This is a genomic window from Rhizobium sp. RU33A (assembly GCF_900156055.1).
Taxonomy (GTDB): Bacteria; Pseudomonadota; Alphaproteobacteria; order Rhizobiales; family Rhizobiaceae; genus Allorhizobium.
Genome location: NZ_FTMQ01000010.1, coordinates 1 through 53922, shown reverse-complemented (window position 1 = coordinate 53922; position 53922 = coordinate 1). Strand labels below are relative to the sequence as shown.

Below are 53922 nucleotides of genomic sequence, written 5' to 3'. Positions count from 1 at the left end.
CCTTCGACCGCTTCTTCGAGAAGACCGTGTCGAACATGCAGGAGGTGGCCGCCCGCGGCGGCAAGATCATCTTCATCACCGACGAGAAGGGCGCTACCGCCTCGAAGCTTGAGACCATGGCAACCATCGTGCTGCCCGTCGTCGCCGAGATCATTTCGCCGATGGTGTATTCCATCCCGATCCAGCTTCTTGCATATCACACGGCTGTCTTTATGGGCACAGACGTCGACCAGCCGCGTAACCTCGCCAAGTCCGTCACGGTCGAGTGATCCCGGAGTGGGGCAGTCCGCTGCCCCAATTCTAGCTCTTGCGCCCTAGGTGTCAGTCCGGCATTGTCCGCAGCGTTACGGCACTGCACAATGACGGTGGGCATGACCGAAGGTTCAGACAGAATTTCGATGGCGACGCGGCTCAGGAACAACTTCCTGACCGGCCTGATCATCTGTGCGCCGATGGCGATCACCATCTATCTGACCTGGACTTTTATCCGCTGGGCAGACAGCTGGGTGAAGCCCTATCTGCCGGATCGCTACAATCCCGAAGCCTATCTGACGTTTGCCGTTCCAGGCACCGGCCTTCTGATCGCTATCCTGTTCATCACGCTTGTCGGGTTTCTCGGCCGTAACTTGATCGGGCGCTCAATCGTCTCCTACAGCGAGAACATCCTGAACCGGATGCCGCTGGTGCGCACGGTCTACAAGAGCACCAAGCAGATTTTCGAGACGGTGCTGAAGGAGCAGGGCAATTCCTTCAAGAAGGTCGGCCTGATCGAGTTCCCGCGCGCCGGAACCTGGGCGCTGGTCTTCATTTCGTCGGATGCCAAGGGCGAAATCGCCGCGAGGCTGAACCAGGATGGCGAGGAAATGGTCGCCGTTTTCCTGGCGCCGACGCCTGTGCCGACCGCCGGCTTCCTGATGTTCGTGCCGCGCAGCAAGCTGATGCTGCTCGACATGAGCCCGGAAGAGGGTGTGAAACTCCTGATCTCTGCCGGTCTGGTGACGCCTGAATACAAGCCGACGGTAGCGGACGCCATGGCGGCGTTTCAGGACCTTGCGGCGGACGACCCGGTCGAGCCACCCAAGCGTGCCGGCCGTTCCTGAGCCAACCGGATCTCACCCCGCATGCAGGAAGCGGATCGCTTCGTCGCGGCGATGTAGGTAGAGCAGCGTCCTGACAGCTTCTCCGCGCTCCGAAGTGAGTTCCGGGTCTCGATCCAGCAGATAGGCCGCATCTTTGCGGGCGATCTCCAGCAGATCTCCGTGGTGCTCGAGGCTGGCTATCTTGAAGCCTGGCGTGCCCGATTGCCGGGTGCCGAGCAATTCGCCTTCACCGCGCAGCTTCAGATCCTCCTCGGCGATCAGGAAGCCGTCCTCCGAATCGCGCAGGATCGACAGCCGTGCCTTTCCGGTTTCGCCGAGTGGCCCCTTGTAGAGCAGGATGCAGCTCGACGCCTCATCGCCGCGGCCCACGCGACCGCGCAGCTGATGCAGCTGGGCAAGGCCAAAGCGCTCGGCATGTTCGATGACCATGATCGTCGCATCGGGCACATCGACACCGACCTCGACCACTGTGGTGGCCACCAGCAGCCGCGTCTCGCCGTTCTTGAAGGCGAGCATCGCGGCATCCTTCTCCGGCCCCGCCATGCGTCCATGCACGAGGCCGATCGGCGCCTTGATGAACTGCGCCAGCACCGACTGCCGCTCCTCGGCCGACATCAGCTCGCTTTCTTCCGTTTCCTCGACCAGCGGGCAGATCCAATATGCCTTCTTGCCCTCCGCAATGGCCGAGCGGAGCCGTTCGATGACGTCAGGCACGCGCTCTATCGGGACGGTGACCGTCTGGATCGGCTTGCGGCCTGCGGGCTTCTCGGTGAGCTTGGAGACGTCCATGTCGCCGAAGGCGGCCAGCACCAGCGTGCGCGGGATCGGCGTTGCCGTCATTACCAGCATATGTGGCGAGATGCCCTTGGAGGTCAGCCGCAGGCGTTGGTGCACGCCAAAGCGATGCTGTTCGTCGACCACTGCCAGTGTCAGGTTCTTGTAGCTGACGGCATCCTGGAAGAGCGCGTGTGTGCCGATGACGATTTGTGCTTCGCCGGATGCGATGCGCTCCAGGATTGCTTCGCGCTCCTTGCCTTTGGTCCGGCCGGTCAGCACTTCAATCCGGAGGCCTGCTGGCGCGCCGAGCTTGGCAAGGGTCGCATGATGCTGCCGCGCCAGGATTTCCGTCGGCGCCATCAGAACGGCCTGCCCGCCCGCCTCGACGGCGGCTGCCATGGCAAACAGCGCCACCAGCGTCTTGCCAGCACCGACGTCGCCCTGGACGAGCCGCAGCATGCGCTGGTCCGTCGCCATGTCCTTCAGGATGTCGTCGATCGCAGCCACCTGGCTGTTGGTCGGTGTGAAGGGGAGGGTGGCGCGGATCTTTCCGCTGATCTCACCCGTCGGCTTGACCGGCACGCCCGGCACCCTACGGAGCTTCTGCCGCACCAAGGCGAGCGACACCTGACCGGCGAGAAACTCGTCATAGGCGAGCCTGCGTCTCGCTGGCGCTTGCGGGTCGATGTCCTTCTCGTCGCGCGGATTGTGAAGCGCCACCAGGCTCTCGCGCACGCTGGCGAAGCCTTGTTTCGTGGCGAGCGGTGCATCCGCCCATTCCGGCATTTCAGGCATGCGCTCGACCGCTGCTTCCACGGCCTTGCGCAGCACCTTGGGTCCGAGCCCCGCCGTCAGCGGATAAAGCGGCTCGACCAGCGGCAGGCTCTCGGCCTCGCTCGCCTTCATCATCAGGTCCGGATGGACCATCGAGGCGCGGCCGTTGAACCAGTCGACTTTCCCTGAGACCATGACGATCTCGTCAACGGGCAGTGCCTTTTCCAGCCAGTTGCCCTTGACCCGGAAGAAGGTGAGCGCCAGTTCCCCCGTCTCGTCATGCAGCATCACGCGGTAGGGCAGGTTGCTCTTGCCCTTCGGGGGCGGCAGATGTCGGTCGACACGGCCGGTGATCGTTACCAGCGAGCCCTGTTGGGCATAGGCGATGCCCGGCTGGTGGCGCCGGTCGATCAGCCGGTGTGGCGCGAGGAAGAGCAGGTCGACGACGCGCGCATCCTCGGCATCCTCGCGCCCGAGCAGTGTGGCGAGAAGCTGGGCAAGTTTGGGACCGACTCCGCTGAGCGAAGCCACGGAGGCAAAGAGGGGATCGAGAAGATGGGGACGCATGATGGGGGCAAAATGCCTCGCAAAATGCCGGTTTGGCAAGCTGACATTTGCCGGTCGCTGCTCTATAGAGGCCGAAGAATTGGAAGGATGCCAAGATGACTGGACTGGTGAAAAGCAGTGCCGACCTCGATCCGCGCCGTCGGCGCATCCTGTTCCGCTGCTGGCATCGCGGCATCCGGGAGATGGACCTGATGCTCGGCCAGTTCTGCGAGGCCCATATCAGCGAGCTCTCTGATGAGGAGCTCGACGAGCTAGAACGCATCATGGTGGAAGAGGACAACGATCTCGTCCGCTACATTACCGGCGCCGATCCCGTGCCGGCCCATCTCCAGACACCACTCTTCGAACGCATAGCCGCCCTGCGCCCGGATTTCTCACCGGTGACCGGCGAAGAAACCGCTGCAAAGTAACTGATATGTCCCTGATCGATGTGAAGCGGATTGTCGGCGCACAATCCGCGCTGACGCTTTCTCATGTACCCGACGGCATGGATGCCTTCATCCTCGCCGAACTGGCGCGTCAGGGGAAACCTGTCGCCTATGTGGTATCCGACGGGCAGCGGCTGCAGAACCTCGAGCAGACACTGAGCTTCGCAGCGCCGGACATTCCGGTCTTAAGCCTGCCGGCCTGGGACTGTCTGCCTTACGACCGCGTCTCACCGTCCGCTGATGTTTCGGCCCGGCGATTGGCGGCACTGTCGGGTTTGATTGCGCTCTATCTCAATCCGCATCCGGCAATCGTGCTGGTGACGGTCAATGCCATGCTGCAGAAGGTGGCACCGGCTGATGTCATCGACAGCCTCGGTTTTTCGGCGAAGCCCGGCAACCAGGTGCGTATGGACGACATTGCCGCGCGTCTGGAACGCAACGGTTTCGACCGCGTCGCGACGGTGCGCGAGGTTGGCGAATTCGCCGTGCGCGGCGGCATTCTCGATGTCTTCGTGCCTGGTGCGGAAGAGCCTGTTCGTCTCGATTTCTTCGGCGACACACTCGAAAGCATCCGCTCCTTCGATCCGGCAAGCCAGCGGACGATCGCACAGGTCCGTTCGCTTGATCTCAATCCGATGAGCGAGGTGACGCTGACGCCGGAAAGCATCAGCCGGTTTCGCAAGAACTATCTCTCTCTCTTTGGAGCCGCCACCCGCGATGACGCGCTCTATGCCGCAGTCTCGGAGGGGCGCCGGTATGCCGGCATGGAGCATTGGCTCCCGATGTTCTACGACAAGCTGGAAACCACCTTCGATTATTTGCGTGGCTTCCGTATGGTCACTGACCATACCGTGCGTGAGGCAGCCGAAGAACGCGCCAAGCTGATCCGAGACTATTACGAGGCACGCCTCAACTCGGCAACGCCCGGCAAGGGCCATCTCGCCCAGGGCACGCCCTACAAGCCGGTTCCACCGGAGCGGCTCTATCTCGGCGCTGGCGAATTCGGCAAGGCGCTCGACGCATTCGATCCGATCCGCATCACGCCGTTTGCCGAAGCCAGTGGCGAGAGCCGCAAGGTGATCGAGGTCGAGGCCCGACCGACACCGCGCTGGGCGAAGTCTGCCAATGAGGCGAGCAGCGAAGAAGGCAATCGTGCCAATGTCTTCGGCCAGGCCGTCACCTATATCGCCGACAAGCGCGCTGCCGGCTCCAAAGTCGTGGTGTCCGGCTGGTCGGAAGGTTCGCTCGATCGCCTGCTGCAGGTGCTCAACGAACACGGCCTGGAGCGGCTGGTACCGGTCGCAGCACTTAAAGATGTCGACAAGCTGAAGAAAGGCGAGGCGGGTACCGCCGTTCTCAGCCTCGAAGGTGGCTTCGAGACAGACGATCTCGTCATCATCGGCGAACAGGACATTCTCGGCGACCGCATGGTCCGCCGCTCCAAGCGCCGCAAGCGGGCCGCCGATTTCATCTCGGAAGTAGCCGGTATCGACGAAGGCTCGATCGTCGTGCATGCCGAACACGGCATCGGCCGGTTCGTCGGTCTGCGCACCATTGAGGCAGCGGGTGCCCCGCATGCCTGCCTTGAACTGCGTTATGCCGACGACGCCAAGCTCTTCCTGCCGGTCGAAAACATCGATCTTCTCTCGCGCTATGGCGGCGAGGCGACCGAGGTGCAGCTCGACAAGCTGGGCGGCGGCGCCTGGCAGATGCGCAAGGCCAAGCTCAAGAAGCGCCTACTCGACATGGCGGGTGCCCTGATCCGCATCGCCGCCGAACGCATGACCCGCTCTGCACCGGTCCTGACGACTCAGGAAGGCCTCTACGACGAATTCGCTGCCCGTTTCCCCTATGACGAAACGGAAGACCAGGAAACGGCCATCGAATCCGTCCGCTCTGACCTTGGCGCTGGCCGCCCCATGGACCGGCTCGTCTGCGGCGACGTCGGGTTCGGCAAGACGGAAGTGGCGCTTCGTGCTGCCTTCATCGCCGCGATGAACGGTATCCAGGTCGCCGTTGTCGTGCCGACCACACTGCTGGCCCGCCAGCATTTCAAGACCTTCTCCGAACGCTTCCGGGGGCTGCCGATCCGCGTCCAGCAGGCCTCGCGCCTTGTCGGCACGAAGGAGCTTAACCTCGTCAAGAAGGAAGTCGCAGACGGCAAGACCGACATCGTCGTTGGCACGCATGCGCTGCTCGGCACCGGCGTTAGCTTCGCCAATCTCGGCCTGCTGATCATCGACGAGGAGCAGCATTTCGGCGTCAAGCACAAGGAACGGCTGAAGGAGCTGAAGTCGGACGTTCACGTCCTGACGCTGTCGGCGACCCCGATCCCGCGTACCCTGCAGCTTGCCATGACCGGCGTGCGCGAACTCTCGCTGATCACCACGCCGCCGGTGGACCGTATGGCGGTCCGCACCTTCATCTCGCCTTTCGATCCGCTCGTCATTCGCGAGACGCTGATGCGCGAGCATTATCGCGGCGGCCAGAGTTTTTATGTCTGCCCGCGTCTCGCCGATCTCGCGGATGTGAAAAGCTTCCTCGACGAGAACGTGCCGGAGCTGAAGGTGGCGATCGCCCATGGCCAGATGGCTGCCGGCGAGCTCGAAGACATCATGAACGCCTTCTACGAGGGCCGCTATGACGTGCTGCTCTCGACGACCATCGTCGAATCGGGCCTCGATGTGCCCACGGCAAACACGCTGATCGTCCACCGCGCCGACATGTTCGGTCTGGCCCAGCTCTACCAGATCCGTGGCCGTGTGGGTCGCTCCAAGGTCCGCGCCTTCGCGCTCCTGACGCTCCCGGTCAACAAGGTGCTGACGGCGGGTGCCGAACGGCGCCTGAAGGTCCTGCAGTCGCTCGACACGCTCGGCGCCGGCTTCCAGCTTGCCAGCCACGACCTCGATATCCGTGGCGCCGGCAATCTGCTCGGCGAGGAACAGTCCGGCCATATCAAGGAAGTCGGCTTTGAGCTCTACCAGCAGATGCTGGAAGAGGCGGTCGCCGAGGTGAAGGGTGTCGATGAAGTGGTCGATACCGGCTGGTCGCCGCAGATCCAGGTCGGCACCTCGGTCATGATCCCGGAAAACTACGTGCCGGATCTGCATCTGCGCATGGCACTCTATCGCCGCCTCGGCGAGCTCGACGACCTCAGAGAGATCGACGGATTCGGCGCCGAATTGATCGACCGCTTCGGTCCCATGCCGATCGAGGTCCAGCACCTGTTGAAAGTCGTCTACATCAAGGCGCTGTGCCGTACGGCCAATGTCGAGAAGCTGGAAGCCGGCCCCAAGGGCGTCGTCGTCCAGTTCCGCGGCAAGCAGTTCCCGAACCCGGCAGCGCTCGTTGGTTATATCGCGAAGCAGGGCAGCATGGCCAAGATCAGGGCAGACCACTCGGTGTTCCTCACCCGCGACCTCCCGACGCCGGAAAAGCGGCTTTCGGGGGCCGCGGTGGTGATGACGCAGTTGGCGGAGTTGGCGAAGTCGGGTTGAGCAGATGGAAGGGGCCGTTGAGGCCCCACCTCGTTCAAGTGTCGGATTGGTCCGGCTTGATCGCCAGTGCCGCATCCGTCTTGCCGGCCACCGGTGGCGGAAGCGGCGTGTCGCGTTTGCGCTCGCGGATCAGCGTCAGGAGCCCTGACCCTACGATCAGCACGATGCCGATGCCCATCGGCCAGTCGACCTTGTCGCCGAAGACGAGATAGCCCAGCAGGATGGCCCAGAGCATCTGGCTGTACTGGATCGGCCCGACGATCGGGGCAGGGGCATAAAACGACGCCAGCATCATGAAGATATTGCCGACGGCGGCGAGCAGGCCGAAGGCGGCAAGCAGCATCAGGTCATAACGGTCGGGTGCCTGGAAGTCCGGTAGAGAGAAGGCCGCACAGATGATCACGCTGCCGAGCAGGCCCGCGCCGTAAAGCGAGATATTCTTCTCCTGCGGGCCCATGGCGCGGAAGATGATGATCGTGACGGCGCCGGCAAAGCCCGAAATCAGCGCTGCCAGATGTCCGATTTCCAACTCACGAAAGCCCGGCCGCAAGACCACCAGCACGCCGAGAAAGCCGATCAACACAGCAGCCCAGCGCTTCATGCCGACCTCTTCCTTGAGGAAGATCACCGACATGATCGTCGCAAAGCTGGGCAGCAGGAAGATGAGGCAGAAAGCTTCCGCCATCGAGAGCTGGGTAAAGGCAATGATGCTGCCGACGGTGCCCACGGCAGAACAGACGAAACGCAGGCCCCAGAGCGGCCAGTTCGTGCTGCGCACCAGATCCGTATAGCGGTCGCCGCGCTTCATCAGGAAGGGAATTGCCAGGAAGCCGAACAGGCTGCCGATGAAACCTGCCTCGAAGGCGGGCACGCGCCCTTCGACGAGCTTCACAGCGGCGTCACTGAAGGAATAAGCGGCAAAGCAGATGAAGGCGAAGATGACGCCTTTGAAGGTCGTGTCGGCGGACAAGGTGATGATCCCGGGGAGGAGGTTACCTCACCGGGATACGAGTGTTCGTTACAACCGTCAATTCAGATTGCGCAGCGCCTCGGCCTTCGCCTTGGCGATTTCGCGCAAGGCATTGGCGAGTTCCGCCGGCTGCTGGGCGCCGCTGACCGCGTATTGCTGGTCGAAGATGAAGAAGGGAACGCCGTTCACGCCCATTTGCTTGGCGGCTTCCACCTCTGAGAGCACATGGTTGACGTCAGCATCGCCTGACAGCAGCGATTCGATAACAGGACGCGACAGTCCGGCCTCGGTCGCGATGTCGCGCAGTACGGCGGTGTCGCCGATATTGCGGCCCTGTTCGAAATTCGCCTTGAACAGGAGATCGACCACGTGGGTCTGCGTTTCCCGGCTTTCCTGGCCGGCCCAATGGATCAGCCGATGCGCATCGAGCGTGTTCGGGCCAACTTTGATGGCTTCGAAATCAAAGGCAATGCCGACCTCGGCGCCCAGCGACTTCAGATGCGCATGCGCTTGGTCCATCTTGTCCTTGCCGCCCAGCTTCTTCGCCAGTTCCACCTGCTGGTCGACACCTTCAGGCGGATAGTCGGGATTGAGCTGATAGGGGCGCCAGTTGATGTCGACGCTGACTTCGTCCTGCACTTCGGCGATCGCGAGTTCGAGCCGCGCCTTGCCGAGATAACACCAGGGGCAGACCACGTCGGATACGAGGTCGATGGTGATGCGGTCCATGAGGGTGTCCTTTCCTGGCAGAGGTATGCCTGTCACTTAAAGCAAAGCGGGCCGGAGACAAGCTCCGGCCCTGAAACACAGCGTCAATCGCTTACTGTTACTGGACGCGTGCGTCGAACCAGGTCGAGCGCTGGTAGCCATAGAGCGGGGCTGCGTCCGGCCGTCCGATATGCTTCCAGCGGGCCACCCATTGCTCGCCGATATGATAGAGCGGCACGAGATAGTGCCCGGCAACGAGGAGCCGGTCATAGGCCCGCACGGCCGCCTGGAAATCGGCCGGGTCGCGTGCCTGCAGGAGCGCCTCGATCATGCGGTCGATGTCTTGATCGGCAACGCCGGCGTAATTGAAGCTACCCTGGGCGTCCTTCGCTTCGGATGCCCAGCGATTGACCTGCTCGGCGCCGGGCGAGAGCGACGACGTGTAGGACTTGATGATCATGTCGTAGTCAAAGCTGTTGGAGCGCGCCTGATACTGCGCGTCGTCAACGGTGCGGATGGCCATGTCGATGCCGATCAGCTTCAGCGTCCGCTGAAAGGCGATGGCCATCTTCTCCTGACCTTCGTTCTGGGTCATCACCTCGAAGGCGAAGGGCTTGCCGGCGGCATCGATCATCTTGCCGCCCTGGATCTTGTAACCGGCCTCCTGGAAGAGCCTGACGGCCATGCCGAGCGCCTTGCGGTCACCGCCGGACCCATCTGTCGCCGACTGCGTGTAGGTGCCGGCGAGAATTTCCGGTGAGAGTTTCTCCTTCGCAGGCCCCAGCAGCGCCAGTTCTCTCTCGTCGGCGGCATTGCCGAAGGCGCCAAGCGCGGAATTCTGCCAGTAGCTTTGGGTGCGGGTGAAGGCGTTGCCGAAGAGCGTCTTGTTCATCGCTTCGAAGTCAAAGGCGGTGCTGATTGCCTCGCGGACCTTGACGTCCGAAAAGATCGTGCGTCGCGTATTGAAGACGAAGCCCAGCATGCCGGAGGGAAGCCCCGGCTTGAAGGCTTCCTTCACGACATCGCCATTCTCTGCGGCCGGGAAATTGTAGGCCCTCTGCCAATGGTTGGAATCGCCATCCGGATAGATGTCGATCTCGCCCTTCTTGAAGGCCTCGAACAGTGTCGCTTCCTGCAAGAAATAGGTGACGCTGATCTCGTCGTAATTGTCGATGCCAACCTTTGAAGGAAGGTCCTTGCCCCAATAGTCGGGATCACGCGCCCATGTGACCTTCTCGCCGGGCTTCAGCTCCTTGATCCTGTAGGGGCCCGAACCGACCGGGATGGCGAGCCCGCCCTGATCGAAGGTTTCAGGATCAACCGCGTGTTTCGGCAGAATCGGTGTCGAATTGGCGAAGATCAGCGGTGTCTCGCGATTGGCCTTTTCGTTGAAGGTGAACTTGATGCCGTGCTCACCAACCTTCTCCATGCTGGCAACCGCGTTGAGACGGCCGTTAAAGGGCGGGCGTCCCTTGTCGCGTAACAGCTCGAAGGTGAAGATCACATCTTCGGGAGTGACCGGTTTGCCATCATGCCAGCGCGCTTCCGGATTGAGATTGAACTGCACATAGGTCCGGTCCGCATCCCATTCGACGGTTTCGGCCAGCAGGCCGTAGAGGGTGAAGGGCTCGTCGGCTGACCGGGTCATCAGCGGCTCGTAGAGCAGATTGCCGAATTCCGGATCCCAGACGCCGCGCGCCGTCGTGCGCATGCCCTTGAGGACAAAAGGGTTTAAAGCATCGTAGGTGCCCACCACGCCGTAATTGACCTTGCCGCCCTTCTTCACATCAGGATTTACATAGAGAAAATGCGTGTAGTCGGCGGCAAGCGCAGGCTCTCCATGCATGGCGATGCCGTGCATGGGTTGTGCCGTGGTGGCAGACGCGAAGGGTAGCAGAAGCAGAGTAAACAAGAGACGGCGCAAGGCGACGATCCTCCTTGGATTAGATTCTCGAATGTGCCGGGACGCTAGCACACTCACCATAAAACCAACACAAGCAGGTGAGATTGAGGAGATGTGAGTCGATCCGGAGTCAAAGAAACGCTGGATATTCTGGCCGCCGCAATGTAACAGGTGAGCCAGATCGCAGGGTCATGTATTTGCCTCATTTGAACCACAGGTGGGCAGGCAAGACCGGTGAATGACGCGGCACACAAGTCCGCGCGACAGGGGTTTTCAGGAGACGGAATACGTATGATGTTCAAACTTAGCAACGCAACGCGGACGGCTGTGTCTGCAATCGCTCTGTCCTTCGCGGCAAGCGCCATGCCGGTCGTCGCACAGGCACAGGAAGCTGCCGCTCCCTCCGAGCCGCGGTGGTTCAAAACCTGCGCCAAGCAGGAAGAATCCGACGTCTGCGTGGTCCAGAACCAGCTCGTCGCCGCAAACGGCCAGCTGATCACCGCCGTTGGCCTGATCACGGTCGAAGGCAAGGTCAACCGCAAGCTGCTGCAGGTCACGGTACCCTCGGCCCGTCTCATCCCGCCGGGCGTGATGATGCAGATCGATGGCGCCAAGGGCACCAAGCTCGACTACGCCGTCTGCCTGCCGGACCGCTGCACCGCGGAAATCCCGCTGACGGACGCGATCATCGACAGCTTGAAGAAGGGTGGCGAGGTCGTCTTCACCTCGATCAACTTCCGCCGCGCACCGAACCCGATCAAGATCCCGCTGAGCGGATTCACCGGCGCGTTCGACGGCGAAGCGATGTCGCAATCGCAGGCCGAAGAGCGTCAGCGTCTGCTGCAGGAAGCCATGCAGAAGAAGCAGGAAGAGCGCAACAAGGCAATCACCGACGCCCAGAACGCTGCCAAGCAGGGCAACTGATCCGCCACAATCGGTTAGAAATACAGGAAGCCCGCGTCAGTCGACGCGGGCTTTTTGCATTCTGTTGTTGGATGGATATCAGTGAGCGAAGTTCATCTTCGGCTTGTAGCGGCCCGTCTGCTGGGGTTCGAAGATCTGCTGGATCTGCGGATTTCGCAGAGGCTCCTGGCTCTGATCCTGTTCAAGGTTCTGCTCGGAAACATAGGCCACATATTCCGTCTCGGAGTTCTCCGCGAGCAGATGATAGAAGGGCTGGTCCTTGTGCGGCCGTACTTCGGCGGGGATGGCGTTCCACCATTCCTCGGAATTGGCAAACTCCGGATCAACATCGAAGATCACGCCGCGGAACGGAAAGAACTTGTGCCGTACGACGTCCCCGATACCAAATTTAGCGCTTCGTTGTTTCATGGTTTGACTTCCTTTCCCTGTCATATTTGGGAAGAAAGCCCGCCAAAATCAAGGGATGGTGTGTAACGGCGTGGCCGGATGCCACAGCTAGGCCGTTTTTCGACGAGGTGCGGTTGCAAGGATCAGCCCGCCGGTGACCAGGACGATGCCGATGGCATGGTAGTGCTCGAAGCGTTCACCGAGGAAGACGACCGCCATCAGGATGGACATCGGCGGCATGAGGTAAAGGGTCATTCCGGCTATCCCGGGCCCGAAGACCTGGACGGCATGCTGGAAGCAGTAGAAGGCCGCCAGCGAGGCAAAGAGGATGATCCCAGCGAGCTTGGCGAACTCCATCCAGGTGTCGGGCAGGGGCGCCCCCGAGGTCATTTCGATCAGTCCCGGCGGGATCAGGACAATCGCGCCCGACAAAGCCAAAAGGGCGAACAGAGGCAGCGGCGGCATGGCGCGCACGGAAGGGCGCCTGAGCAAGAGGGAATAGGCGGCAAAGGCGATGGCAGCCACGAGGATGGCGAGATCACCGATGTTGAAGGTGAGTTCAAAGAGCGCCTCCGGCTGGCCCTTCAGGACGATCGCGATGACACCGCCAAAGGCGATGAGCATGCCGAGAAGTTCGCGACCGGTGATCGCGCGCTTCTGAAACAGCCACTGGAACAGGATGATGAAGAGCGACGAGGTCGTATAGATCAACGTCGCGTTCGAGGCGGTGGTGAGGGTCAGCGCCCAGTAGACGACCCCGCCGCAAATGCCCATGCCGAGAATGCCAAGCGTGAGCCAGAGGGCGGTGTGTTGCCGGACGAAGGCAAGGCAGGCCCGTCGCTCGTGCCAGATGAAGGGTGACATCAGGATTGCAGCTCCGACCCACCGCAATAGTGCCGTGGTGAAAGGCCCGACCTCACCTGATATGCCGCGACCGAAGATCAGGTTCGAAGAAAAGAACAGGGGCGCGAGCAGGAACAGCAGCCAGTCGTAGAGGCGCGGATCGGTGGTCTGGTGGGGAGCGGGCATCGGGATCGCTGTCGGCGGAGGGAAAGGACTGTCCAACTGCTAGCGCGCCGCTGTCCTCGGAGAAAGCGACATTTCCTCGAAATGGTACCCAGACAAACGAAAAACGCCGGCGGATCTCTCCGCCGGCGCTTCTGGTCGACTAACCCGGATATCAGGACGAATAGTACATGTCGTATTCGACCGGATGCGGGGTCATTTCGAAGCGCATGACTTCCTGCATCTTCAATTCGATGAACGAATCGATCTGGTCGTCGTCGAACACGCCGCCTGCGGTCAGGAACTTGCGATCCTTGTCGAGGCTTTCGAGCGCTTCGCGCAAGCTACCGCAGACCGTCGGGATCTTCTTCAGTTCCTTCGGCGGCAGGTCGTAGAGGTCCTTGTCCATGGCCTTGCCCGGATGGATCTTGTTCTTGATGCCGTCAAGGCCGGCCATCAGCATGGCGGCGAAGGCGAGGTAGGGGTTCGCCATCGGATCCGGGAAGCGGACTTCGACGCGCTTCGCCTTCGGGTTGGTGCCGAAGGGAATGCGGCACGATGCGGAGCGGTTGCGGGCGGAATAGGCCAGCAGAACCGGTGCTTCGTAACCCGGGACCAGACGCTTGTAGGAGTTGGTCGACGGGTTGGTGAAGGCATTGAGTGCCTTGGCATGCTTGATGATGCCGCCGATGTAGTAGAGGCAGCTCTCGGACAGGCCGGCATATTCGTCGCCGGCGAAGGTCGGCTTGCCGTCCTTCCAGATCGACTGGTGCACGTGCATGCCCGAGCCGTTGTCGCCGAAGATCGGCTTCGGCATGAAGGTCGCCGTCTTGCCATAGGCATTGGCGACCTGATGCACGACATACTTGTAGATCTGCATCTTGTCGGCGTTGCGTACCAGCGTGTCGAACTTGATGCCAAGCTCGTGCTGGGCCGCGGCCACTTCGTGGTGATGCTTTTCGACGACAACGCCCATTTCACCGAGAACCGTCAGCATTTCCGAGCGCATGTCCTGCAGGCTGTCGATCGGCGGAACCGGGAAATAGCCACCCTTTACGCGCGGACGGTGGCCAAGGTTGCCGGTTTCATACTCGGTATCATCGTTCGACGGGAGTTCGGTCGAGTCGAGCTTGAAGCCGGTGTTGTAGGGGTCGGCCTTGTATTTCACGTCGTCGAAGACGAAGAATTCAGCTTCCGGACCGACGAACACGGTATCACCGATACCCGATGCCTTCAGATAGGCTTCAGCCTTCTTGGCCGTGCCGCGCGGGTCGCGGTTATACGATTCACCCGACACAGGATCGAGGATGTCGCAGAGGATGACCATCGTCGACTGGGCGAAGAAGGGGTCCATGTGGACGGTTGCCGGATCCGGCATCAGTACCATGTCGGACTCGTTGATGGCCTTCCAGCCGGCAATCGAGGAACCGTCGAACATGACGCCATCGGCGAACATGTCTTCGTCGACGCAGGCGATGTCCATCGTCACGTGCTGCAGCTTGCCCTTCGGATCGGTAAAGCGCAGGTCGACGAACTTGATATCGTTGTCCTTGATCTGTTTCAGAATATCGTTTGCGGTCGTCATATTTTTATATTCCTCGCGTGAACTGACGATTTAAACCCGACCTCCCTTGGTGTCGGGTCCGATTAGATGGCGTCGATACCGGTTTCGCCGGTTCGAATGCGGACGACTTCTTCGACGTTCGAAACGAAGATTTTGCCGTCGCCGATGCGGCCCGTCTGAGCTGCATTGCGGATGGCGTCGATGACGGCCTCCACGTTCTCGTCGGCCAGTACAACTTCGACCTTCACCTTGGGCAGGAAGTCCACGACGTATTCGGCGCCGCGATAGAGCTCGGTATGGCCCTTCTGGCGACCGAAACCCTTGGCTTCCGTCACAGTGATACCCTGCAAGCCGACTTCCTGAAGGGCTTCCTTCACTTCGTCGAGCTTGAAAGGCTTGATGATCGCTTCGATCTTTTTCATGAGAAAATTTCTCTCCGCTTCCTCAGTAAAGCAGGATGAGCCCCGCCCGCCGGGCTGGATGCAGGGAATGTGCCAGTTTTTCGCGAAAATCGCGCAAAAACCGTCGCCTCCTCCGTCCGACAGGGCAAATCTCCAGCAAAACGACCGGAAAAGCCAGCCCGTTTCCTGCAAAATATCGATTTTAGCCAATCTTTTTTCCAGGGCTGCTATACCACTAACATGCTGGCCTCCTTGCGCATTTTCTGATCTTAAAGCCTGCAAACTAGGCATTTGCACAGAAAGACATCACTTGCCTTTGCCTAAAATCGTGCAGCGTTGCGCAAGGCGTGGATTCTGCTCTAACCTTGCCCCATGACCCGCCCCAGCGACCACCGACGCCCCGAGATCCTTCTGACACCGGAGGCCATGGCCCGTGTGGATGCGGCCACTTCTTCGTCTGGGATCGACAGCTTTGGGTTGATGCTGCGTGCGGGGGAGGCGGTCGCTGCGGCGGCACTTCGTCACTTTCCCGGAGCCTTGCGGTTCGTGATCCTTTGCGGGCCGGGAAACAATGGCGGAGACGGATATGTCGCGGCTTCAGCCCTGGCGCGCGCGGGCGCCGATGTCCGCGTCCACAGTCTGGTGGAGACTGCGGCGCTCAAGGGGGATGCCGCGCGCGCGCAAGCCGCCTGCCCACTTCCGGTGATGGCCATCGAGCAGTTCCACCCTGATGCAGGCGAGGTGATCATCGATGCACTGTTCGGTGCCGGCCTGAGACGCGAGCTTCCGGCTGCCGTGCAGGCGCTCATCCGCACGATTCAGGAGGCGGGACTGCCTGTGCTTGCCGTTGACCTCCCCTCCGGCATCGACGGGGCAACGGGGGAAATCAGAGGAGAAGCCTTCGAGGCAAGCCATACCGTGACCTTCATGACGAGGAAGCCTGGCCATGTTCTGCTGCCGGGTCGGCTTCATTGCGGGAGCCTTGAGGTTTTCGACATCGGCATTCCCCGGCGGATCGTCCAGGCGGAAGCCCGTCCGCTCTGGATAAACGGTCCTGCAATCTGGGCGCCTCATGTCCGATACGGTTCGGCGCACGATCACAAGTACCGCCGCGGCCATGTGACTGTGTTCTCCGGTCCGCAGACGGCGACCGGCGCAGGGCGCCTGTCTGCCGAGGCGGCATTGAGGGCTGGTGCCGGACTGGTCACGCTTGCGTCGCCATCGGAGGCGCTCGCGACCAATGCCGCCCACCTGACGGCGGTCATGCTGAGTGCGGTCGACGGTGTCGATGCCTTGTCCGAATGGCTGGCCGACACGCGCCGCACGACGTTCGTGCTTGGCCCGGGTTTCGGTGATCGGCAGCGTGCCCGCGCGTTTGCGGAGATGATCGGCCAGGCCGGACGCAAGCTCGTCCTCGATGCCGACGGTATCACTGCCTTTGCGGGTGCCGCTAAGCGACTGAATGCGCGCTTCGGTTCCGATGAGCCGAGGCTGGTCGTCACGCCGCATGAGGGTGAGTTTTCACGCCTCTTTCCGGAGATTGCAGCGGACCGCAGCTTGGGCAAGGTGGAAAAGGCACTTGCGGCTGCCGACGCCCTGGGCGGTATCGTTGTCTACAAGGGAGCGGATACCGTGATTGCCGCGCCGGACGGGCGCGCAGGCATTGAGGAAGAGGCGCCCGCGACCCTTGCCACTGCCGGATCGGGTGATGTCCTTGCCGGCATCATTGGCGCACGGCTGGCCAATGGGATGCCGGCTTTCGAGGCGGCCTGTGCGGCTGTCTACCAGCACGGTCAGGCGGCGCTCCGTGCCGGTCGCACGCTGACGGCCGAAGACCTGATCACCCAGATCCAAGCGGACTAGGCGTCAACACCCTCGACTTTAGCGTTCACAGCTCCGCCGGCTGCATGAGGCGGCTGCGCCGCAACATGCCTTCGCCCTCGAGCAAGGGATAGGCGATCGAGACGAAGAGGGAGTTGATCTCCTTCAGATCGCGCATGGTGTCGATATGCAGCGAGCTCGATTCGAAACTTGCGGCATTGCCCTGGCGCAGACGCTGAAGATGGCTCTCCTCGCTGGTCTTCACCAGGTTACGGATCGCTTCCTTGCGGGCGACGAGCTGGCGGGCATGCTCGAGATCGCGGGTGACGAGCAGGTTGAAGGCGAGATGGGCATTCTTCACCACCTCGTTGTGCATGGCGCAGAGCTCCGCCCAGCCCTCGGCCGAGAAGGCGACGTTGCGCTCCTTCTTCTTGCGGGCGCGTGTCAGCATGTTCTGCGAGATGATGTCGGCCGCCTGCTCGATCTTGATCGTTGCGCCCAGCAGGTTCTGGCATTGCGCTGCCGACGTCTGGTCGAGTGCGGTTGCGGAAATGCGAGCGAGGTAGAACTTGATGTCGCGATGGATCGTGTCGATCTGGTCGTCGAGCGTTTCAATCCGCTCCATCTTCTTTGGATCCCAGTGCTCGAAGAGATCGAAGATGCCGTCCAGCATCACCTCGGTCTTGTCGCAGACAGCCAGAACCTCACGCGTCGCGTTGGAGATCGCCTGCTGCGGATTGCCGAGATCCATCACGTTCAGGGCAGAAAGGCGATCGTCATTGGCCGGCCGCTCCTCGCTGCGAGCGAGCATGCGCTCCAGAAGGCCTGCCACGAGCCCGGCAAAGGGCAGGCCGAGCACCAGTACGGCGCCGTTCATTGCCAGATGCACCATGACGACGGCATCCCCGGGAAGGGCGGCAAAGACCGTCGGGCTGATTGCAAATACGAACTGGGCCGCGAGCGCGACCAAAGTCATCATCCCACGGATCACAACATTGCCGAGCGGCACGATTCTGGCGTTCGGCGCGGCATTCTTGGTGAGCAGTGCAGCGATGATGGCGGCGCCAAAATTGATCCCGAGCACCAGCGGAATGATCAGCGCATCCGGCAAGAGATGCTGGTCGGCGAGCGACGCGACCAGAAGGACGGCAGCGACACTGGAATGGAAAGCCCAGGCAAGCAGGGCCGCCAGCGCAAAGGCGCTGATCCAGTCGCTGGCGAGATAATTGAAGAGAACAGGCAGGATCTGGCTCTCGCGCAGCGGCTCCGACGCCTCGCCGATCAGGCGGAGTGACAGGAGGAGCAGGCCGAGTCCGAACAGGATGCGGCCGATCTGCCGCCAGCCGCGCGCCTCGGATGTCCTGAATGCAACGGTGCCCGCGAGAAGCAGAACGGGAACAAGCAGCGAGAGATCGTAGCGCAGAATGCGCACGACAAAGGCCGAGCCGAAGTCGGCACCAAGCAGGGTCGCGACACCCATGGCCGGCAAAACATAACCCGCCGCCGAAAAGGATGAGACGATCAATGCGACGGCCGTTGCGCTTTGCAGCGCCACCGCGAATAGAAAGCCCGCGAAAGCAGCCGAAAATCGGTTGCCGACGGCATGCCGGAGCTTGTCCTTCAAAACGCCGCCGTAGGCGCGCTCGATCCCGGTGCGCACCATGCGTGTCGCCCAGAGAAGCAGCGCAACGGCGCCGGCGAGATGAATGAAGACGGCGATACCCGACATGAAAGTGCCCCGAAAATTTGCAATGGTGGACGCGCACGTCCAAAACGGGAACCATGCCGGCCGAGGTCGCGGTCTTGTCCGCGACTCTGCGACCGAGCCTAGTCCAAATTCGCCATTGTCACAAATTGATGACTGTCAGTCGGCCGGAGCGATCAACCGAGCTTCTTTTGCAGATCCATCGCGCCGCGCGGCGCATTCACCTTGCCGCCGGAGATGAAGAAGGCAAAGACGTCGCGAGGTTTTTTCGCCGCCGCACTGTCTTTGGCAATCAGCGGGAGATCGTCGGGCACACCGCCGCCAGCGTAGGTTCTCAGCCGTTCTGACCAGGCATCGAGTTCCGCCGGCGGGTAACAGGTCGGCGTCTCGTCCGTGCCCTTTTGCAGCCGTGCGTAGATGAAATCAGCGGTTGGATCCGCGAACATCGGGTAGTCGTGATGATCGGCGCAGACGGCGGCTACGCCATGGCGCCTCAGCATCTCGATGAATTCTGGCACCTGGAAGGAAGCATGACGCGGCTCGACGACATGGGTGAGGGGCCGGCCCTCCAGCGTCTTCGGCAGGAGCGCCAGAAAGACTTCGAAGTCCTCGGGCTCGAACTTCTTCGTCGCCATGAATTGCCAGAGGATCGGCCCCAGATGATCCCCGAGTTCTGCAATGCCCTGGTTGACGAATTTCTCGATCGACGGACCGGCCTCGGCCAGCACCTTGCGGTTGGTGCAATAGCGACTTGCTTTCAGCGAAAAGACGAAACCCTCCGGCACCTCCGATGCCCATTTGGCGAAGGTCGCCGGCTTCTGGCTGGAATAGTATGTGCCGTTGACCTCGATCGCAGTCAGCTGCCGGCTGGCATAGTCCAGTTGCCGCTTCTTGGGCAGATCGGAGGGGTAGAAGCTGTCGTCCCAGGGATCGAAGGTCCAACCACCGATGCCGGTGCGGATCGTGCCGGATTTGGTCATGAAATGCCTCCCATTGAAGTTAGCTAGGCAATTAGCTAATATAAAATACAGCCAGGAGCGAAGCGATGACGGTCGTCACCATCCACAAGGCCAAGACGGAACTCTCCAAACTCCTCGCCCGCGTCGAAGCCGGTGAAGAAATCGTAATCGCGCGCGGCGATGAGCCGATTGCGAAACTGGTTGCCTTGACCTCATCTCAAGAAAAGAACCCGCCGCGCACGCCGGGTGCGTTGGCCCACTTGCGAGGCAAGCTGCCCTCCAATCTCTTCCTGGAGCCGATGTCCGAAGACGAGTTGGAGGCATGGGAGGGCAAATATTCTTTTCCTGGTGACAACGGCCAGTGAGATATCTTCTCGATACGCACACGCTGGTGTGGTGGTTGATCAATGGTGACCATCTCAGCCACCTCGCACGGGCTACCTTGAGCGATGGCGACAACGAGGTCATGGTCAGCGCCGTCTCCGCGTTCGAGTTGGCGACGAAGTATCGCCTCGGAAAGTGGCCCGAAGTAGGTCCCATCAGCTCTGACTTTGTCAAACATGTCATGGCTGAGCGTTTCACCTTGCTTGCAGTTGAAACATCGCACGCACTCTATGCCGGGCAGTTGGTCGCCGAGCACAAGGATCCCTTCGATCGCTTGCTTGCCGCCCAATCGAAACTGGAAGGCCTGGTAATCGTGAGTGCCGACACGGCCTTCGACACTCTGAGGGTGCAACGCCTCTGGTAGGCTCCGGCGGATCACTCCGCCGCCTGAACCTTCTTCACCGGACGCCGCTGCAGCAGCTCCTTGAGGAACTGCCCAGTATACGACGCCTCGACCTTCACCACCTCTTCCGGCGTGCCCTGGGCGACGATCTGGCCGCCGCCATCGCCACCTTCCGGACCGAAATCGAGGATATAGTCGGCCGTCTTGATGACCTCGAGATTGTGCTCGATGACCACGACAGAATTCCCCTGATTGACCAGTTCCTGCAGCATTTCCAGAAGCTTGGCGACGTCGTGGAAATGAAGGCCAGTCGTCGGTTCGTCCAGAATGTAGAGCGTGCGGCCGGTCGAGCGCTTCGACAGCTCCTTGGCGAGCTTGACGCGCTGCGCTTCACCGCCAGACAGCGTGTTCGCCTGCTGGCCGACCTTGATATAGCCTAGGCCAACATCAAACAGCGCCTGCAGCTTGTCGCGCACCGCCGGCACTGCCTGGAAGAACTCGACACCCTCCTCGACCGTCATGTCGAGCACATCGGCGATCGACTTGCCCTTGAAGGTCACATCCAGCGTCTCGCGGTTATAGCGCTTGCCGTGGCAGACGTCGCAGGTGACGTAGACGTCGGGCAGGAAGTGCATCTCGATCTTGATCACGCCGTCGCCCTGGCACGCTTCGCAGCGACCGCCCTTGACGTTGAACGAGAAGCGACCGGCCTGGTAACCGCGCGCCTTGGCTTCCGGCAGACCGGTGAACCAGTCGCGGATCGGCGTGAAGGCACCGGTATAGGTCGCTGGATTGGAGCGCGGCGTGCGCCCGATCGGTGACTGGTCGATGTCGATCACCTTGTCGATGAACTCGAAACCGTCGATCCGCTCGTGCTCTGCAGGATTTTCGCGCGCACCCATGACGCGCCGCGCCGCCGCCTTGTAAAGCGTCTCGATCAGGAAGGTCGACTTGCCGCCGCCGGACACACCGGTGACTGCCGTGAACACGCCGAGCGGGATCGAGGCGGTGACGTTCTTCAGATTGTTGCCCTTGGCGCCGACCACCTTGATCTGCTGGCCCTTCTTCGGCTTGCGCCGCTGGGCTGGGACACTCACACCCATCTCGCCGGTCAGATACTTGCCCGTCAGGGATTTCGGATTGGCCATCACGTCCTGCGGCGAGCCCTGCGCGATCACCTGGCCGCCATGAATGCCGGCCGCCGGACCGATATCGACGACGTAATCGGCGGTCAGGATCGCATCCTCGTCATGCTCGACGACGATCACGGTATTGCCGATGTCGCGCAGGTGTTTCAGCGTGTCGAGAAGGCGGGCATTGTCGCGCTGGTGCAGGCCGATCGACGGCTCGTCCAGCACATAGAGCACACCCGTCAAGCCGGAGCCGATCTGCGATGCCAGACGAATGCGCTGGCTTTCGCCGCCAGACAGTGTGCCCGAATTACGCGACATTGAGAGATAGTCGAGGCCGACATCGTTGAGGAAGCGCAGACGCTCGCGGATTTCCTTGAGCACGCGCACGGCGATTTCGTTCTGCTTGTCGGTGAGCTTGGCCGGCAGATCCTCGAACCAGGAGCCGGCATTGCGGATCGCCATGTTCGTCACCTGGCCGATATGCAGCCCATTGATCTTGACCGCGAGCGCCTCGGGCTTCAGGCGGAAGCCATTGCAGGCCGGGCAGGGGGCGGCCGACATGAAGCGCTCGATTTCCTCGCGCGCCCAGGCACTGTCGGTCTCCTTCCAGCGCCGCTCGAGGTTCGGAACGATGCCTTCGAAGGTCTTGGTCGTGGTATAGGAGCGCGCACCATCGGCATAGTGGAAGTCGATCTTCTCCTCGGTACCGTGCAAGATCGCCTTCTGCGCCGCCTCTGAAAGATCCGACCACTTCGCCGTCAGCTTGAAGCCGAAGGCCTTGCCCAGCGCTTCCAGCGTCTGGTTGTAGTAAGGGGAGCTCGACTTGGCCCAGGGCGCAATCGCCCCATCGTTCAGCTTGCGATGCACCTCCGGAACGATCAGCGCTTCATCAATCTTCTGCTGCGAACCAAGGCCATCGCAGGTCGGGCAGGCGCCGAAGGGATTGTTGAAGGAGAAGAGGCGCGGCTCGATTTCCGGAATGGTGAAGCCGGAGACGGGGCAGGCGAATTTCTCCGAGAACAGCACGCGTTCATGCGTTTCGTTCAGGGACTTGTTGGCCGAACCGCCGGCAGATGTTTCCTCTGGCGGCAGCGGCTTGTCTGCGAATTCCGCGACCGCGAGACCGTCGGCGAGCCTTAGGCAGGTTTCGAGACTGTCAGCCAGGCGGCTCGCGATGTCAGGCCGGACAACCACGCGATCGACCACCACGTCGATATCGTGCTTGTACTTCTTGTCGAGCGTCGGGGCCTCGGCGATTTCGTAGAACTGCCCGTCGATTTTGACGCGCTGAAAGCCCTTCTTCATCAGTTCGGCGAGTTCCTTCTTGTACTCGCCCTTGCGGCCGCGGATCATCGGCGCGAGGATGTAGAGACGGGTGCCTTCCTCGTAAGCGAGGATCCGGTCGACCATCTGGCTGACCGTCTGGCTCTCGATCGGCAGGCCGGTCGCCGGCGAATAGGGAACGCCGACGCGCGCAAACAGCAGGCGCATATAGTCGTAGATCTCGGTGACCGTGCCAACCGTCGAGCGTGGATTGCGCGAGGTCGTCTTCTGCTCGATCGAGATCGCCGGCGACAGACCCTCGATCTGGTCGACATCAGGCTTCTGCATCATTTCAAGGAACTGCCGCGCGTAGGCCGACAGGCTCTCGACGTAACGCCGCTGCCCTTCGGCATAGATCGTGTCGAAGGCAAGCGACGACTTGCCGGAGCCGGAAAGCCCCGTCATCACGATCAGGCTGTTGCGCGGCAGATCGAGGTCGATGCCCTTGAGATTATGCTCGCGCGCGCCACGGATGGAAATGGTCTTGAGTTCGCTCATGTCAGGCTCTGATCGGCAAAGGGAAGGGGACTGTCCTTGGGAGAACTGTCCTTATGTAGGCAACGGCGCCCGTGAGTCGAGGCACAAGGCGCAACGGCTGTGGAATTTCGATTCTGTTGACAGGATCATAGAGAAATACTAGAACAAATAAAGAACATTTTCGCTGTGGATTTAGCCGCCTGTTCTCCCACTCGCCGGAACGGATGGGATAAGGTGGCATTTGATTGGATTTTGAACGCCGCGGCGGCGCGGCAGTAAGGTGAGTGTCATGGCTGGTAGCGTCAACAAGGTCATTCTGATCGGCAATCTCGGTGCCGATCCCGAAATTCGCCGGACCCAGGACGGCCGGCCGATCGCCAATCTGCGCATCGCGACCTCGGAAACCTGGCGCGACAAGAACAGCGGCGAACGCAAGGAAAAGACCGAATGGCATTCGGTCGTGATCTTCAATGAAGGCCTCTGCAAGGTCGCCGAACAGTATCTGAAAAAGGGCTCGACCGTTTACATCGAGGGCCAGTTGCAGACCCGCAAGTGGCAGGACCAGAGCGGCGCGGACCGTTACTCGACGGAAGTCGTGCTGCAGGGCTTCAGCGGTAACCTGACCATGCTTGGCGGTCGCGGTGACGGCGCTGGCGGCGCGCGCGGCGGCAATGACTTTGGCGGCGCTGACTACGGCGGCGGCGGCGGTGGTTATGACGGCGGCTACAGTGCCCCTGCACCCTCGCGTGGCGGCGCCTCCGGTGGCGCAAGCCGCGGCGGCAGCGCGCCCTCCGGCGGCTTCTCGCGTGACCTGGACGACGACATTCCGTTCTGAGAACAGGCCAGAATCGATAAGAAATGGGGGCTTCGGCCCCCATAATCATTTGCGGTCAATCCTGGTCTGCAAGTCGCACGCCGAAGGGAGTTCGGCAATTGGCGAATTGCCTTCCGGGTCGGTCAGCCTGCGAAGGCCGACTTCACACCGTCAACGACAAACTGCACCGAAAGCGCGGCCAGCAGCACGCCCAGCAGACGCGTCAGCAGCGCGCGGCCAGTCACGCCGAGGAACTTGTTCAGCCTTTCGGCAAGGTAGAGCGATACCAAGACGAGACCGAGCACCACGCCGATAACCGCGATCAGCTGCAGCTTGCCGATCCATCCGTCCATCGTGCCTGAGATCAGCACGGTGGCCGATATGGCGCCGGGGCCGGCGATCAGCGGGATGGCGAGCGGAAAGACCGCGAGGTTGTGGATGTGATCCTTGGTGATCGCATCGCCTGTCGTCTTTTCCTTCCGCTCATTGCGCTTCTCGAAGATCATCTCGAAGGCAATGGCAAACAGCATCAAGCCGCCGGCGATGCGGAAGGCGCCCATGGAGATGCCGAGCGCGCCGAGAATGGTGGCGCCGAACAGCGCAAAGACGGTCAGGATGGCGAAACCCATCACGGAGCCGCGAATGGCAACCTGCTGGCGCTGCTCGCGTGTCATGCCCTGTGTGAGGCCGAGGAAGAGCGGGGCCAGCCCCGGCGGATCGACGGTGACCAGCAGGGTCGTCAGTGCGCTGATCATCGTTTCTGTCATCGCCATGGTGTATCTTTCTCCTGTCCAGGCACGCATAAAGCCGAAGCCTTGGTGGCCTTGCAAGGCTGGCCCCCAAGATATTGACGAAAATGCCTTTCCCAGGCCGTAAAAGCCTGTTTATAACCGGCCTCGAAATTGGCGCGCGCGCGCGTGTTCCGCTATAGATTTCCCAGTGATTCCGAACAGAGATCGTGACCTGATTTGACTGAGCAAAGCACTCCCGGCGGCGGCAAGTTCCCGCAAGGCATCGAGCCTATTTCCATCATGGAGGAAATGCAGCGGTCCTATCTCGATTACGCGATGAGCGTGATCGTGAGCCGCGCACTTCCCGATGTGCGTGACGGGCTCAAGCCCGTACACCGCCGTATCCTTTACGGCATGAACGAGCTCGGCCTCGACTGGAACAAGAAATACGTCAAGAGCGCCCGCGTCACCGGTGACGTCATGGGTAAGTATCACCCGCATGGCGACTCCGCGATCTATGACGCGCTCGCCCGTATGGCGCAGCCATGGTCGCTGCGCATGCCGCTGATCGACGGCCAGGGCAATTTCGGTTCTGTCGACGGCGACCCGCCGGCAGCACAGCGTTACACGGAATGCCGCCTGCAGAAGGTCTCGCACGCGCTGCTCGACGACCTCGACAAGGAAACGGTCGACTTCCGCGACAACTATGACGGCACCATGTCGGAGCCGGTCGTCGTTCCCGCCAAGTTCCCGAACCTGCTGGTCAATGGTGCGGGCGGTATCGCGGTTGGCATGGCCACCAATATCCCGCCGCACAACCTGGTCGAGGTTCTCGACGGCTGCACCGCGCTGATCGACAATCCGGCGATCGAGCTGCCGGAACTGATGCAGATTATCCCGGGTCCCGATTTCCCGACCGGCTCGATGATCCTCGGCCGTTCGGGCATTCGGTCCGCCTATGAGACGGGTCGCGGTTCCGTTGTCCAGCGCGGCGTCGCCCGCGTCGAGCCCATGCGCGGCGACCGCGAGCAGATCATCATCACCGAGATCCCCTATCAGGTGAACAAGTCGACGATGATCGAGAAGATGGCCGAACTCGTGCGCGAAAAGCGCATCGAGGGCATCTCCGACCTGCGCGACGAATCCGACCGCGATGGCTACCGCGTCGTCATCGAGCTGAAGCGCGACGCCAATGCCGATGTCATCCTGAACCAGCTTTATCGCTACACCCCGCTGCAGACCTCCTTCGGTTGCAACATGGTGGCGCTGAACGGCGGCAAGCCGGAACAGCTGACCCTGCTCGACATGCTGCGGGCCTTCGTCAACTTCCGCGAGGAAGTCGTCAGCCGCCGCACCAAGTATCTGCTGCGCAAGGCGCGTGACCGGGCCCACGTCTTGGTCGGTCTCGCGATCGCCGTTGCCAATATCGACGAAGTCATTGCGCTGATCCGCAAGGCGCCGGACCCGGCAACTGCACGCGAACAGCTGATGACCCGCCGCTGGCCGGCCCATGATGTGGAATCGCTGATCCGCCTGATCGACGATCCGCGCCACCGGATCAACGAGGACCTTACCTACAATCTCTCGGAAGAGCAGGCCCGCGCCATCCTCGAACTGCGCCTCGCCCGCCTGACGGCACTCGGACGCGACGAGATCGATGAGGAGCTGAACAAGATCGGCGCAGAGATTTCGGACTATCTCGACATCCTCTCGTCGCGCGTCCGCATCCAGCAGATCATCAAGGACGAATTCACCGCGATCCGCGATGAATTCGGCACGCCGCGCCGCACCCAGATCGTCGATGGCGGTCCCGATATGGACGACGAGGATCTGATCGCCCGGGAAGAGATGGTCGTCACCGTCAGCCATGCCGGTTACATCAAGCGCGTGCCGCTGACGACCTACCGTGCCCAGCGCCGCGGCGGCAAGGGTCGCTCCGGCATGGCGATGAAGGACGAGGATTTCGCAACCCGTCTGTTCGTCGCCAATACCCATACGCCGGTTCTGTTCTTCTCGTCGCGCGGCATCGTCTACAAGGAAAAGGTCTGGCGCCTGCCGATCGGCACCCCGACCTCGCGTGGCAAGGCGATGATCAACATGTTCCCGCTGGAGCCCGGCGAGCGCATCACCTCGATCATGCCGCTGCCTGAGGACGAGGCAAGCTGGGGCAATCTCGACGTCATGTTCTCGACGACCCGTGGCACGGTTCGCCGCAACAAGCTGTCGGACTTTATCCAGGTCAACCGCAACGGCAAGATTGCGATGAAGCTCGAGGAAGAGGGCGACCAGATCCTCGGCGTCGAGACCTGCACCGAACGTGACGACGTGCTGCTGACGACGGCACTTGGCCAGGCGATCCGCTTCCCGGTCGACGAAGTGCGCGTCTTTGCCGGCCGCAACTCGATCGGTGTCCGTGGTCTGACCTTGGCCGATGGCGACCGTCTGATCTCGATGACCATTCTTGCGCATGTCGATGCCGAACCGTGGCAGCGTGCGGCCTATCTCAAGCGTTCGGCCGCCGAGCGCCGGGCCATGGGCGTCGACGAAGACGATATCGCCCTAGTCGGCGAAGAAGTCGGCGCCGAAGGCGAATTGTCGGAAGAACGCTATCAGGAGCTCAAGGCCCGCGAGCAGTTCGTGCTCACGGTCTCCGAGAAGGGCTACGGCAAGCGCTCTTCGTCTTATGATTTCCGCACCTCCGGTCGTGGCGGCAAGGGCATCCGTGCCACCGACACCTCGAAGACCGCGGAAATCGGCGAACTGGTTGCGGCTTTCCCGGTCGAGGAAACAGATCAGCTTATGCTGGTGTCCGATGGCGGCCAGCTGATCCGCGTACCGGTCAACGGTATCCGCATCGCCAGCCGTGCGACCAAGGGTGTGACGATCTTTTCGACCGCGAAGGATGAGAAGGTTGTTTCGGTCGAGCGGATCACTGAACCGGAAGCGGATGACGAAGTCATTGAGGCCTCGGAAGGAGTCGACGGCGAGAGCACTGCAACGCCGGTCGATGGTGCCGGTGGCGAGGGCGGTAGCGAGACCCCGACGGAATGATGTTAAGCCGGCCCGCAAGGGCCGGTCTCATCCATTATCGACAAACGAAAAGCCCGCCGGATTGTTATCCGAGCGGGCTTTTTGCTGGAGGTCTGCATCAAGTTTGACGCGGTCTTGTTTTTGGGCCGGTGTGTGGATCCACCGACTGTGACCGCTTGGGATCGGTCTCAGAAGGCCTTGCGGCGCTCCATCATGGCCCGGAAATCGTCGTTTTCGCGCTTCAGAGCCGTGATCGCCGAGGCGACCGAGGCGACGAACATGCCGCTGATCAGAGCAGCCAGAACAGACAGGGTGATAAACATGTCATTCCTTTCTTTCTCAGCGTGTCGTTGCGTTTCTAGCGGCGAAAACTCGTGTCTGATCAGTGGCCGAAGCTGTGGTAGCGGGCCGTCATCGGGGGGCCGTAGAAAGCAGCGTCACCGCTGTCCTTGATGTAAAAGGTTGCAGAGGTGGCAACCATGGCAGTCATCATCATCATCCATACGAGGTTGATCAGGGTAACCTTGTCATGCATTGCTTTAGTCCTTTGAATGCCGGCATTCGCTGCCGTAAAATGCTTGCGTGCGGAAATAGTTCCCGCACAGTGTAGGAAGAGGTTTATCGGGCTGCGCCTGAAGTCCTCTTGAACGTGCCGTTCATCTGGCGTTCATCTTCGCAGTCCAGTGGCGACTGCTCCATCCAGTCCCGCACAACCATCAACCCAAGTTCGATGAGCAGAGACGCAGCGATGGCGGAAGCGATCAGAAGAGCGAGCATGGGAACGTCCTTGGGCTGTCTCGGTTTGGTTGACGATCTGAGCCTAGCGATGTCGGCCTGAAGCGCTCTTGAATGGCGTGTTCATCTACTGTTCAGCGGTCTGGTCGGGTTCTTGGCTCGACGCAGGCGTGACAAAGGCCCGCTCTTAGGGTGCTTGCGATCAGCCGCCTTCCGTGACAAAAGGCGAGCGAAACCAACAGACGGGTTCTCATGGCGACCGCATTTTATCCTGGCTCTTTCGATCCGATGACCAACGGCCACCTGGACGTGCTCGTTCAGGCGCTGAACATCAGCGATCGCCTGGTGGTCGCAATCGGAACGCATCCGGGAAAGACGCCGCTGTTTACCTACGAAGAGCGTGCCGATCTGATCCGTGCGTCGCTTGTTGCGGTTCTGCCGGACAGGGCAGGGGACCTCGAGGTGGTGTCCTTCGCCGACCTCGCCGTCGATGCCGCCCGCAGGCATGGTGCCCGCATCATGGTGCGCGGTCTGCGCGACGGAACCGATTTCGATTATGAAATGCAGCTTGCCGGCATGAATGCGACCATGGCACCGGAACTGCAGACCGTCTTCCTGCCGGCGGCAACCGCCTCACGGCCCATAACGGCCACATTGGTCCGCCAGATCGCCGCCATGGGTGGAGATGTCGGTGCCTTCGTACCCGCGCCGGTGCTTGCCGCCCTCAATTCCAGATACGGCCGCTGAGCCGCAATTTTCAGAACGGGAGTGATCATGAAGCTCGTCCAACTCGCAACCGCATTCCTTCTGGCTGTAGCCGGTTTCGGCTCCGCCCAGGCCCAGTCCAACGAAGACTTCCTGACCATCCAGCTCAAGGATGGCCCGGTCGTGATCCAGCTGATGCCGGACGTGGCACCGAAGCACGTTGCGCAGATCAAGGATCTCGCGTCCAAGGGCGAATATGACAATGTCGCCTTCCACCGCGTGATCGAAGGCTTCATGGCCCAGACCGGCGACGTGCAGTTCGGCGACATGGAAAACGGCTTCGAGCCGGGTCGTGCCGGTACCGGCGGCTCCAGCCTGCCCGACATCGAGGCTGAATTCTCGAGCGTGCCCTTCGAGCGCGGCACCGTCGGCATGGCGCGCAGCCAGGACCCGAACTCTGCCAATTCGCAGTTCTTCATCATGTTCGCCGAAGGCGGCTTCCTGAACGGCCAGTACACGGTCGTCGGCAAGGTCGTGTCGGGCATGGACGCCGTCGACAAGATCAAGCGCGGCGAAGGCGGCAACGGCGAAGTCACCGACCCGGACCGCATGGTCAAGGTCACCGTCGGTCGCAACTGATATCAAAAGGGCGCTACGCCCCAATCCAAGGAGAAACACCATGGCCGAGATCAAGGATCCGGAAAACACCATCCTGATGGAAACCACCAAGGGCAAGGTCGTCATCGCGCTCTTCCCGGATCTGGCCCCCGGCCATGTCGCCCGCATCAAGGAACTGTCGCGCGAAGGCGCCTATGACGGCGTCGTCTTCCACCGCGTCATCCCCGACTTCATGGCCCAGACCGGCGACGTGAAGTTCGGCAAGAAGGGCGGAAGCGACTTCAACCCCGGCCGTGCCGGCATGGGCGGCTCCGACAAGCCGGACCTGAAGGCTGAATTCTCGGCCACCCCGCATGTGCGCGGCACCTGCTCCATGGCTCGCTCGCAGAGCCCGAACTCGGCCAACTCGCAGTTCTTCGTCTGCTTCACCGACGCACCGTGGCTGAACAAGCAGTACTCCGTCTGGGGCCAGGTCATCGAAGGCATGGATATCATCGACCAGATCAAGAAGGGCGAGCCTGTCAGCGATCCCGATTCGATCCTGTCGATGAAGGTTGCCGCCGACGCCTGATCGGCTTACAGCACACGAAGCCCGCCTCGGTGCCTAACACCCGGGCGGGTTTTCGCGTTTAGATCTTCCACCCACACTCTGACAGACAGCGATGCGTGTAGACCTTTTCGACTTCGACCTGCCGGACGACAATATCGCGCTCAGGCCCGCAAGCCCGCGCGACCATGCGCGTTTTCTAATTGTTCGGCCGGATGCAGAGCACGTGCTCGAAGACCGCAAGGTCTTTGATCTGCCGTCTTTCCTGAGGCCGGGGGATGCGCTTGTTTTCAACGACACAAAGGTCATTCCAGCGCAACTCGAAGGCATCCGTCACCGCGACGGAGCCGAGGAGATCGCCGTGTCCTGCACGCTGCATATGAGGGTTGGCACCTCCAGATGGAAAGCCTTTGCCAAGCCCGGCAAGCGCATCAAGCAGGGTGATCGCATCGATTTTGGTGTGGGGCAGGGCGAAGGCGCCGCCTGCCTGACGGGTTCCCTCGTCGCGACCGTCGCCGAAAAGGGCGACGCTGGAGAGATCACCCTCGCCTTTGACCTTTCAGGCCCTGATCTCGATCAGGCGATTGCCACTGTCGGCCATATCCCGCTTCCGCCCTATATCGCCGCCAAGCGGCCGGAAGATGAAAAGGATCGCGCCGACTACCAAACCATCTACGCCCGGGAAGAAGGCGCTGTCGCAGCGCCTACCGCCGGCCTGCATTTCACGCCCGACCTCTTCGCCAAACTCGATGCCGCCGGTGTCGAGCGCCATTTCGTCACGCTGCATGTCGGCGCCGGCACCTTTCTGCCCGTCAAGGCTGATGATACCACCGAGCACAAGATGCACGAGGAGATCGGCTATATCTCGCCGTCGACAGCCGCCGCGCTGAATGCCGTGCGCGCCCGCGGCAACCGCATCATCGCCGTCGGCACCACTTCGCTGCGCCTGCTCGAAAGCGCGGCAGAGGATAACGGCCACATCCCCGCCTGGTCCGGTGCGACCGGCATTTTCATCACGCCCGGCTATCGCTTCAAGGCGGTGGACATGCTGATGACCAATTTCCACCTGCCGAAATCCACGCTCTTCATGCTGGTATCCGCCTTTGCCGGCCTCGACACGATGCGCCAGGCCTATGCCCACGCCATCGAGACCGGCTACCGCTTCTACTCCTATGGCGATTCCAGCCTTCTCTTCCGGAAAGACGACTGACCGATGACCGAGAATTTCACGTTCAATTTGAAGGCCACCAGCGGCAAGGCGCGCCTTGGCGAGATCACCATGCCACGCGGCACGGTCCGCACGCCCGCCTTCATGCCGGTGGGCACCGTCGGCACGGTCAAGGCCATGTATCTCGACCAGGTCAAGGAAGGCGGCGCCGATATCATCCTTGGCAATACCTATCACCTGATGCTGCGCCCCGGCCCGGAACGTGTCGCCCGTCTCGGCGGCCTGCATGAGCTGATCCGCTGGCCGGGTCCGATCCTGACGGACTCCGGCGGCTTCCAGGTCATGTCGCTCTCGGGCCTGCGCAAGCTCGACGAGCAGGGCGTTACCTTCAAGAGCCATGTCGATGGTTCGCTGCACCATATGTCGCCGGAGCGCTCGATCGAGATCCAGGGCCTACTCGACAGCGACATCCAGATGCAGCTCGATGAATGCGTGGCGCTGCCCAACGAGCCGCGCGAGATCGAGCGCGCCATGGAACTGTCGCTGCGCTGGGCCGAGCGTTGCCGCGTCGCCTTCGGCAATCAGCCGGGCAAGGCCATGTTCGGCATCGTCCAAGGCGGGGACCAGCCGGCACTCCGCATCCGCTCGGCGGAAGGCCTGAAACAGCTCGACCTCAAGGGCTATTCCATCGGCGGTCTCGCCGTCGGCGAACCCCAGGCCGTCATGCTCGACATGCTGCGCATCACGCTGCCGGTGCTCCCCACCGAAAAGCCGCGTTACCTGATGGGCGTCGGAACGCCCGACGATATGCTGAAATCGGTGGCCGAAGGCATCGACATGTTCGACTGCGTGATGCCGACCCGCTCCGGCCGCCATGGCCTTGCCTTCACACGCCGCGGCAAGGTCAATATCCGCAATGCCCGCCACGCAGAAGACATGCGCCCGCTGGACGATCAGTCGTCCTGCCCGGCGACCCGCGACTATTCGCGCGCCTATCTGCATCACCTCGTGCGCTCCAACGAAGCGCTCGGCGGCATGCTGCTCTCGTGGAACAACCTCAGCTACTATCAGGAACTGATGCAGGGCATCCGCCAGGCGATCGCGGAAGACCGCTTTGAGGACTTCAAGGCCGAAACGATCGAGATGTGGGCGCGGGGCGATATAGACCCGGTCTGATAAAGGTCAGAACAGGGCGGATACCGCCCACCCATCTGACAGATCAGATACCCTGACTATCGGTCTCGCGCTTGATGCGGACACCGTTGATAGCGAACTGCCCATCGCGCTGGCGCTTCAGCTCGTAATAGACGGCCCAGTCCTTGCCGTCGGGCGCCGAGATCAGCACTTCCTGATAGGCGACGGTTCCGTCGGGTGAGACCTGGTTGCGGCCGAAAGCGTAGTTGCCGGGCCTGTAGACGGGGCCGTAGCTCTTCTTCACCATATCGAAGAAGCGCTCTGCATTGGGAAAGACCGACTTGATCTCCGGCGAGGCGAAAGAATAGGCGGCGGTCGCGTCGTCGTTGAGGAAGGCCGTTATCTGTTGCTCGATCACGTCCTTCGCAAGACCTGCGGCCTCGGTCTTAGCATCCTGCTGGGCAATGGCCGGGGCAGCGAGCAGGCCGGCCGTGAGAAAGAGGGCAACTCCAATCCGCATGCGCATGATCATCCCCTTGTTTCAGGAAGTCCGGAATAAAAGGATAGGCCGATTCGGCGATCCGAAAAGGCCTGATGACAATTTGATGTCGCTCATCGCGATATCGTGAGCAGAGGCGCACGCTTCGCCAGGCCCAAGGCTGGACAAGGTACGCCGAAAACCGCTTTAAAGCAGAACGAATGAGCGCGGTTGCAACGTGGCCGCGAGTAATGCCGACTGCTGAGCGTGAGGAGGAGCCCTGCCATGATCGACGACCTGCTCGACCAGATGACACTCGAGGAACAGGTTGCGCTGCTCGCCGGAGCCGATTTCTGGACAACGGTAGCGGTTGAACGCCTCGGCGTTCCCAAGATCAAAGTCACCGACGGGCCGAACGGCGCCAGGGGCGGGGGATCACTGGTTGGTGGCGTCAAATCCGCCTGCTTCCCTGCAGCCATCGGCATCGGCGCAAGCTGGAATCCGGAGCTGGCGCGCGAGATGGGCGTGGCATTGGCCGAGGAAGCGAAGACGAAGAGTGCCCGCGTACTGCTGGCGCCGACCGTCAATATTCATCGTTCGGGTCTCAACGGCCGCAATTTCGAATGTTACTCCGAAGACCCGATGCTGACCTCGGCCCTCGCGGTCGCCTATATCGAGGGTGTGCAGTCGCAGGGCATCGCCGCCACGATCAAGCATTTCATCGCCAATGACAGCGAAGTCGAACGCCAGACGATGTCGTCCGATCTCGACGAACGTACGCTCCGCGAAATCTATCTGCCGCCCTTCGAGGCGGCGGTGAAACAGTCAGGCGTGTGGGCGATCATGTCCTCCTACAACCGGTTGAACGGTGTCTGGACCAGCGAAAATCACTGGCTGCTGACGGAACTGCTTCGCGAGGAATGGGGCTATGACGGCATCGTCATGTCCGACTGGTTCGGCTCGCACACCACGGAAGCCTCCCTCATCGGCGGGCTCGATCTCGAAATGCCGGGTCCGACGCGCGATCGCGGGGAAAAACTGGTGGCTGCCGTCCGTGAGGGCAGGGTGCCAGCCGAAACCGTCAAGGCTGCCGCCCGCCGCATACTGCTGCTCCTGGAGCGCGTTGGTGCCTTTTCCGATCCCTCGATGCACGAGGAGCAGGCCGTTGACCGGCCGGAGCATCGCGCCCTGATCCGAAAGCTTGGTGCAGAGGGCATGGTTCTCTTGAAGAATGACGGAATCCTGCCGCTCGACAAGGCGGCGCTCGACCGGATCGCCGTGATCGGCCCGAATGCCGCCGAACCACGCGTCATGGGAGGCGGCAGCGCCCAGATCAACGCGCATTACAAGGTGAGCCCGCTCGAGGGCATTCGCACAGCGTTGTCGGGTACCAATCGGGTCATGCATTTGAACGCTTGCCGCAACAATCGCCTGACGCAGATGATCCGCGATGATGTTTCCGTCGAGTTCTTCCAGGGGCGCGAATGGTCCGGCCCGGCTGTTCATCGCGCGACGGCTGAAGAAAGCCAGTTCTTCTGGCTCGACATGCCAGATGACTCGCTCACCCCCCGAGATTTCTCCGCCCGGGTGACTACCCGCTTCCGTCCGGAAGAGACGGGTTCCCATGTCTTCGGCCTCACCAATGCGGGCTTCGCAAAGCTCTATGTCGACGGCGAACTTGTCGTGGATGGCGAGACCGGCTGGGCGAAGGGCGACAATTTCTTCGGCCTCGGGAATACCGAAGTGCGGGTCGAAAAGCCGCTCGAAGCCGGCCGCAGCTACGAGATCCGCGTCGATTACCGCGCCATGCCCGAGGGTTATGAGGGCATCGAGATCCGTGCCGTGCGCTTCGGCGTGGAACTCCCGACATCGGATGCGGCGATCGCAGAAGCCGTGGAACAGGCCATGGCCTGCGATGTGGCCGTACTGGTCGTCGGCCGGGAAGGGGAGTGGGATACCGAAGGTCTCGATCTGCCGGACATGCGCCTGCCGGGTCGCCAGGAGGAGCTGATCGAGAAGGTCGCAGCGGTCAATCCGCGCACCGTTGTCGTCCTCCAGACCGGCGGCCCGGTCGAAATGCCATGGCTCGACAAGGTCTCGGCCGTCATCGAGGCCTGGTATCCGGGCCAGGAAGCGGGCAATGCGATTGCCGATGTGCTCTTTGGCGATGCCGAACCTGGCGGGCGCCTGCCGCAGACCTTTCCGCAGCGTCTTTCCGACAATTCCGCCATGACAGGCGATCCCCGAACGTATCCGGGCGAAAACGGCCATGTCGTTTACACGGAAGGCCTCGCTGTCGGCTATCGCCACCACGATGCGGATGGCGAAAAGCCGCTCTTCCCCTTCGGTTATGGCCTCTCCTATACCAGCTTCGAATGGTCCGCGCCGCGCGCGTCAAGCCTCGACATGGGGCCTGCGGGCGTTGCCATCGAACTGGATGTGACGAACATCGGCGACCGGGCAGGGGCCGAATTGGTCCAGCTCTATGTCAAGCCGAAGGCGTCGCGCCTGCCGCGTCCGGTGAAGGAACTCAAGGCCTTCGCCAAGCTGCATATCGCCGCCGGCGAGACGGCTACAGCACGGCTCACCCTTGCAGTCCGCGACCTCGCTTACTTCGATCCGCAAGCGCGCGCCTGGATCGCCGAGTCCGGCGAATACGAGCTCGTCATTGCCGCCAATGCCGAGGATATCCGCGCCACGCTGCCGCTGACATTGCCCAGCGAGTGGCGGGAAGGGGTCTCCGCCTCGCCTTTGCCCGCCGTTATCGACTGACACGCTGCGGCGGAGGTTTCCCGACCTCCACCGTCTCTTGCCGTGCCGTGAAATTCGATTAGAAGGCTATCATGTCTTCTAAACCGCAGCGGATCCTCTGAGCATGCGCCTCTTCCTCGGATCCGATTTTCACGTCGATTACCGTCAGAACCTCGACTGGCTGCGAGCACTGTCCCGCGCCGATTTCACCGATGACGTGCTCATCGTCGCCGGCGATCTCTCGGACGAACTCGATCTCGTCAAAGCCTGTTTCGACGAACTCGTGCCGCGCTATCGCAAACTGCTTTTTATGCCCGGCAATCACGATCTCTGGACGGCAAGAAGCGGGAAGGGCCCATCCTTCGAGAAATTCGAAACGCTGAATGCGCTCTGCCACGATTACGGCATCGAAACCCGACCGGTGGCCTTCGGCAAGACCCTGATCGTGCCTTTGCTCGCCTGGTATGATTATTCCTTCGGCGAGCCCGGACCGACCATCCGTCGCGGCTGGATGGATTTCTACAAATGCAACTGGGACGGCCTCACACCCGCCGAGGTCGCGGCCCGTTTCGACGCCATGAATGTGATCCCTGACACATCGGGCTTCGACTCGGTCTATAGTGTCTCGCATTTCGTGCCGCGCATCGACCTGATGCCGGCGCGTTATCCCGAGAAGCACAAGGCGCTGTTTCCGGTGCTCGGCACAGACCGCCTGGAGCGCCGCATTCGTTCGCTTGGATCCTCGAAGCATTTCTATGGACACAGCCATCTGAACCGCAACAAGGAGATCGATGGCGTCACCTACATCAACAATGCCTTCGGCTATCCCAAGGAAACCGAGATCTCGGCCAAGACCATCCTGCAGGTCGCTGATCTCTAAGCAAGGGGAAGCGCCAGACCGAGCACATCAACCACACAAACAATGTGGCGGAAGAGTTCAAATGTCATCACCGGCGCAAAGTCAAAATGTCCGCAGCAGCGACCACACAGCACCACGACCAGCCCCGATCTGAGCGGCAGACCCGCTTGCAAGATCTGATCGGGGCGGGTGGGGCACTCCACTTCGGCTTTAGCTTTGAGACGCGTGATCGACACGTCACTCCGCAGCGTCCTGCCGAGACAGAGCCTTCATCCGTCTCGCAATCACCGCCGGATCATTCGTGAAATCCGTCCGCCGGCCAGGCTTGCCTATGCGCTTGACGTAACCATTCTTGTCGCTGTTGCTCTTCACCTTCGGCTTCTCATCCTCTTCCTGGCGCTCCCTGATATAGGCCAACACGTCGCCAAGCCGCTTGTTCTCGGTGATCGCCGCATGCGTCACGCGCTGCTCCTTGTCGAACACCGTGTAGGGCAGGGAATGGCCTTTCCAGCGAATGTCCAGCCGACCGTCGGCATAGGCATAGGTCTCGACATATTTGCCAACCAGACCACGCGTTACGTCGCTCTCCTCCAGCATGATCCGCTTGCGCTCGAACGAAAACGTCAGTTGCAATCCGACATAGCGCTGCTCGCGCTTGCACAGGATCTCCGTCAACCGATCCGGCGCCAGATTCAGCGGCCGGTGCAGGTCTTCCGAACGGGCAGGGGTGACCGCAAAGCGCGCATTGTAGTCCTCTATGAACACAGGCAGAAAAGCATTGCCCGCCTCCATAGTGGCGATCCCTGCCAGCCGCAGTTCCTTGACCAACCGATCCTGCAGCGTCCGGTTCATCCGCTCAACTCGACCTTTTGCTTGGCTCGAGTTTGCACAAAGAATCTCAATATTTAACTCGCAAAGCGCACGCCCGAACTGCGTCATGCCCTGGCCACCTTTGGCATCCTTCTTCGCCACCCGGAACACCGAATGCTTGTCCGAATAAAAGGCAATCGGTGCGCCGTGACGCTTGAGATAGAGCTCCAGCGCCTCGAAGTAGGTGAAGGCACTTTCCGAGCGCACGAAGCGTAATTGCATCAAACTGCCCGTCGCATCGTCGACGAACACCAGCAGCGAGCAGGGCGGTCCGCGATCCTCGAACCAGCGATGCTCGGACCCGTCAATCTGCACGAGCTCTCCATAAGCCTCACGCCGTAGCCGCGGCTGATGGAATGTCCGACGCTGCTTGCGCGACAACCAGAGGCCAGCATCCACCATCCAACCGCGCACCGTCTCGCGCGAAACACGCAAGCCATCACGCTCAGTCAGCTTCTCGGCTGCCAGTGTCGGACCGAAATCCCCATAACATTCCCGAACCAGCGTCATCGCATAATCGCGAACCCCGTCATCGATCCGATTGTTTGAGGGCCGGCCGATCGCCTTGTGCCGGATCGATGCCGCGCCGCCAGTCCGAATACGCTCCAGCAGCCGGCGTACCTGACGCTCGCTCAGGTCAAGCACATGTGCCGCTGACACCGTGGTCATCCGCCCGGCAACCACTTTCGACAGAACCTCGATCCGCTGCAGATCGCGCTCGCTCATCGCTATCAATCCCATCTGCAATCTCCCAGGCATCCTTCAGAGCCGGGAAGTGTGACATTCCAACTTTGCAGAAACAGGACATTCTAACTTTGCGGCTACAAACAAAGATCGCATAAGATAGATTATGGAACCTAAGTGCATATAGTGGTGCGGCCTAGACTGGCCACAATGCGTCGAATATCGCCGCCTCGCAGCAAATTCGGTTTCTCAGGAAACTTAGATATCCAATTCAAATTCAATGACAAACTGATCGTAGCCCGGCTCGACATGCGGCGGCGTCTCGCCCATCACCGTCTGGTAGTCGAGCGGCGTATGCATATGGGTCAGAACCGCGTGTTTGGGCGCCAGACGCTCGATCCAGCCAAGTGCCTGTTCGAGCGACAGATGGCTCGGATGCGGTCGGTACTGCAGCGCGTCGATGTAAAGCAGATCGAGGCCGGAGAGCTTGGCGACGGTTTCCTCGGGAAAATCGGAGACATCGCAGCAATAGGCCACGTCACCGATCCTCAAGCCCAGCGAGATGATGTCGCCATGCTGTTGGACGAGCGGCACGAGTTCGATCGGTCCGCCGGCGCCATCAATGACGATCGCCTTGTCCATGTCCTCGACGATGACAGGTGCAACGATCGGCGGATAGCTGCTGCCGGGCGGCGTCTTCAGGCAATAGCCGAAACCTTCCTCGATCCGGGCCATGGTGAACGGCTCCGCATAGATCGGGATGCGGTTTCTCTGCGTGATGAAATAGCCTCTGATATCGTCGATGCCATGCAGATGATCGGCATGGGCATGGCTGTAGACGACGGCATCGAGATGCTCGACTTTGGCGCGGATCATCTGCTCGCGAAAATCCGGGCCGGTATCAACGACGACAGTCGTCTTGCCGCCATCGGGTCCGATCTGTTCGATCAGGAAGGATGCGCGGGTCCGGCGGTTGCGCGGATTGTTGGGGTCGCAGTTGCCCCAGTCGCCATTGATCCTGGGCACGCCGGGAGACGAGGAGCAACCGAGCAGCGTGAACCGGCGCGTGACCTGCATCAGGGTTCCCTCAGCCCAGCCTGGGCATCTTCGAGAAGCAGCGGAAGGCGTTCTCTGTCGTCACATCTGCCATCTCCGCGTAGCTCACGCCTTTGACCTCGGCCAGCACCTCGGCCGTGTTGACCACATAGGACGGTTCGTTGCGTTTTCCACGCCAGCGCTTCGGCGCCAAATACGGCGCGTCCGTCTCGACCAACAGCCGGTCCATCGGTACAGTTTTTGCGATCTCGCGCAGCTCTTCCGACTTCGGGAAGGTCACGATGCCGGAGAAGGAGACGTAACCGCCGAGCGCCACGCCGGTATCGGCCAGCGCCTGGCCGGACGAGAAGCAGTGCAGAATGAAAGGGAAGGCGCCCTTCCCTGTTTCTTCGGTCAGAATAGCAGCCATGTCCTCGTCGGCGCTGCGGCTGTGGATGACGAGCGGCAGGCCCGTGCGCCGCGCCGCCTCGATATGGCGGATCAGACCGGTCTTCTGGTCCTCGGGCTTCTGCGTGTCGTAGAAATAGTCGAGCCCGGCCTCGCCGATCGCCACGATCTTCTCGTGGCTGTCCGCAAGCCGCACCAGCTCATCTGCCGTCACATCCAGTTCGTCGCCGGCATTGTTCGGATGCGTACCGACCGAGCAGAAGACGCTCGGATAACGTTCCGTCAGCGCCAGCAGCGTGTCCAGCTTGCGAACCCGCGTCGAGATCGTCACCATTTGGCTGACGCCGGCCTGATGGGCGCGCGTGACCAGTTCGTCACGCTCGCTGTCGAAATCGGCGAAGTCCAGATGGCAATGGGTATCGATCAGCATCGTCTCACGCCTTGCCCGCGTCCGGAGCGACGTAGCGCGGATAGACCGGTGACGGTGCCGGCAGTTCCGTGCCCGGCTGCAGACGTCCTGCAGCACCGAGCTTGGCAAACACACGATCTTCCTCGGCTACGGCAACCAGATCGAGGATCTTCGCCGAGGTTTCCGGCATGATCGGCTGGAAGAGGATCGCGATCTGGCGCACAACGTCCGCCGTCACGTAAAGCACCGTGCCCATGCGCGCCTCGTCGGTCTTCTTGAGAACCCAAGGTGCCTGGGCCGCGAAATAGCGGTCGGCCTCGTTGACGATGTTGATGATCGCAGCGACCGCCTTGTGGATCTGCTGCTTGCCCATCTCCTCGCGGCAGATGTCGATCGCCTCGTCGGCGATCTTCAGGATCGCCTCGTCTTCTGCGGTGAGCGGACCGGGTGTCGGCACCCTGCCCTCGCAGTTCTTGTTGATCATGGACAGCGAGCGCGAGGCCAGATTGCCGATGCCATTGGCGAGATCGGCATTGATGCGTGTCCCAATGCCCTCTTCCGAATAGCTGCCATCCTGGCCGAAGGAGACTTCGCGCAGGAAGAAGTAGCGGACCTGGTCGAGGCCGAAATGGTTCACGAGGTTCACCGGATCGACGACATTGCCAAGCGACTTCGACATCTTCTCGCCCTTGTTGAGCAGGAAGCCGTGGGCATAGACCCGCTTCGGCAAAGGCAGACCCGCCGACATCAGGAAGGCCGGCCAGTAGACGGCGTGAAAGCGGATGATGTCCTTGCCGATGATATGCACGTCGGCCGGCCAGTATTTGGCGCGCGGGCCGTTCTGATCTTCGACATAACCGGTCGCGGTGATGTAATTGGTGAGCGCATCGACCCAGACATACATCACGTGCTTGTCATCACCAGGCACCTTGATGCCCCAGTCGAAGGTGGTGCGCGAGATCGACAGATCCTTGAGGCCCGACTTTACGAAGGAAATGACCTCGTTGCGGCGCTCGTTCGGACCGATAAAGTCGGGCTGGTCCTCGTAGAGCTTCAGAAGCTTGTCTTCATAGGCGGACAGCTTGAAGAAATAGCTTTCCTCCTCCACCCATTCGACCGGCGTGCCCTGCGGACCGTAGCGCACGCCATCGGGCCGCACTTCGGTTTCCTCTTCCTGGTAATAGGCCTCGTCGCGCACCGAATACCAGCCGGCATAGCCGCCCTTGTAGATGTCGCCATTCTTCTCCATCCGGCGCCAGACTTCCTGCACCGTCTCGTGATGGCGCTTTTCGGTCGTGCGGATGAAGTCGTCATTCGAGGAATTGAGCAGCTTGCCCATCGCGCGGAATTCGTTGGAATTGCGCTCGGCAAGTTCCTCCGGCGAAATGCCCTCGGCGCGTGCCGTCTGCTGCATCTTCTGCCCGTGTTCGTCCGTGCCCGTCAGGAAGAACACATCCCGGCCGTCGAGCCGCTGAAACCGCGCCATGGCGTCGGTCGCGATCAGCTCATAGGCATGGCCGATATGCGGCTTGCCGTTCGGATAGGAGATGGCAGTCGTGATGTAGAAGGGATCGCTCATGGCTTCTTGTTGTCTTTTCGTCGGTTGCGATTGTCGTGTGCTGTTGTCTCGGCGCCTGACCATGGCGGCGCGGAGCGGCCAGCCATGAACGGCGAAAACAATTGGGGTCGAACGCTCTTAAAACATTCCTCTGGCTTTAGGAACATCCGTTTTGCTGCAGCGCCGTGAAGACGGGGCGTTGCCCGTCAGCGCACGATGGCCGACAGTACGTCGAGCATGGTCTGCTTGCGATCGAGATTGTAGGCCGAGGCAATGCCGAGCTGCTGATTGATGACAGACGAAAGCCGCGCATAGTGCTCGGCGCCGGAGAGATCGCCTGCCAGTGCTAGGCTTCTCGCGGTCCCGGCCAAGTGGTCTCCCAGGTGTTCGACGAAGAAGCCGAAGGCCACCTCGCTGTCCTTGCCCGAAAGCGCATCGGCGATCTTGAACATCATCTTGCGCTGCGCGGGGCCGGATGCAGCCAGCATCTGCTCAAAGGCTTCGAGAATATCGGCGCCACCGTAATTGACGAGCTTCAGCGCGCGGGCAACGCTGCCCTTGGCGAGCGTCAGCACGGCTTCCCGCTTTTCGGCCGGGATCGTGAGCCCCAGTTGCCCGAGCGCCTGATCCATCGCCTGCGGCGGTAGTTCGTGCAGCCGGAGCGGCAGGCAACGCGAGCGAATGGTCGGCAAGAGCTTTCCTGGCGCGTGGGAGAGCACCAGGAACATCGCCCGTTTCGGCGGCTCTTCGAGGATCTTCAGGATCGCATTGGCCGCATTGCGGTTGAGGTCGTCGGCCGGGTCGATGATCACGATGCGCCAGTTTCCCGTGCCCGAGGTCTGGGCGAAGAAATGCCCGGCCTTGCGAACCTCGTCGACGGTGATCGCGGTCTTGACCCGTCCGGTCTTTTCATCGACCGGCCGCGACAGGTGCAGAAGGTTGTGACTTGCGCCGGAAGCAAGCTGGCGGGTGACCGGATGCTCGGGATCCGGATCCGAAATCACCTCCGGTGCACTTGCCGGGTCGGGATGGCGCAGGATGTGATTGGCGAAACGGAAGGCAAGCGTCGCCTTGCCGATACCTTCCGGTCCTTCGATCAGGATGGCGTGGTGGCCCTTGCCCGAGCGGTAGCTGCGCGCCAGGAAAGCCTCTGCGGCTTCGTGACCGAAAAGATGCCGATTGCTGACGGGTGCAATCGCCCCGTCAAGAAGCCCCGCCCTCTCCTCGCTCATGAGCGCGCCGCCTGTCCGCCGTCGCCGGGCGTCGCCGCCTTGCGCGTTATGACCTGCAATACCTCCGACAGAATACCGCTGGCGATCCGGGTCTGGTCGAGCGACGCATCGATCACGCGGCAGCGTTCCGGTTCTCGGCTGGCAATATCGAGGAACCCCTGCCTGCGCTTCTCGTGGATCTCGAGCTTTTCTTTTTCGAAGCGGTCGGGGGCGGCAGTTGCGGCCTCCTCCCCTGCCCGTTTGCGGGCACGTTGCAGGCCGACATCGGCTGACAAGTCCAGCACCAGCGTTACATCGGGCATGGTGGTGCCGATCGACACGCGCTCGAGGGCGGCCATCAGCAGCGGCTCGATATTGCCGGTGACACCCTGATAGACGCGGGAGGAATCGACGAAGCGGTCGCAGAGCACGATATCGCCGCGGGCGAGCGCTGGCCGGATCACGCAATCCAGATGATCGGCACGGGCGGCGGCAAACAGGAGCGCTTCCATACGCACACCGAAGGCTTCGGCCGCACCAGACAGGAGCACATGGCGGAGGGCCTCCGCACCCGGCGATCCGCCCGGCTCGCGGGTGGTGATGACCGTGTGGCCCTTTGCGCGCAGGTTTTCGGCCAGCAGGCGGATCTGGGTCGATTTCCCGGCCCCCTCGCCTCCCTCGAAACTCACGAACAGTCCGCGCGCCGTCGCCAATGCCTTGCCTATTTCCCGCTTGAAGCGTTTCAGAACCTGCCCCTTGGGCTCGCCTACGGCTCTAAACCAAGATGGCAGCCTGCGAAACCGCTGATGACCTGGAGGCTCCAAATTTTCCGTCAGATCCAGAAAAACAAGAGCTCGATCAAGGCATCCCAGGCTCGCTGACTGAGCGTTCCGACTTCGACGGCTTCGGCACTCTTCAAGGGCACACTGACCAGCGGTCGATCGCCGGAAAAGACGTTGAGCGTCGCGATCTCGGCGTCGGCTGCGAGGGGGGGATTGAGCGGCCAGCGATAGATCATGCGCGCCTGCAGACGTTCCGGATTGTTGACGGGGACATAAACTTCCACTGGCTGCGCGGCGACCAACGGGACCTTGGACTGCGCCCCGCCATAAACGCTCGCCTCGCCGATGATCTCGCCGGTCTGGAACAGAGTGCGCATCTCGAAGTTGTCAAAACCCCAGCTCAGCAAACGCCGCGCCTCTTCGGCCCGCTCCTTGTCGGTCGCAACGCCGCTCAGCCCCAGAAACAGCCGCCGCCCGTCGCGCTCCATCGAGGCGACTATGGCAAAGCCGCTGCCCTCGGCGAAGCCGGTCCCAAGCCCATCGGCGCCAAAGGACAGAAGCGGATTGCGGTTGCGCTGCAGGATCTTGTTCCACTCGAATTCCGGCAGGCCGAAGGTCTGGTAGAGATCGGGATAGGTCGCGACCAGGTGGCGCGACAGCTTGACCAAGTCATAGAGTGTCGAGCGGTTGTCCGGATGGGGCAGACCGGTGGCATTGCCGAAACGAGTGTCGGCAAGGCCGAGTTCAGCCGCCCGCGCATTCATCCGTTCGACGAACTTCGCCTCCGATCCTGCCATGCCCTCGGCAATGATCAGGCAGCCGTCATTGGCGGTCTGCACCGCGATGCCCCTGATGAGATCGGCCACCGGCACCTGGCTTTTGACGGCCGCAAACATTGTCGAGGTGCGGGACGGCGCGCCGCCTGTGCGCCAGGCATATTCCGAAACCGGGTAAATCGTATCCGGTCTGATTTCGCTCTTGTTGAGCGCATCGAAGACCACTTCCAGCGTCATCAGCTTGGCAAGCGAAGCCGGCGCAAAACTTTGTCGCTCGTTCTTGGCGAGGAGAACCGTGCCAGTCGACGCCTCGACCAAATAGGCTTGTGCCGCTTTGGTTTCGATCAACTGCGGTGTCGGAACGGCTTGCGCCCGTGCGGTGCTCGTGATGGACCCGTTTGGCGACAGCAATGCCAGCAGCAGGACGGCGGAGAGGATAAGACGCATGTTCACACTTCGGCTGGCCGGCTCAACAGTGATGCGCCTTTTCCACCGCGGTCGCAGCGGGTTCAGCGCCCGCTGGAGAGCGTGATCCCGCCCTTTGCGACCGAGGCGAGAATCGAACGCTCGGTGAGGCCGTCATTGCGCACGAGAATAGCCTCGAAGGCAAGCGCGCCGGCTTTCGGACTCACCGGCGCATAGGCTGCCGCATAGCCGGACCCGTCATAGCCATCGACATGATGGGGACGCGCCATCGGCATTGGGCCAAAGTCAGGAAGGGCCGCGAAGCTTTCGCCTGAAACCACGGCACCCGGGGCGGCTGCGCCCACCTGCATCAGCACCTGCGCATCGAGCGTCTCAGGTGCAGCACTGTTGCTCGGTGTCGAGCCACTGAGTGCCGTCTGGTAGACCGGATCGACGGTCGGTCGGAACTGCGGCGTTGCGACATCGTTGGACGCGACCATGACGCCGGATGCGATCTGACCGCCCGGATCGATGACCGGTCCGCGCTCGCCCTTGCGGATGTAAGATGCCATCAGATAGGGCATATCATGGCCGTCCATACGTGCAGGTCCAATGTATTGCACCCGCACTTCTCCGGTTCCGCTGTGCTTCATATCGAGCATGTCAGCCGTCTTGCGCGAGAGATCGATGATTCGTCCCTTGTGAAACGGACCGCGATCATTGATGCGCACGACAACCGAGCTGCCGGTGTTGAGATTGGTAACGCGCGCATAGCTCGGCAGAGGCAGTGTCGGATGGGCGGCTGACAGATGCTCCTTGTCGTAGAGCTCTCCATTGGCGGTCAACCGGCCATGGAAGGCATCGCCGTACCAGGAGGCAACCCCCACCTTGTCGTAGCGTGGGTTTTCCTTGGGAACGAAGGTCTTCCCCTTCACGACATAAGGCTTGCCGACCATATAGCGGCCGCCGCCCTTCGGGACCGGACCACTCGCGACAAGCCTCGGGCTCGCCTTCACGCCATAGACCGACTCGGCAAAATATTCCTTCGAGCGCTTCGGCTTTTCGGCCGTGTCTTTTGTCGTCGAACAGGAGGCGGTGAAGGCACAAAGAACCGCCAGCGCCAGCCACTTCCCGGAATTGGCCACAAGGCCGCGCGTCGTCAGATGCATGTGTCCCACTTCAGATCGCGGGCGCTGATCATCCACGCCCTGTCTAGGAGGCCCCCATGCCTCCGCTCACTTGCGCGCAATGTAGGCTGTGCAAAAATGGCCAAAATGGGAAAAGTCACAATTTGAGCGGTCGATCCGGCCCAGAACCTGCAAACGTAGTTAACGGATTATTGATGCCAGATCGACTCACGTTGCCATAGGCCCCAGGCGAAACGCGGAGAAGGTGGAACAATTCCGTCTGCGACACCCTTGCCAAATCCTACAGCTTTGCGCATAACGCAGCCGTCCGGATGGGTGTCCGAGTGGTTTAAGGAACCGGTCTTGAAAACCGGCGTGCGGGAGACCGTACCGTGGGTTCGAATCCCACCCCATCCGCCAACATTAAGATCAAATTTCTAAATTGATTGATTTTCTGGCAGGTCGAAAGTTCTGGCCCGTCATGCGGCCGGCTACATACAACTTTCGCCAAACGAACACGGGAACCTGCGGATAGCAGGGGAGCCTCAGGAAAACCCGGCATTTTCGGAGCCTCCGGAGAGGTGAGACCAAGTTCAGCAGCAGAGGCATGGTTGATTGGTTTCCGCTGGGCGAAGACCTGGAGACTATCGTCACCGAATGGGTGCGGAAGCTCAGATCATTGGGCGCGGACGATGATGCCCCTCTCGTTCCGAAGCCCCCGTTCAAGTGCACTCTTGCAAGCCCAAGGCCTTCCCGTGTGCAGAAAGCGTCTCCGGGATAGCGCCTGAATAGCGGTCGATAAAACCATCCTCGCCCTCACACCCTTGGACGCCGAGCAAACGTTGCTCCAGGGCTATCCAGATGCCAGCTGACAGCGGTGTGACGGCCGTCATTGCCCCAGCCCCAATACTCGCATTAAGAGCATTCACGGCATAAAGTCGCGATCGATACAATTTCAACATACAACCTATCATTTGCGAGATTACCCTAGTCGAGACCTTTGTGAGCACGGGGCAAACAATTTGAGAAAAGTGCAGACCATTCTCGAAAACCCTATTTTTGGGATGTCGCGGCTGTTTGGGCGCTCTCGCGTTCGCAGATATCAGTCGCCACCATGTTTGTTCTTTCGCGTCTTAGCCGCACTCGCATTTGGAGAAAGGGCGAGTGGATTGAAGCCGGTCAGGTGCAATCATGCGGTGTCGGCCATTCTGTTGGTATTGCTATTCTCATCCGCATCCTCAGCCAACGAACAACCCAGCAGAGAAGACGCACCGGCTTCTCTAACGAACAGCCGCGAAGTCCAACAGTTTGATGATTGGCAGTTGCGTTGCGCATCTCCGCCTCAATCTTCCATGGGGGACAAGCCAGCGGCTCCAATTTGCGAGATCGGCCAACCCCTGATGATCGAGGTGGACGGCAAGCCGGTCGAACTGCTGAACCTCGCGGTCACCAGAGCGAGTGACAAGGCTGGTGACGCCAAGTGGGCGATGGTCGTGCTCACGCCGCTCGACGTTCAGCTGAATGCAGACTTCGGCCTAGCCATCGGCACAGCAGAACCCGTCCTCTTGCGGTATCGCAACTGCAACCGTCTGGGCTGCTTCGTGCTTGCGCCTCTTGATGATCGTCGCATTCGGCAGATGGAGCGGGCCGCATCGGGCGCGGTGTATTTTCGTCTTCTCGACGGCAAGGCCGTAAAGGTCAACTTCTCCCTGAAGGGTTTTACCAAGGCAATGGACGCCCTGTCTTCTGGCGTGACGCCGGGTGATGCAGCGAAAGACGGCCAGGCGCCTCGCGCCTTGCAGTCGGGAGATGGCGGGCATTGAAGCGCTTTTTCGGTCGTCATATGGCGGAAGAATTCAAGGTCGCATCCGTGGTAGCCGCTGTCACGCTGGCAGTCCAGCCAAGCCTGGCACATGCACAGAGCGCAGTCGATGGCGCGATCCGGCAGGCTGAGCAGATTGACCGTTTCCAGTCGCAACAGGAGAGACTGCGCGAAGACGAGCTATTGCGCCAGACAAGGCAGGCCCCCAGTGGCGAGGGAGCCGTAGCGCCGCTCGCCGCAAGCTCGTCATCCGGCGAGGCCTGTATAGAGGTCAACAGGATTGCCGTGTCCGGGGTATCCCTCATCCCGGCGTCCAGAATTTCCCAGACACTGAGCCGGTGGGAGGGGCGCTGCCTTGGCCTTGCCGAGTTGAACAGTGCGCTGGAAGCGATCACTTTCCTCTATGTCGATAGAGGCTATGTCTCTTCGCGCGCTTACCTCCCCGAGCAGGATCTTGCCGACGGCTCGCTCGATATTCTTGTGATCGAGGGGAAGCTTGAGACGATCGCGCTCAATGGCAGGCAACCAGCCGATCCTCAGATCGCAACCGCTTTTCCCGGATTGCCCGGCAAGACCGTGAACTTGCGGGATATCGAGCAGGGTCTCGATCAGATCAATCGACTTCGCTCCAACAAGGCGACGATCGCGCTCGCTGCAGGAAGGGCGCAGGGCGGATCCGTGCTCGACGTGAAGGTCGAGAAGACTCGTCCCTGGCACTTCAGTATGTCATCCGACAATCTGGGCAGTCTTTCCACCGGCAGGTACCAGACGCGCGCCGACTTTGGCGCCGACAATATCCTGGGTCTCAACGACGAATGGCAGATCGGGTATCAGCGCTCGATGGAGCGCCATCCGTTGCGGTTTGGCGCTGCACGCCCGAACGGCAACTCGCTGACCGGCTCGGTGTCCATTCCCTACGGCTACTGGACCTTTGGCCTCAATGCCTCGTGGAGCGACTACCGATCATCGATCACAGGTCTGGTTTCGCAGATTGAAACCTCAGGTGGATCCCTCTCTTTCGCGCCGTTCGTTACGCGTATTCTCCACCGGGATCAGATATCGAAAACCTGGCTCACAGGTCGGCTCACCTGGAAAGAAAACGAGAATTTCGTTCTGGGCAGCAAGGTCGATGTCTCTAGTCGTGTCCTGTCGGTGGCTACTCTGGAGCTTGGGCATTCCCGACAGCTGTTGGGCGGTCAGGCAAGCGGAAGCCTCGGCTACCATCGCGGCCTCAAGATGCTCGGAGCCTTCGATGATTCATCTGCCGCCGAAGGATCACCGAAGGGTCAATTCGAGAAGCTGTCTGCGTCCCTGGGCTATCAACGCGCTTTCGACCTCGGCGCAACGGCTATGATATTCAGCAGCAATTTGTCCGGCCAATGGAGCCCGGATGATGTGTTCGGGTCCGAACAGATATCAGCCGGCGGCTATTCCACGGTGCGCGGCGTCCGCGAGGCGGTGCTTTATGCCGATACCGGCATCGTCATGCGCAACGAGCTATCCCTGCTCTTGCCGGGCTTTGGCGATGGTCGAGCGGTAGAGGTGCTCGGCCGCCTGGAGCCCTATGCGGCCATCGACCTCGGTCACACGGTTTCAGACGCCAGCGGCAACAGTCTGGGTGGCAATCTGGTCGGCGCTGCTGTCGGCCTTCGCAATCGCGGCGGTCGGATCAATTTCGATGTTTCCTATTCCGACATTCTGTCCATGCCCGACTTGCCGAGCGGCTCAGTGCCCTCAAGCGGTCTGGTTCAGGCACGGATGTCGATTTCTTTTTGAGGAGAGTGCGAGTGTCCAGTTCCCTTTATGCCAGCAGACTGCATTCTTCGTTCGGATTGCTCACCCTCCTTTTGCTTCTGAGCGTCCTAGCGGGCTGTGTGCAGACCAAGAAGCTCTCCGCGACACAAGGCGAGTTCGCGGGACGGTCGATGAGCTTTGTAGATAATCCCGCCCTGCCGATGGTGGTCGGGAATGACGACGACGTCGCAACCCAGGCTGCTTTGCCCGTCGGTCTGGGACTTGCCGTCAGCATGTTGGATGTGGGCCTCAAGGCTTCGACCGGCATGTACGAGAAGGCATTTCTGATCCCAAAGCCAATCGTCGATCCATCCGAGATCGTGGAGCAGGAATTGGCTGCAACGCTGCGATCTTCGTACGGACTGGTTCGTCAGGAGGATCTCCGCGTGCCCTTGAAGCCTGCGAACCCGGATGCCTCATGGCCTGACCAGGCTCGGGTTTCAGCCATTGTCGCCTTTGCCAAGGCGAACGGCCATTCCGGGATGATCGTAGACGTCGCAATGACGCGTCTCAGCGCCAAAACGCATGGACATGGCCTTTCCCTCGGCGGTCCCAAAGTGCAGTTCGAATTGGTCGTAAACTTCGCGATCATCGACGCGGCAAGCGGCAAACTTGTGGCGTCCACCTACTGCGTCACGCCGCCGAACGCGGCACGTCACAGCCTCGATACCGTCCTGAACGGAGGACCGGAATTCGTTGATCGTGCCGTGAGCGGGATCGCACGCGCCTGCGCCGATAGGATTCGCAAGAACGTATTGCCCGCTCGCTGAACATTGAACCCGCCTAGGGTTTCTTCTTGACTGGCGCAAGCCATTGAAAGTCTATCGGTTTTTTTTAAGAGGCTATCGGATATGAAGTTGATTTCCGGACAGACATTTTCCGTACCGTTCCATATCAACCGAATTGACCTCGGGGCTCTCGGCCGCAAATCCCTCGCGGTGACCATGAGCGTGGTCATCACGTTGCAGCCGCTTCTGGTCAAGGCGCAGGAAATCAGGGCGGATCAGACGGCAAGCACTGCCAACCAGCCGCTGATCGGTGCGGCCGCAAACGGTGTGCCGCTGGTCAACATTGTCACTCCGAATGCGAGTGGCTTGTCGCATAACAAATACGGCGAATTCAACGTCGGGACACCAGGCGTGATCCTGAACAACTCCGCACAGGATCTGGCCCGCTCCCAGCTTGGCGGCCTGGTGCAGGGCAATACCAATCTCCGCAATTCCGGGCCTGCCAGCGTCATTCTCAACGAGGTGACCGGCGGCAATCGCTCGGTTCTGCAGGGCGCGGTCGAGGTACACGGTACTGCAGCAAACGTCATCATCGCCAATCCCAACGGACTGACCTGCGACGGCTGCGGTTTCATCAATTCGCCGCGCGTGACGCTTTCCACCGGCTCACCCGAATTCGGGGCCGACGGGTCACTCTCCGGCCTTCGCGTTCAGGGCGGCGATGTCCGCATCGGGGCTGGCGGTGCCGATCTCGGTTCGGTAAACGTCTTCGATATCGTTTCCCGCAAGATTGCGATTGATGGTCCGGTGAGGGCTGGCAACGCCCTCAATCTCGTCGCCGGCGCCAATTCCTATGCCTATCAGAGCGGGCTGATCACGCCCCTGCCCTCGGATGGCGAAGAGCCGGCCATCGCGATCGACTCCTCCCTGATGGGCGGCATGTATGCGGGCAGCATCAAGATCATCTCCACCGACAGGGGCGCCGGCGTCAACATGGCCGGCCAGATGGCGGCCAATGCCGGCGCCATGACGCTGAGTGCTGATGGCAAGCTGACCCTCGGCAAGGCGCAGGCCAGGGGAACGATATCAGCCCGTTCGGTCAATCAGGCGGTGCAGGTCGGAAGCACATTGTTCTCTGACGACGCCATCCTGTTGGAGGGTTTGACAGCTGTCGAACTCGCTGACCAGGCTATGGTCGTCACCCGGGGTGATGCCAGCCTCAAGGCGCAGACGGTGAAACTTGGTGCCGACGCGCTGGTCGCCTCCGGAGCCGACACAGCTGGGCAACAGGTGGCGGCGGGCAAGATCAGCATCGACGCATCGACACTCCATGCCGGCAGGGGCCAGATTGCCGCGGGTGCCTTGTTGTCGATCAGGGCGGGAACGATCGATCTCTCGCGCGGCCAGGACAGCGTCAGGGACAGTCTGCGCTCTCTCTCCGCAATCGAGATCGAGGCCGCACGCATCGATGCGCCGAATGGCCGGATCAAGGCGGGCGGCAATCTCAGCATCAAGGGCGGCGCCCTACTGACACTGACGTCAGGAACCTATCTAGCCGGTGGCGGATTGCTCGTCGAAGCCGCAAGTCTCACTTCGAGTGCCAGCCTTGCTGCCATGTCCACGGCCCGCGTCGAGACGCTCTCCGGCGATCTGAACCAGGCCGGCAGTGTTGCAGGCGACGCAGGCACGACACTCGTATCGGCGGCCGATCTGGTCAATTCGGGCAGGATCCTGTCCAAAGACAAGGCGACGCTCTCGGCGGCAGCTCAGCTGCAGAACACCGGCACGGGTCTGGTGGTCGCCAATGCTGGCGTGACCTTGTCGGCGGGTTCGCTTGCCAATACGGGCTCCATCGGCGCCCAGGGCGACGCGCTGGACGTGACCATCCAACACGTTTTGTCGAATGGCGGAACCCTGTCCAGCGCGACATCCGCCACCATCCTCGCCGGCACGGAGTTCAGCAATTCCGGCAACATCTCGGTTGAAGATGCACTGACCCTGCAGGCGTCCAGCGGAACAGTGACCAATAGCGGCACCATCAATGCCGGCTCGGCGGGCATTGGGGCCGCAAACCTTGTGAACCTCGGTGCGCTCACAGCCCATGATCACGATGTCGTCTTGAGCCTTTCCGGCAACCTGGAGAATACCGGCACAATCTCTGCCGAGGAACAGATCAAGCTCGATGTCGATGGCAATGTCATCACATCCGGCCGTATCGTCTCGGAAGGTGCACTCAGCCTGCAGGCCCGCAACGCAGTCGCCGCAGGTGCCCTGACGGTCCAGGCCGGCGGCGTCGTCATTGGTGGAAGCGCGCTGACGCTGAAGGCTGCGTCGTTGACCAATGCGGGCGCCGTCGGCTCCGCGCGGGGAGAGCTCGTTGCGCAATTGACCGGCCATCTTACCAATACCGGCCTCCTCTATTCCGGCACCTCATCCACCTACAAGCTCGACGGCAGTGTCACCAACATCAACGGTGACATGCTCGCCGAGACGGATCTCGTCATCGAAGGCCTCACCGGCACGCGTGCCGGCGCCCTCGACAACCGCTCCGGCACAATCGAAGCCATTGCCGGCAATATGGTGCTCGACGTCGCCTCGCTCACCAATCGCCGGGAGGGCCTTGCCGCCACGGTTGATACCACCTCAAACACAACCACCTCAGGCGCCACAACGACCACTGTCGTGACGCGGCGCGAGACCGCATCGGCCAATGGTCCGGCAGCACAGATACTCGCAGGCGGCGATATCAAGATCGATACGGGTGCTCTGACCAACAGCTACAGCCAGATCGCCGCAAATGGTGACATCGACATCCTCGCGACCTCCATCCTCAACGAGGGCCGCGACCTGATCGAGACGGTCGACACCACGGCGGTGACCCAGCATTCAGAGCGCTACTGCGCCCGTAGGGTCTTCGGTGTCTGCATCGACCGCGATACCCGCTACTGGACCACGACGGACTCGAGCACATCGTCACGCACCTATGACAGCGTGTTCGGCACCATCCAGGCCGGTGGCGCACTCAATGCCAATGTCACCGGTTATCTGACAAACAATGCCGTGCGTGCCCAGGCCGCCCAGATTGGCCTCTCCTCGGGAAGCCGCGCGCTGACGCCTGCCGACATCGCATCCGCCTCGGCGGTCCAGACCCTTGCAGACCTCACCGCGTTGAATGTCAGCATCGACGGACTGCTCGGACGCCAGGCCCTGTTCCGGCCGGCAACGGCGCCGAACATGCCCTTCCTCATCGAGACCCGCAGCGACTTCATCGATCCCTCGAAATTCCTCGGTTCGGACTATTTCCTTAAGCTCATCGGCGGTTATGACCCCAACCTGCCCCTGAAGCGGCTCGGCGACGCCTACGTCGAATACCGGCTGATCCGCGACCAGATCTTCAATCAGACCGGCAGCCGCACGCTCGGTTCGGGGCTTGACCCACGCCAACTGATGCAGGCGCTTTATGATGGCGGCGTCAACGCCCAGCAGTCGCTCGGGCTTTCCTTCGGCATTGCGCTCTCGCCCTCGCAGATCGCAGCACTGACCCAGGACATCGTCTGGCTCGAAAAGCAGATCGTCCAGGGCCAGGAAGTTTT

The 53922-nt window shown here is 61.3% G+C and carries 46 protein-coding genes and 1 tRNA gene; 22 read left to right on the top strand and 25 right to left on the bottom strand.

Annotated features, from left to right (window positions below):
* Nucleotides 1-269 (top strand): SIS domain-containing protein (locus BW978_RS22515; protein WP_139330640.1); only part of this gene is annotated, 269 nt, incomplete at its 5' end.
* Between the two features lie 102 nt (nucleotides 270-371).
* The gene (locus BW978_RS22510) at nucleotides 372-1100 is read left to right on the top strand and encodes a DUF502 domain-containing protein (protein WP_083697684.1); all 729 of its coding nucleotides are present in this window, start codon (nucleotides 372-374) and stop codon (nucleotides 1098-1100) included.
* Nucleotides 1101-1112: 12 nt separating this feature from the next.
* Here BW978_RS22510 and recG read toward each other — a convergent pair whose 3' ends face one another.
* Nucleotides 1113-3218 carry an ATP-dependent DNA helicase RecG gene (gene recG / locus BW978_RS22505; protein ID WP_076398397.1) on the bottom strand — a complete coding sequence of 702 codons (2106 nt, stop codon included), beginning with the start codon at nucleotides 3216-3218 and terminating at the stop codon, nucleotides 1113-1115.
* A 95-nt stretch (nucleotides 3219-3313) separates the two neighbouring features.
* On the opposite strand from recG, the gene BW978_RS22500 reads away from it, so the two are divergent.
* A complete protein-coding gene (locus tag BW978_RS22500) occupies nucleotides 3314-3628 on the top strand; it encodes an FAD assembly factor SdhE (RefSeq protein WP_054149205.1) in 315 nt (104 codons plus the stop codon).
* A gap of 5 nt (nucleotides 3629-3633) precedes the next feature.
* Nucleotides 3634-7143 (top strand): transcription-repair coupling factor, encoded by a 3510-nt coding sequence (gene mfd, locus BW978_RS22495; protein ID WP_076398394.1) that lies wholly within the window; start codon nucleotides 3634-3636, stop codon nucleotides 7141-7143.
* Nucleotides 7144-7177: 34 nt separating this feature from the next.
* Here the strand turns inward: mfd and BW978_RS22490 are convergent, their stop codons facing one another.
* From BW978_RS22490 to BW978_RS22480, 3 genes are all read right to left on the bottom strand, one after another.
* Nucleotides 7178-8113 (bottom strand): DMT family transporter, encoded by a 936-nt coding sequence (locus tag BW978_RS22490; RefSeq protein ID WP_076398391.1) that lies wholly within the window; start codon nucleotides 8111-8113, stop codon nucleotides 7178-7180.
* A gap of 57 nt (nucleotides 8114-8170) precedes the next feature.
* Nucleotides 8171-8842: a DsbA family oxidoreductase gene (locus BW978_RS22485; protein WP_076398389.1), complete on the bottom strand. Its 672-nt coding sequence runs from the start codon at nucleotides 8840-8842 to the stop codon at nucleotides 8171-8173.
* A gap of 97 nt (nucleotides 8843-8939) precedes the next feature.
* Nucleotides 8940-10745, bottom strand: coding sequence for an extracellular solute-binding protein (locus BW978_RS22480; protein ID WP_076398386.1), 1806 nt, complete (start codon nucleotides 10743-10745; stop codon nucleotides 8940-8942).
* Nucleotides 10746-11015: 270 nt separating this feature from the next.
* On the opposite strand from BW978_RS22480, the gene BW978_RS22475 reads away from it, so the two are divergent.
* Nucleotides 11016-11648, top strand: a complete 633-nt coding sequence (locus BW978_RS22475; protein ID WP_054149211.1) for an invasion associated locus B family protein — start codon at nucleotides 11016-11018, stop codon at nucleotides 11646-11648.
* 78 nt (nucleotides 11649-11726) lie between these two features.
* On the opposite strand, the gene hspQ is transcribed toward BW978_RS22475, so the two are convergent.
* The 4 genes from hspQ to BW978_RS22455 all read right to left on the bottom strand — a co-directional run bounded on the left by hspQ (nucleotide 11727) and on the right by BW978_RS22455 (nucleotide 15026).
* Nucleotides 11727-12056, bottom strand: coding sequence for a heat shock protein HspQ (gene hspQ, locus BW978_RS22470; RefSeq protein WP_076398383.1), 330 nt, complete (start codon nucleotides 12054-12056; stop codon nucleotides 11727-11729).
* 87 nt (nucleotides 12057-12143) lie between these two features.
* The gene (locus BW978_RS22465) at nucleotides 12144-13064 is read right to left on the bottom strand and encodes a DMT family transporter (RefSeq protein ID WP_076398380.1); all 921 of its coding nucleotides are present in this window, start codon (nucleotides 13062-13064) and stop codon (nucleotides 12144-12146) included.
* Between the two features lie 151 nt (nucleotides 13065-13215).
* The gene (glnA, locus tag BW978_RS22460; protein ID WP_076398378.1) at nucleotides 13216-14625 is read right to left on the bottom strand and encodes a type I glutamate--ammonia ligase; all 1410 of its coding nucleotides are present in this window, start codon (nucleotides 14623-14625) and stop codon (nucleotides 13216-13218) included.
* Between the two features lie 62 nt (nucleotides 14626-14687).
* The gene (locus tag BW978_RS22455; protein WP_006727717.1) at nucleotides 14688-15026 is read right to left on the bottom strand and encodes a P-II family nitrogen regulator; all 339 of its coding nucleotides are present in this window, start codon (nucleotides 15024-15026) and stop codon (nucleotides 14688-14690) included.
* A 351-nt stretch (nucleotides 15027-15377) separates the two neighbouring features.
* Between BW978_RS22455 and BW978_RS22450 the strand changes: the two genes are divergently transcribed.
* A complete protein-coding gene (locus BW978_RS22450; protein ID WP_076398375.1) occupies nucleotides 15378-16868 on the top strand; it encodes an NAD(P)H-hydrate dehydratase in 1491 nt (496 codons plus the stop codon).
* Nucleotides 16869-16893: 25 nt separating this feature from the next.
* Here the strand turns inward: BW978_RS22450 and BW978_RS22445 are convergent, their stop codons facing one another.
* Both BW978_RS22445 and BW978_RS22440 read right to left on the bottom strand, forming a co-directional pair.
* Nucleotides 16894-18555 carry a Na/Pi cotransporter family protein gene (locus BW978_RS22445; RefSeq protein ID WP_076398373.1) on the bottom strand — a complete coding sequence of 554 codons (1662 nt, stop codon included), beginning with the start codon at nucleotides 18553-18555 and terminating at the stop codon, nucleotides 16894-16896.
* Between the two features lie 152 nt (nucleotides 18556-18707).
* Nucleotides 18708-19511, bottom strand: coding sequence for a DUF72 domain-containing protein (locus tag BW978_RS22440; protein ID WP_076398370.1), 804 nt, complete (start codon nucleotides 19509-19511; stop codon nucleotides 18708-18710).
* 65 nt (nucleotides 19512-19576) lie between these two features.
* Between BW978_RS22440 and BW978_RS22435 the strand changes: the two genes are divergently transcribed.
* The gene (locus BW978_RS22435; protein ID WP_076398368.1) at nucleotides 19577-19855 is read left to right on the top strand and encodes a type II toxin-antitoxin system Phd/YefM family antitoxin; all 279 of its coding nucleotides are present in this window, start codon (nucleotides 19577-19579) and stop codon (nucleotides 19853-19855) included.
* Nucleotides 19852-20238, top strand: coding sequence for a type II toxin-antitoxin system VapC family toxin (locus BW978_RS22430; RefSeq protein WP_076398365.1), 387 nt, complete (start codon nucleotides 19852-19854; stop codon nucleotides 20236-20238). The genes BW978_RS22435 and BW978_RS22430 overlap by 4 nt, the downstream gene beginning before the upstream one ends.
* An 11-nt stretch (nucleotides 20239-20249) precedes the next feature.
* On the opposite strand, the gene uvrA is transcribed toward BW978_RS22430, so the two are convergent.
* Nucleotides 20250-23171 carry an excinuclease ABC subunit UvrA gene (uvrA, locus tag BW978_RS22425; RefSeq protein ID WP_076398362.1) on the bottom strand — a complete coding sequence of 974 codons (2922 nt, stop codon included), beginning with the start codon at nucleotides 23169-23171 and terminating at the stop codon, nucleotides 20250-20252.
* A gap of 268 nt (nucleotides 23172-23439) precedes the next feature.
* On the opposite strand from uvrA, the gene BW978_RS22420 reads away from it, so the two are divergent.
* Nucleotides 23440-23985, top strand: a complete 546-nt coding sequence (locus tag BW978_RS22420) for a single-stranded DNA-binding protein (protein WP_076398360.1) — start codon at nucleotides 23440-23442, stop codon at nucleotides 23983-23985.
* Between the two features lie 122 nt (nucleotides 23986-24107).
* On the opposite strand, the gene BW978_RS22415 is transcribed toward BW978_RS22420, so the two are convergent.
* Entirely contained in the window at nucleotides 24108-24737 is a 630-nt protein-coding gene (locus tag BW978_RS22415) for a MarC family protein (protein WP_076398358.1), read from the bottom strand.
* 195 nt (nucleotides 24738-24932) lie between these two features.
* Between BW978_RS22415 and gyrA the strand changes: the two genes are divergently transcribed.
* Nucleotides 24933-27746 (top strand): DNA gyrase subunit A, encoded by a 2814-nt coding sequence (gene gyrA / locus BW978_RS22410; RefSeq protein WP_076398356.1) that lies wholly within the window; start codon nucleotides 24933-24935, stop codon nucleotides 27744-27746.
* A 167-nt stretch (nucleotides 27747-27913) separates the two neighbouring features.
* Here the strand turns inward: gyrA and BW978_RS23920 are convergent, their stop codons facing one another.
* The 3 genes from BW978_RS23920 to BW978_RS23665 all read right to left on the bottom strand — a co-directional run bounded on the left by BW978_RS23920 (nucleotide 27914) and on the right by BW978_RS23665 (nucleotide 28502).
* Nucleotides 27914-28048 carry a hypothetical protein gene (locus BW978_RS23920; RefSeq protein WP_006727707.1) on the bottom strand — a complete coding sequence of 45 codons (135 nt, stop codon included), beginning with the start codon at nucleotides 28046-28048 and terminating at the stop codon, nucleotides 27914-27916.
* 59 nt (nucleotides 28049-28107) lie between these two features.
* Nucleotides 28108-28260 carry a hypothetical protein gene (locus BW978_RS23670; RefSeq protein ID WP_162760091.1) on the bottom strand — a complete coding sequence of 51 codons (153 nt, stop codon included), beginning with the start codon at nucleotides 28258-28260 and terminating at the stop codon, nucleotides 28108-28110.
* A gap of 83 nt (nucleotides 28261-28343) precedes the next feature.
* Entirely contained in the window at nucleotides 28344-28502 is a 159-nt protein-coding gene (locus BW978_RS23665; protein WP_175616931.1) for a hypothetical protein, read from the bottom strand.
* 210 nt (nucleotides 28503-28712) lie between these two features.
* Here BW978_RS23665 and coaD point away from each other — a divergent pair, with 210 nt between their 5' ends.
* The 5 genes from coaD (at nucleotide 28713) to tgt (ending at nucleotide 32674) form a co-directional block, all read left to right on the top strand.
* Nucleotides 28713-29207, top strand: coding sequence for a pantetheine-phosphate adenylyltransferase (coaD, locus tag BW978_RS22405; RefSeq protein WP_076398353.1), 495 nt, complete (start codon nucleotides 28713-28715; stop codon nucleotides 29205-29207).
* Between the two features lie 27 nt (nucleotides 29208-29234).
* Complete coding sequence (locus BW978_RS22400) at nucleotides 29235-29804, top strand: peptidylprolyl isomerase (RefSeq protein WP_076398350.1); 570 nt, start codon at nucleotides 29235-29237, stop codon at nucleotides 29802-29804.
* Between the two features lie 40 nt (nucleotides 29805-29844).
* On the top strand, nucleotides 29845-30354 hold the full coding sequence (locus BW978_RS22395) for a peptidylprolyl isomerase (RefSeq protein ID WP_076398347.1): 510 nt from the start codon (nucleotides 29845-29847) through the stop codon (nucleotides 30352-30354).
* 91 nt (nucleotides 30355-30445) lie between these two features.
* Nucleotides 30446-31540, top strand: a complete 1095-nt coding sequence (gene queA, locus BW978_RS22390; protein WP_076398345.1) for a tRNA preQ1(34) S-adenosylmethionine ribosyltransferase-isomerase QueA — start codon at nucleotides 30446-30448, stop codon at nucleotides 31538-31540.
* 3 nt (nucleotides 31541-31543) lie between these two features.
* On the top strand, nucleotides 31544-32674 hold the full coding sequence (tgt, locus tag BW978_RS22385) for a tRNA guanosine(34) transglycosylase Tgt (RefSeq protein ID WP_076398343.1): 1131 nt from the start codon (nucleotides 31544-31546) through the stop codon (nucleotides 32672-32674).
* 43 nt (nucleotides 32675-32717) lie between these two features.
* On the opposite strand, the gene BW978_RS22380 is transcribed toward tgt, so the two are convergent.
* Nucleotides 32718-33158: a DUF4864 domain-containing protein gene (locus tag BW978_RS22380; protein ID WP_244552032.1), complete on the bottom strand. Its 441-nt coding sequence runs from the start codon at nucleotides 33156-33158 to the stop codon at nucleotides 32718-32720.
* Nucleotides 33159-33395: 237 nt separating this feature from the next.
* Between BW978_RS22380 and BW978_RS22375 the strand changes: the two genes are divergently transcribed.
* Together BW978_RS22375 and BW978_RS22370 are read left to right on the top strand one after the other, a co-directional pair.
* Nucleotides 33396-35882 carry a glycoside hydrolase family 3 C-terminal domain-containing protein gene (locus BW978_RS22375; protein ID WP_076398341.1) on the top strand — a complete coding sequence of 829 codons (2487 nt, stop codon included), beginning with the start codon at nucleotides 33396-33398 and terminating at the stop codon, nucleotides 35880-35882.
* Between the two features lie 103 nt (nucleotides 35883-35985).
* Nucleotides 35986-36741, top strand: a complete 756-nt coding sequence (locus BW978_RS22370; RefSeq protein ID WP_076398338.1) for a metallophosphoesterase — start codon at nucleotides 35986-35988, stop codon at nucleotides 36739-36741.
* Here BW978_RS22370 and BW978_RS23425 read toward each other — a convergent pair.
* The 9 genes from BW978_RS23425 to BW978_RS22330 all read right to left on the bottom strand — a co-directional run bounded on the left by BW978_RS23425 (nucleotide 36738) and on the right by BW978_RS22330 (nucleotide 46027).
* A complete protein-coding gene (locus tag BW978_RS23425; protein ID WP_139330639.1) occupies nucleotides 36738-36956 on the bottom strand; it encodes a hypothetical protein in 219 nt (72 codons plus the stop codon). The two genes, BW978_RS22370 and BW978_RS23425, sit on opposite strands and share 4 nt — an antisense overlap.
* 1 nt (nucleotide 36957) lies before the next feature.
* Entirely contained in the window at nucleotides 36958-38331 is a 1374-nt protein-coding gene (locus tag BW978_RS22365; protein WP_076398335.1) for an ISNCY family transposase, read from the bottom strand.
* A gap of 201 nt (nucleotides 38332-38532) precedes the next feature.
* Nucleotides 38533-39351: an MBL fold metallo-hydrolase gene (locus tag BW978_RS22360; RefSeq protein WP_076398332.1), complete on the bottom strand. Its 819-nt coding sequence runs from the start codon at nucleotides 39349-39351 to the stop codon at nucleotides 38533-38535.
* A gap of 10 nt (nucleotides 39352-39361) precedes the next feature.
* Nucleotides 39362-40147 carry a TatD family hydrolase gene (locus BW978_RS22355; RefSeq protein ID WP_076398329.1) on the bottom strand — a complete coding sequence of 262 codons (786 nt, stop codon included), beginning with the start codon at nucleotides 40145-40147 and terminating at the stop codon, nucleotides 39362-39364.
* Between the two features lie 4 nt (nucleotides 40148-40151).
* Nucleotides 40152-41768 (bottom strand): methionine--tRNA ligase, encoded by a 1617-nt coding sequence (gene metG, locus BW978_RS22350; protein ID WP_280173605.1) that lies wholly within the window; start codon nucleotides 41766-41768, stop codon nucleotides 40152-40154.
* 122 nt (nucleotides 41769-41890) lie between these two features.
* Nucleotides 41891-42916 carry a DNA polymerase III subunit delta' gene (locus tag BW978_RS22345; protein WP_076398324.1) on the bottom strand — a complete coding sequence of 342 codons (1026 nt, stop codon included), beginning with the start codon at nucleotides 42914-42916 and terminating at the stop codon, nucleotides 41891-41893.
* The gene (tmk, locus tag BW978_RS22340; protein ID WP_076398322.1) at nucleotides 42913-43608 is read right to left on the bottom strand and encodes a dTMP kinase; all 696 of its coding nucleotides are present in this window, start codon (nucleotides 43606-43608) and stop codon (nucleotides 42913-42915) included. Before tmk ends, BW978_RS22345 begins: the two co-directional genes overlap by 4 nt.
* Nucleotides 43609-43727: 119 nt before the next feature.
* Nucleotides 43728-44900: a D-alanyl-D-alanine carboxypeptidase family protein gene (locus BW978_RS22335; protein ID WP_076398320.1), complete on the bottom strand. Its 1173-nt coding sequence runs from the start codon at nucleotides 44898-44900 to the stop codon at nucleotides 43728-43730.
* A 62-nt stretch (nucleotides 44901-44962) separates the two neighbouring features.
* Complete coding sequence (locus BW978_RS22330) at nucleotides 44963-46027, bottom strand: septal ring lytic transglycosylase RlpA family protein (protein WP_076398317.1); 1065 nt, start codon at nucleotides 46025-46027, stop codon at nucleotides 44963-44965.
* Nucleotides 46028-46315: 288 nt separating this feature from the next.
* Between BW978_RS22330 and BW978_RS22325 the strand changes: the two genes are divergently transcribed.
* The 5 genes from BW978_RS22325 to BW978_RS22300 form a co-directional block, all read left to right on the top strand.
* A tRNA-Ser gene (locus BW978_RS22325) sits at nucleotides 46316-46405 on the top strand.
* Between the two features lie 776 nt (nucleotides 46406-47181).
* The gene (locus BW978_RS23200; RefSeq protein WP_175616929.1) at nucleotides 47182-47808 is read left to right on the top strand and encodes an invasion associated locus B family protein; all 627 of its coding nucleotides are present in this window, start codon (nucleotides 47182-47184) and stop codon (nucleotides 47806-47808) included.
* Nucleotides 47805-49583 carry a ShlB/FhaC/HecB family hemolysin secretion/activation protein gene (locus BW978_RS22310; RefSeq protein ID WP_083697682.1) on the top strand — a complete coding sequence of 593 codons (1779 nt, stop codon included), beginning with the start codon at nucleotides 47805-47807 and terminating at the stop codon, nucleotides 49581-49583. Before BW978_RS23200 ends, BW978_RS22310 begins: the two co-directional genes overlap by 4 nt.
* 149 nt (nucleotides 49584-49732) lie before the next feature.
* Entirely contained in the window at nucleotides 49733-50371 is a 639-nt protein-coding gene (locus BW978_RS22305; protein WP_139330637.1) for a hypothetical protein, read from the top strand.
* 81 nt (nucleotides 50372-50452) lie between these two features.
* Nucleotides 50453-53922: two-partner secretion domain-containing protein (locus tag BW978_RS22300; protein ID WP_139330636.1), on the top strand; the 3470-nt coding region annotated here is incomplete at its 3' end.

Excerpts from the sequence above, each read along its gene's own strand:
- BW978_RS22330 (WP_076398317.1), bottom strand. The coding sequence starts at position 46,027 with ATGCATCTGACGACGCGCGGCCTTGTGGCCAATTCCGGGAAGTGGCTG.
- glnA (WP_076398378.1), bottom strand. The coding sequence starts at position 14,625 with ATGACGACCGCAAACGATATTCTGAAACAGATCAAGGACAACGATATC.
- BW978_RS22375 (WP_076398341.1), top strand. The coding sequence starts at position 33,396 with ATGATCGACGACCTGCTCGACCAGATGACACTCGAGGAACAGGTTGCG.
- BW978_RS22370 (WP_076398338.1), top strand. The coding sequence starts at position 35,986 with ATGCGCCTCTTCCTCGGATCCGATTTTCACGTCGATTACCGTCAGAAC.
- BW978_RS22510 (WP_083697684.1), top strand. The coding sequence starts at position 372 with ATGACCGAAGGTTCAGACAGAATTTCGATGGCGACGCGGCTCAGGAAC.
- queA (WP_076398345.1), top strand. The coding sequence starts at position 30,446 with ATGCGTGTAGACCTTTTCGACTTCGACCTGCCGGACGACAATATCGCG.
- tgt (WP_076398343.1), top strand. The coding sequence starts at position 31,544 with ATGACCGAGAATTTCACGTTCAATTTGAAGGCCACCAGCGGCAAGGCG.
- BW978_RS22500 (WP_054149205.1), top strand. The coding sequence starts at position 3,314 with ATGACTGGACTGGTGAAAAGCAGTGCCGACCTCGATCCGCGCCGTCGG.
- BW978_RS23665 (WP_175616931.1), bottom strand. The coding sequence starts at position 28,502 with ATGCTCGCTCTTCTGATCGCTTCCGCCATCGCTGCGTCTCTGCTCATC.
- BW978_RS22335 (WP_076398320.1), bottom strand. The coding sequence starts at position 44,900 with ATGCGTCTTATCCTCTCCGCCGTCCTGCTGCTGGCATTGCTGTCGCCA.
- BW978_RS22420 (WP_076398360.1), top strand. The coding sequence starts at position 23,440 with ATGGCTGGTAGCGTCAACAAGGTCATTCTGATCGGCAATCTCGGTGCC.
- BW978_RS22345 (WP_076398324.1), bottom strand. The coding sequence starts at position 42,916 with ATGAGCGAGGAGAGGGCGGGGCTTCTTGACGGGGCGATTGCACCCGTC.
- BW978_RS22485 (WP_076398389.1), bottom strand. The coding sequence starts at position 8,842 with ATGGACCGCATCACCATCGACCTCGTATCCGACGTGGTCTGCCCCTGG.
- BW978_RS22450 (WP_076398375.1), top strand. The coding sequence starts at position 15,378 with ATGACCCGCCCCAGCGACCACCGACGCCCCGAGATCCTTCTGACACCG.
- BW978_RS23670 (WP_162760091.1), bottom strand. The coding sequence starts at position 28,260 with ATGCATGACAAGGTTACCCTGATCAACCTCGTATGGATGATGATGATG.
- metG (WP_280173605.1), bottom strand. The coding sequence starts at position 41,768 with ATGGTCAGGCGCCGAGACAACAGCACACGACAATCGCAACCGACGAAA.
- BW978_RS22465 (WP_076398380.1), bottom strand. The coding sequence starts at position 13,064 with ATGCCCGCTCCCCACCAGACCACCGATCCGCGCCTCTACGACTGGCTG.
- BW978_RS22475 (WP_054149211.1), top strand. The coding sequence starts at position 11,016 with ATGATGTTCAAACTTAGCAACGCAACGCGGACGGCTGTGTCTGCAATC.
- BW978_RS22435 (WP_076398368.1), top strand. The coding sequence starts at position 19,577 with ATGACGGTCGTCACCATCCACAAGGCCAAGACGGAACTCTCCAAACTC.
- uvrA (WP_076398362.1), bottom strand. The coding sequence starts at position 23,171 with ATGAGCGAACTCAAGACCATTTCCATCCGTGGCGCGCGCGAGCATAAT.
- recG (WP_076398397.1), bottom strand. The coding sequence starts at position 3,218 with ATGCGTCCCCATCTTCTCGATCCCCTCTTTGCCTCCGTGGCTTCGCTC.
- BW978_RS22415 (WP_076398358.1), bottom strand. The coding sequence starts at position 24,737 with ATGGCGATGACAGAAACGATGATCAGCGCACTGACGACCCTGCTGGTC.
- BW978_RS22365 (WP_076398335.1), bottom strand. The coding sequence starts at position 38,331 with ATGGGATTGATAGCGATGAGCGAGCGCGATCTGCAGCGGATCGAGGTT.
- coaD (WP_076398353.1), top strand. The coding sequence starts at position 28,713 with ATGGCGACCGCATTTTATCCTGGCTCTTTCGATCCGATGACCAACGGC.
- BW978_RS22380 (WP_244552032.1), bottom strand. The coding sequence starts at position 33,158 with ATGCGCATGCGGATTGGAGTTGCCCTCTTTCTCACGGCCGGCCTGCTC.
- BW978_RS22360 (WP_076398332.1), bottom strand. The coding sequence starts at position 39,351 with ATGCAGGTCACGCGCCGGTTCACGCTGCTCGGTTGCTCCTCGTCTCCC.
- BW978_RS22400 (WP_076398350.1), top strand. The coding sequence starts at position 29,235 with ATGAAGCTCGTCCAACTCGCAACCGCATTCCTTCTGGCTGTAGCCGGT.
- BW978_RS22395 (WP_076398347.1), top strand. The coding sequence starts at position 29,845 with ATGGCCGAGATCAAGGATCCGGAAAACACCATCCTGATGGAAACCACC.
- BW978_RS22305 (WP_139330637.1), top strand. The coding sequence starts at position 49,733 with ATGAGCTTTGTAGATAATCCCGCCCTGCCGATGGTGGTCGGGAATGAC.
- BW978_RS22455 (WP_006727717.1), bottom strand. The coding sequence starts at position 15,026 with ATGAAAAAGATCGAAGCGATCATCAAGCCTTTCAAGCTCGACGAAGTG.
- BW978_RS22445 (WP_076398373.1), bottom strand. The coding sequence starts at position 18,555 with ATGTCGGGTATCGCCGTCTTCATTCATCTCGCCGGCGCCGTTGCGCTG.
- BW978_RS23920 (WP_006727707.1), bottom strand. The coding sequence starts at position 28,048 with ATGTTTATCACCCTGTCTGTTCTGGCTGCTCTGATCAGCGGCATGTTC.
- BW978_RS22440 (WP_076398370.1), bottom strand. The coding sequence starts at position 19,511 with ATGACCAAATCCGGCACGATCCGCACCGGCATCGGTGGTTGGACCTTC.
- BW978_RS22355 (WP_076398329.1), bottom strand. The coding sequence starts at position 40,147 with ATGCTGATCGATACCCATTGCCATCTGGACTTCGCCGATTTCGACAGC.
- mfd (WP_076398394.1), top strand. The coding sequence starts at position 3,634 with ATGTCCCTGATCGATGTGAAGCGGATTGTCGGCGCACAATCCGCGCTG.
- hspQ (WP_076398383.1), bottom strand. The coding sequence starts at position 12,056 with ATGAAACAACGAAGCGCTAAATTTGGTATCGGGGACGTCGTACGGCAC.